Source organism: Frankia torreyi (assembly GCF_000948395.1).
GTDB classification, from domain to species: domain Bacteria; phylum Actinomycetota; class Actinomycetes; order Frankiales; family Frankiaceae; genus Frankia; species Frankia torreyi.
In genome coordinates, this window is the sequence record NZ_JYFN01000008.1 from 115,344 (window position 1) to 173,014 (window position 57,671).

At 72.3% G+C, this 57,671-nt stretch carries 46 protein-coding genes and 3 pseudogenes (2 of these 49 cut by a window edge); 22 read left to right on the forward strand and 27 right to left on the reverse strand.

Annotation, left to right across the window (positions count from 1 at the left end; translation table 11 throughout):
• From FF36_RS36330 to FF36_RS07585, 3 genes and pseudogenes are all read right to left on the reverse strand, one after another.
• The coding region annotated (locus tag FF36_RS36330) for a tetratricopeptide repeat protein (RefSeq protein ID WP_206778446.1) crosses the window boundary (this coding region is incomplete at its 5' end): on the reverse strand, positions 1-636 show 636 of its 705 nt. The annotated region extends 69 nt beyond the left edge of the window.
• 1 nt (position 637) lies between these two features.
• Positions 638-1,977 (reverse strand): annotated as a pseudogene (locus FF36_RS40700) (TIR domain-containing protein); the annotation flags it as partial.
• 54 nt (positions 1,978-2,031) lie between these two features.
• Positions 2,032-2,847 carry a hypothetical protein gene (locus FF36_RS07585; protein ID WP_128423268.1) on the reverse strand — a complete coding sequence of 272 codons (816 nt, stop codon included), beginning with the start codon at positions 2,845-2,847 and terminating at the stop codon, positions 2,032-2,034.
• A gap of 2,111 nt (positions 2,848-4,958) precedes the next feature.
• Between FF36_RS07585 and FF36_RS07590 the strand changes: the two genes are divergently transcribed.
• The 5 genes from FF36_RS07590 (at position 4,959) to FF36_RS07610 (ending at position 8,978) form a co-directional block, all read left to right on the forward strand.
• Positions 4,959-5,225, forward strand: coding sequence for a type II toxin-antitoxin system HicB family antitoxin (locus FF36_RS07590; RefSeq protein WP_236705587.1), 267 nt, complete (start codon positions 4,959-4,961; stop codon positions 5,223-5,225).
• Positions 5,222-5,449: a type II toxin-antitoxin system HicA family toxin gene (locus FF36_RS07595; RefSeq protein ID WP_006542954.1), complete on the forward strand. Its 228-nt coding sequence runs from the start codon at positions 5,222-5,224 to the stop codon at positions 5,447-5,449. Before FF36_RS07590 ends, FF36_RS07595 begins: the two co-directional genes overlap by 4 nt.
• A 32-nt stretch (positions 5,450-5,481) precedes the next feature.
• Positions 5,482-5,766, forward strand: a complete 285-nt coding sequence (locus tag FF36_RS07600; protein ID WP_044884260.1) for an SCO4848 family membrane protein — start codon at positions 5,482-5,484, stop codon at positions 5,764-5,766.
• Positions 5,767-5,939: 173 nt separating this feature from the next.
• Positions 5,940-8,342, forward strand: a complete 2,403-nt coding sequence (locus FF36_RS07605) for a RecQ family ATP-dependent DNA helicase (protein ID WP_242422367.1) — start codon at positions 5,940-5,942, stop codon at positions 8,340-8,342.
• 300 nt (positions 8,343-8,642) lie between these two features.
• Positions 8,643-8,978, forward strand: a complete 336-nt coding sequence (locus FF36_RS07610; RefSeq protein ID WP_236705590.1) for a hypothetical protein — start codon at positions 8,643-8,645, stop codon at positions 8,976-8,978.
• A gap of 99 nt (positions 8,979-9,077) precedes the next feature.
• Here the strand turns inward: FF36_RS07610 and FF36_RS07615 are convergent, their stop codons facing one another.
• The 7 genes and pseudogenes from FF36_RS07615 to FF36_RS07640 form a co-directional block, all read right to left on the reverse strand.
• A complete protein-coding gene (locus tag FF36_RS07615; RefSeq protein WP_044884262.1) occupies positions 9,078-9,839 on the reverse strand; it encodes a succinate dehydrogenase iron-sulfur subunit in 762 nt (253 codons plus the stop codon).
• Entirely contained in the window at positions 9,839-11,593 is a 1,755-nt protein-coding gene (gene sdhA / locus FF36_RS07620) for a succinate dehydrogenase flavoprotein subunit (protein WP_044884263.1), read from the reverse strand. Before sdhA ends, FF36_RS07615 begins: the two co-directional genes overlap by 1 nt.
• A gap of 24 nt (positions 11,594-11,617) precedes the next feature.
• Positions 11,618-12,064, reverse strand: a complete 447-nt coding sequence (locus FF36_RS07625) for a succinate dehydrogenase hydrophobic membrane anchor subunit (RefSeq protein WP_044884264.1) — start codon at positions 12,062-12,064, stop codon at positions 11,618-11,620.
• Complete coding sequence (sdhC, locus tag FF36_RS07630) at positions 12,064-12,459, reverse strand: succinate dehydrogenase, cytochrome b556 subunit (RefSeq protein ID WP_009740429.1); 396 nt, start codon at positions 12,457-12,459, stop codon at positions 12,064-12,066. Before sdhC ends, FF36_RS07625 begins: the two co-directional genes overlap by 1 nt.
• Positions 12,460-12,662: 203 nt before the next feature.
• Positions 12,663-13,427 (reverse strand): annotated as a pseudogene (locus tag FF36_RS37385) (serine/threonine protein kinase); the annotation flags it as partial.
• Between the two features lies 1 nt (position 13,428).
• Positions 13,429-14,675: pseudogene (locus FF36_RS37390) on the reverse strand (serine/threonine-protein kinase); the annotation flags it as partial.
• A gap of 93 nt (positions 14,676-14,768) precedes the next feature.
• Positions 14,769-18,326: a serine/threonine-protein kinase gene (locus FF36_RS07640; RefSeq protein ID WP_044884266.1), complete on the reverse strand. Its 3,558-nt coding sequence runs from the start codon at positions 18,324-18,326 to the stop codon at positions 14,769-14,771.
• Between the two features lie 206 nt (positions 18,327-18,532).
• Between FF36_RS07640 and FF36_RS07645 the strand changes: the two genes are divergently transcribed.
• The 4 genes from FF36_RS07645 to FF36_RS07660 all read left to right on the forward strand — a co-directional run bounded on the left by FF36_RS07645 (position 18,533) and on the right by FF36_RS07660 (position 22,329).
• Positions 18,533-19,114: a cytidine deaminase gene (locus FF36_RS07645; protein ID WP_044884267.1), complete on the forward strand. Its 582-nt coding sequence runs from the start codon at positions 18,533-18,535 to the stop codon at positions 19,112-19,114.
• Complete coding sequence (locus FF36_RS07650; RefSeq protein ID WP_044884268.1) at positions 19,111-20,454, forward strand: thymidine phosphorylase; 1,344 nt, start codon at positions 19,111-19,113, stop codon at positions 20,452-20,454. The genes FF36_RS07645 and FF36_RS07650 overlap by 4 nt, the downstream gene beginning before the upstream one ends.
• Before the next feature lie 94 nt (positions 20,455-20,548).
• Positions 20,549-21,652 (forward strand): adenosine deaminase, encoded by a 1,104-nt coding sequence (locus FF36_RS07655; RefSeq protein ID WP_044884269.1) that lies wholly within the window; start codon positions 20,549-20,551, stop codon positions 21,650-21,652.
• Positions 21,649-22,329: a DNA-3-methyladenine glycosylase I gene (locus FF36_RS07660; protein ID WP_236705592.1), complete on the forward strand. Its 681-nt coding sequence runs from the start codon at positions 21,649-21,651 to the stop codon at positions 22,327-22,329. Before FF36_RS07655 ends, FF36_RS07660 begins: the two co-directional genes overlap by 4 nt.
• A 33-nt stretch (positions 22,330-22,362) precedes the next feature.
• On the opposite strand, the gene deoC is transcribed toward FF36_RS07660, so the two are convergent.
• Complete coding sequence (gene deoC, locus FF36_RS07665) at positions 22,363-23,142, reverse strand: deoxyribose-phosphate aldolase (protein ID WP_236705622.1); 780 nt, start codon at positions 23,140-23,142, stop codon at positions 22,363-22,365.
• 37 nt (positions 23,143-23,179) lie between these two features.
• Between deoC and upp the strand changes: the two genes are divergently transcribed.
• Positions 23,180-23,818: a uracil phosphoribosyltransferase gene (gene upp / locus FF36_RS07670; protein ID WP_044884271.1), complete on the forward strand. Its 639-nt coding sequence runs from the start codon at positions 23,180-23,182 to the stop codon at positions 23,816-23,818.
• Positions 23,819-23,864: 46 nt separating this feature from the next.
• Here the strand turns inward: upp and FF36_RS07675 are convergent, their stop codons facing one another.
• Both FF36_RS07675 and FF36_RS07680 read right to left on the reverse strand, forming a co-directional pair.
• A complete protein-coding gene (locus FF36_RS07675; protein ID WP_044884272.1) occupies positions 23,865-25,694 on the reverse strand; it encodes a phospho-sugar mutase in 1,830 nt (609 codons plus the stop codon).
• A 13-nt stretch (positions 25,695-25,707) separates the two neighbouring features.
• Positions 25,708-26,520 (reverse strand): purine-nucleoside phosphorylase, encoded by an 813-nt coding sequence (locus FF36_RS07680; RefSeq protein ID WP_044884273.1) that lies wholly within the window; start codon positions 26,518-26,520, stop codon positions 25,708-25,710.
• A 39-nt stretch (positions 26,521-26,559) separates the two neighbouring features.
• On the opposite strand from FF36_RS07680, the gene FF36_RS07685 reads away from it, so the two are divergent.
• The 4 genes from FF36_RS07685 to FF36_RS07700 all read left to right on the forward strand — a co-directional run bounded on the left by FF36_RS07685 (position 26,560) and on the right by FF36_RS07700 (position 31,573).
• The gene (locus FF36_RS07685) at positions 26,560-26,949 is read left to right on the forward strand and encodes a hypothetical protein (protein WP_044884274.1); all 390 of its coding nucleotides are present in this window, start codon (positions 26,560-26,562) and stop codon (positions 26,947-26,949) included.
• A gap of 211 nt (positions 26,950-27,160) precedes the next feature.
• Positions 27,161-29,017, forward strand: coding sequence for an aspartate--tRNA ligase (gene aspS, locus FF36_RS07690; protein WP_044884275.1), 1,857 nt, complete (start codon positions 27,161-27,163; stop codon positions 29,015-29,017).
• A 99-nt stretch (positions 29,018-29,116) separates the two neighbouring features.
• Positions 29,117-30,265 carry a glutamate--cysteine ligase gene (locus FF36_RS07695; RefSeq protein WP_044884276.1) on the forward strand — a complete coding sequence of 383 codons (1,149 nt, stop codon included), beginning with the start codon at positions 29,117-29,119 and terminating at the stop codon, positions 30,263-30,265.
• 90 nt (positions 30,266-30,355) lie between these two features.
• Positions 30,356-31,573, forward strand: a complete 1,218-nt coding sequence (locus FF36_RS07700; protein ID WP_044884277.1) for an amidohydrolase — start codon at positions 30,356-30,358, stop codon at positions 31,571-31,573.
• Positions 31,574-31,587: 14 nt separating this feature from the next.
• On the opposite strand, the gene FF36_RS07705 is transcribed toward FF36_RS07700, so the two are convergent.
• Positions 31,588-32,028 (reverse strand): gamma-glutamylcyclotransferase family protein, encoded by a 441-nt coding sequence (locus FF36_RS07705; RefSeq protein ID WP_044884278.1) that lies wholly within the window; start codon positions 32,026-32,028, stop codon positions 31,588-31,590.
• Between the two features lie 190 nt (positions 32,029-32,218).
• Here FF36_RS07705 and FF36_RS07710 point away from each other — a divergent pair, with 190 nt between their 5' ends.
• Positions 32,219-33,700 (forward strand): NAD(P)H-quinone dehydrogenase, encoded by a 1,482-nt coding sequence (locus tag FF36_RS07710; RefSeq protein ID WP_044884279.1) that lies wholly within the window; start codon positions 32,219-32,221, stop codon positions 33,698-33,700.
• Positions 33,701-33,972: 272 nt separating this feature from the next.
• On the forward strand, positions 33,973-34,131 hold the full coding sequence (locus FF36_RS35355; RefSeq protein ID WP_157871707.1) for a hypothetical protein: 159 nt from the start codon (positions 33,973-33,975) through the stop codon (positions 34,129-34,131).
• 46 nt (positions 34,132-34,177) lie between these two features.
• Here FF36_RS35355 and FF36_RS07715 read toward each other — a convergent pair whose 3' ends face one another.
• The 4 genes from FF36_RS07715 to FF36_RS07725 form a co-directional block, all read right to left on the reverse strand.
• On the reverse strand, positions 34,178-34,576 hold the full coding sequence (locus FF36_RS07715; RefSeq protein ID WP_044884280.1) for a DUF5313 family protein: 399 nt from the start codon (positions 34,574-34,576) through the stop codon (positions 34,178-34,180).
• Positions 34,577-34,635: 59 nt separating this feature from the next.
• A complete protein-coding gene (locus tag FF36_RS07720; protein WP_044884281.1) occupies positions 34,636-36,396 on the reverse strand; it encodes an acetyl/propionyl/methylcrotonyl-CoA carboxylase subunit alpha in 1,761 nt (586 codons plus the stop codon).
• A 116-nt stretch (positions 36,397-36,512) separates the two neighbouring features.
• Entirely contained in the window at positions 36,513-36,818 is a 306-nt protein-coding gene (locus FF36_RS32505; RefSeq protein ID WP_313949792.1) for an acyl-CoA carboxylase subunit epsilon, read from the reverse strand.
• Between the two features lie 92 nt (positions 36,819-36,910).
• The gene (locus tag FF36_RS07725; RefSeq protein WP_044884282.1) at positions 36,911-38,506 is read right to left on the reverse strand and encodes an acyl-CoA carboxylase subunit beta; all 1,596 of its coding nucleotides are present in this window, start codon (positions 38,504-38,506) and stop codon (positions 36,911-36,913) included.
• A 352-nt stretch (positions 38,507-38,858) separates the two neighbouring features.
• On the opposite strand from FF36_RS07725, the gene FF36_RS07730 reads away from it, so the two are divergent.
• On the forward strand, positions 38,859-39,758 hold the full coding sequence (locus FF36_RS07730; protein WP_044884283.1) for a biotin--[acetyl-CoA-carboxylase] ligase: 900 nt from the start codon (positions 38,859-38,861) through the stop codon (positions 39,756-39,758).
• 66 nt (positions 39,759-39,824) lie between these two features.
• Positions 39,825-40,358 (forward strand): PH domain-containing protein, encoded by a 534-nt coding sequence (locus FF36_RS07735; protein ID WP_052680999.1) that lies wholly within the window; start codon positions 39,825-39,827, stop codon positions 40,356-40,358.
• Between the two features lie 35 nt (positions 40,359-40,393).
• Here FF36_RS07735 and FF36_RS07740 read toward each other — a convergent pair whose 3' ends face one another.
• Entirely contained in the window at positions 40,394-41,104 is a 711-nt protein-coding gene (locus FF36_RS07740; RefSeq protein ID WP_236705596.1) for a hypothetical protein, read from the reverse strand.
• 43 nt (positions 41,105-41,147) lie between these two features.
• The gene (locus FF36_RS07745; protein ID WP_044884284.1) at positions 41,148-42,038 is read right to left on the reverse strand and encodes a hypothetical protein; all 891 of its coding nucleotides are present in this window, start codon (positions 42,036-42,038) and stop codon (positions 41,148-41,150) included.
• A gap of 972 nt (positions 42,039-43,010) precedes the next feature.
• On the opposite strand from FF36_RS07745, the gene FF36_RS07750 reads away from it, so the two are divergent.
• Positions 43,011-43,214: a hypothetical protein gene (locus FF36_RS07750; RefSeq protein ID WP_044884285.1), complete on the forward strand. Its 204-nt coding sequence runs from the start codon at positions 43,011-43,013 to the stop codon at positions 43,212-43,214.
• A 283-nt stretch (positions 43,215-43,497) separates the two neighbouring features.
• Here FF36_RS07750 and FF36_RS07755 read toward each other — a convergent pair whose 3' ends face one another.
• The 3 genes from FF36_RS07755 to FF36_RS07765 all read right to left on the reverse strand — a co-directional run bounded on the left by FF36_RS07755 (position 43,498) and on the right by FF36_RS07765 (position 47,015).
• Positions 43,498-45,015, reverse strand: coding sequence for a hypothetical protein (locus FF36_RS07755; protein ID WP_044884286.1), 1,518 nt, complete (start codon positions 45,013-45,015; stop codon positions 43,498-43,500).
• Between the two features lie 377 nt (positions 45,016-45,392).
• Positions 45,393-45,989 (reverse strand): TetR/AcrR family transcriptional regulator, encoded by a 597-nt coding sequence (locus FF36_RS07760; RefSeq protein WP_044884287.1) that lies wholly within the window; start codon positions 45,987-45,989, stop codon positions 45,393-45,395.
• A gap of 516 nt (positions 45,990-46,505) precedes the next feature.
• The gene (locus tag FF36_RS07765) at positions 46,506-47,015 is read right to left on the reverse strand and encodes a GtrA family protein (protein ID WP_242418489.1); all 510 of its coding nucleotides are present in this window, start codon (positions 47,013-47,015) and stop codon (positions 46,506-46,508) included.
• Between the two features lie 346 nt (positions 47,016-47,361).
• On the opposite strand from FF36_RS07765, the gene FF36_RS07770 reads away from it, so the two are divergent.
• Entirely contained in the window at positions 47,362-48,003 is a 642-nt protein-coding gene (locus FF36_RS07770) for a beta-class carbonic anhydrase (RefSeq protein WP_242422364.1), read from the forward strand.
• A 117-nt stretch (positions 48,004-48,120) separates the two neighbouring features.
• Here the strand turns inward: FF36_RS07770 and FF36_RS07775 are convergent, their stop codons facing one another.
• The 3 genes from FF36_RS07775 to FF36_RS07785 all read right to left on the reverse strand — a co-directional run bounded on the left by FF36_RS07775 (position 48,121) and on the right by FF36_RS07785 (position 52,394).
• Positions 48,121-49,464 carry a UDP-glucose dehydrogenase family protein gene (locus FF36_RS07775; protein WP_044884288.1) on the reverse strand — a complete coding sequence of 448 codons (1,344 nt, stop codon included), beginning with the start codon at positions 49,462-49,464 and terminating at the stop codon, positions 48,121-48,123.
• Positions 49,465-49,587: 123 nt separating this feature from the next.
• Positions 49,588-50,556, reverse strand: coding sequence for a TIGR03089 family protein (locus FF36_RS07780; protein ID WP_370657176.1), 969 nt, complete (start codon positions 50,554-50,556; stop codon positions 49,588-49,590).
• Positions 50,557-50,561: 5 nt separating this feature from the next.
• On the reverse strand, positions 50,562-52,394 hold the full coding sequence (locus FF36_RS07785) for an LCP family glycopolymer transferase (RefSeq protein WP_339325597.1): 1,833 nt from the start codon (positions 52,392-52,394) through the stop codon (positions 50,562-50,564).
• A 377-nt stretch (positions 52,395-52,771) separates the two neighbouring features.
• Between FF36_RS07785 and FF36_RS07790 the strand changes: the two genes are divergently transcribed.
• Positions 52,772-54,865, forward strand: coding sequence for a glycosyltransferase family 39 protein (locus FF36_RS07790; protein WP_044884290.1), 2,094 nt, complete (start codon positions 52,772-52,774; stop codon positions 54,863-54,865).
• 52 nt (positions 54,866-54,917) lie between these two features.
• On the opposite strand, the gene FF36_RS07795 is transcribed toward FF36_RS07790, so the two are convergent.
• A complete protein-coding gene (locus tag FF36_RS07795) occupies positions 54,918-55,994 on the reverse strand; it encodes a glucose-1-phosphate thymidylyltransferase (RefSeq protein WP_044884291.1) in 1,077 nt (358 codons plus the stop codon).
• A gap of 414 nt (positions 55,995-56,408) precedes the next feature.
• On the opposite strand from FF36_RS07795, the gene FF36_RS07800 reads away from it, so the two are divergent.
• A protein-coding gene (locus FF36_RS07800; RefSeq protein ID WP_052681003.1) for an LCP family protein crosses the window boundary here: on the forward strand, positions 56,409-57,671 show its 5' portion. The gene runs 261 nt beyond the window's last position; the window shows 1,263 of its 1,524 coding nt (coding positions 1-1,263); it begins with the start codon at positions 56,409-56,411; its stop codon lies beyond the right edge, outside the window.

Sequence of the window (57,671 nt, forward strand, 5' to 3'; positions counted from 1 at the left end):
ACGGTTGGTCGGATCCAGTTTCGCGGCCTGTTCGAACGACTTCTGCGCACCCGTGCGGTCACCGCTGGTGTACTGGACGTGGCCGAGCAGCGTCAGCAGTTGGGCGCTGCGCGTCGAGCCGTCCGCGAGGGCGACGGCGTTGCGGTAGGCGTCGACGGCCCGCTGGTAGGCCGCCGGATCGGCTACACCCCGCGGTGGAAGCTCGACGAGTCCGAGGCCCGCCCACGCCTCCGACTGCACGGTCCGGCCGGCGGGATCCCCCGTTCCTTCCTCGATGGCGAGATGGAAATGGTGCCGGGCCGCGTCCCAGTCCGCGCTCACGGCCGCCTGACTCAGGCACGCATAGACCCGACCGAGGCCAAGGTCGATCTTGCTTTTCAGAAGTCTTTCGTACGGTGGGGCCACCTCGCCGGCCGCCTGCTGGTAGACGCCGATCGACTGGCGCAGATCGTCGACCTTCACCGTGTCGGTCGTGCAGTGTCCGCGGGACAGCAGAAAGCGGGCCTCGGCGTAACCGGTGTGGGCACGGCCGAACAGCGGATTGATGCGGATCGCCTGGTCGAACCATTCGATCGCAGCGCCGTATCGACCCGTCTTGCTGGCGGTGTTGCCAAGAAACAGATAAAGGATCTCCTTNCCGTCGGAATCCTGCCAGCCGGGTGAGTCCGCGGCCTTCTGCAGATCGGCGGTGGCATCGTCGAAGTGGCCCAGCGCGTAGTGCCCGACGCCGAGGACGAACCAGGCCAGCGCACCGGCGCGGGCGGCGAGAACGGTGCGCACCTCGCGCTGGAAGACCGGATTGTCGGCCAGTCCCGCGGGAGCCGTCACTGGCGCGCCGAACTGGTAGTAGCCGGCCAGTTCCTCGGCTCCGGGGACGAGGCTCCGGTCGATGAAGAACTCCGGAGTGAACACGACGCGGTCGGCCCCGGCCGCCCGCAGGACGCCCCGCACCACGATGTTCGCGTTGCTCCTGCGGACTACCTGATCCGCCCAACCGGCCTGGTCACCGCGGCCGGAGGGCGCCCGTCCGATCTTCGACGGACCCCAGACCTGGACGGCGAGTGACTGCTGGACGGGCTGGAGACTGCGCACCATCTGGTCCGCGACCAGCGTCGCCGCGTCGGTCGTCGATGCCGACGGATGGCGCTTGCCGGCATCGTCGACCTCGTCGAACGCGGTGACGGCGACCCGGAGATCGCCGACCATCCGGGCGGACGGCAGCCCGTCGGAGTTGCCCCGGATCATCAGCAGGCCCGCGACGGCACCGGCGACGACAATCGCGACGCCGACGGTCACGATGAGCGCCCGCGTAGTCAGCAGGGCCAGGCCGGCCCGCGGCAGCCACCGTCGTGACCGGGCGGCGTCAGCGCCGGGCGAACGGCTGGTGGGCGCGTCCGCCGATACCGGCGGAGCGTCGGTGGGCGATGCCCCGACCTCGGCAGTCGACGACCCGACCTCGGCCGGCGGCGGGGCGCCCGGGAACTTCGTGGTATCGATCCCGGCGGTCGTCCGATCCGTGGGAAAGCCGCTCGTCGCGACCCGCGCGACCACCTCGACGCCGGCGGCGACGAGAACACGGCGTCGTGCCTCGGTCTCGTCCGCGTCGAACAGGTCGACGTGGGCGATTGTCGCCAGCACGCCGGGCAGCGGACAGGCCTCCACCCGCAGCGGGATCACCGATCGGGACACGAGTGCCCCCGTCCACACCTGCGAACTCCACGGAGTATCGAAGTAGGCCGCGGAGGAGATCACCATGGTGAGCCGGGCGGCCGTCATCTGGGCGTCCGTCCACAGCACGTAGTTGGCGCCGGGAGGCAGGTCCCAGGCGAGCACTCGCGCTGACAGTCCCCAGTCCTCCAGGACGGCCGCGACCCACGTGGCCCACGGCGCGTCGTCCACCACGTGCGACACGAAGACGTCCACGTCCTTCGTGCCGGCAGGCTCAGCGGGCCGGTGCTGTGTCGTACCCATCCTCATGTCCCGCCGAGGGCCTTCGCCCGAAGCCAGGCCCGCGTCCGTCCTCGCCGCCGGTCAGCCAAGGTGGAAACGGACCATGATGTCGTAGCTCGGGGGCTCTTGCGGGAAACCCCCCGCGGGTCGGGACAGCAAGTTCCATCCGCCTCGCGGATCATCCGCATCGGTGACCAGTCGGTACCGCGCGTTTCCCTGGTCATCCGTCTGCAGGACGACGCTCGTCCGGTACTCGCTGTTCGTAGGTGAATCGCCCGCGAAATAGAAGTCGATCGCGACCCGGTCGCGCGGCCGGAAACCGGCGAGTTCCACCACGGCCTCGTCGCCGGGATGTAGATCGTTGTTGTAGTCGCGGATGACCAGCAGCGGGCTGGTGGCTCCCGGGAGCAGGGTGAACGCGGTCTGCCAGACCTGGCGTCCGTCGGTCGCCGCGACGGTGTACCTGCCGGTCGGGGTGCCGAGAAAGGGTGTCCAGTGCAGCGCGTCCAGCAGTCCGGCGGCTGCCGGGTCGTCGCAGATCATGCAGATCTCGATGCTTTGTACCACCTCATTGGAGGGCGCGGTCAACGTGATGGCCAAGCGCGTGCCTGGACCGAATCCAACCGGGCAGAACTGGTAATTCCGCAGGAGGCCCAGGCCCGCACCGTTGCGGTCCAGCCCATTGATGAGGATGACCGGGCCCGGCCCGCTGTACTCCTGGGCGATTTCCCGGCAGGTGGCAAGATCGCCGCCGATGGCTGCGCCAAGGCTGAGATCCACTCCTGCGGGCGGAAGATCGTGGGCGTTGAGGACGCTGGAGCCATCGGGGGAGGACCTGGCGGGCTCGGCTCGGCTACGTGCCGGTTCTGCCTGGTCGCCGGCAACCGCCTGCCCCACGGGCTGGTCAGCGGCCGCCTGGGAGGGGGCACGGGCGGCCGCGGGCATCGATGTCGCGGTCGGGGAAGGCTCATCCGCTGCCGGACGCGCCTGTACTGCGTCGGGGGACGCCGGTCGGGTCGGGCCAAGCGTCGGCGCAGCGTGACTCACCGAGCTGGCCCCCGCCGAGCTGGCCCCCCACGGGCCGCCGTGACCCGGTGAGCTGACGTCCTGCCGAGGAACGTGCGGGGACCGGGAGGGGGAGTCGGACGGCGAGGGATCGGACGGCGAGGGAGACGTGGCGAGCGGCGACCAGGCGGAGCCGGCCGAGGGCGAGGCATCGGTCGGCGTGGGGTGCTCCGGACGCGGCGTGACGGTGTCCGCAGGCAACGAATGGTCCGCCGGTTCTGACGACCCTGACAGTGCGACGTGAGTGGATGCCGACGGCGCCCCCGCAGGGCCGGACGATGACCCCGAACATGCGGCCACCGCCAGAGGAAAGAGCGCGATGAGCAGAAGGCGGCGGTAACGCTGTGTGAAAAACTCTCGCGACGTCATGCAGCCCCCGGCACGCACATCATCACTGCTTTATGGCGATACTCGCCAGAGAGGACTATACCGCCCGGACATCGACCGCGATGCGGGGCGGTGCGCTGGTTCGACGGGCTCGCCCGAGAAGAACGTGGCGGGCCGGACCGAGAAATCGGCAGTGAACCGGGACGCTGGGCGTACCGCAAGAGCGAAATGACCGAAATTTGGCATTCCGCAAACGCCTGATGGGTCGGCGAGAACGACGACGACAAGAAGATCCCACTGCGCCGAACCGGGCGCCTCGCAGGCGACACCAGGGCATCCGCGGGAGGCGGTGTGCAGGGTAGCGGCGCCGTCCGTCTCTTCCGCAGGGATAAATCGGACGCCGAACCCTGTGGAGGAACCATGGAGGCGCGCTCCCATGCATCCGCCGCCGACGCACGAACCGTCGCCCGTTGCTCGATCGGCTGCGCGGCTCGCGGCGGTGCGCCTGGTGTGGCTAGGCTGATCTCCATGGAACGAGCGGCGCGGCTGTCGGTAGCCTGCGGAGATCTTGAAAGCGGCGCCGAAAATCTCCAGGGATAGTACGTAGGGCCGACAGAACGTCGCGGGGCCTCTTCGTCAATCCCTTGTAGAAGAGCAGAGTCTCCCTGGTTTAAAAGAGCATAATGAACCCCACCCCTCGAATATCGTGTCGTTCGACTCTCCTTCGCCCTCGATTCTGTCGGTCTACGGTTGGCTGTAATGCCAGCCAGTGCGGCAGTCCGGGGTCTACGCGGTGCCCGTCGCCGTACACTATTCCGCGGTTATGTGCACGGTAGTAGTATCGTTCGCCGGCGACTGGAGACCTGCAGGGCTTGTCTGTGCGTGCCTGTTGCGTATGGAAATACTTGCACCGGACTGGCCAGGTAGTTCCGCGAGCTACCCAAAGAGTCGTTCTTGGTGCAACGGCAAATATTGGAAAGAATGCTGCTATGAGTAGGGGCCTGGCCCTGGCATCCGCTACGTCCTGACGCGCGCGGGCTTCGAGAGTCCCGGTCGGGGCGTCCCACCAGTCTCCGGGGCGATGCTGGCGGGCGTGCCACGCCGTGAGCTGGTCGTGAAGCGTGTTACGCAGCACGACTTCGAGTAGCCCCAGAACCTCGTAGAAGGCGGCGCTGACCGAACTGTTCCACCCGTAGAACGCGATTGCGCGGGCGACGTCGCCGTCGCATGCCTGGCTCGTAGGGGCTGAGGCGTTCGGCGCTCAGCCTCCGGCGGAGCCGAGCGGCGTCGGGCGGAGGCAGGGGGCTGGACATCGGTGCACCGGATCTTCCGCAGTGGCGGTGTAGACCCCGGATGGCCTCTACCGCTCAGGTGGCAAGCCCCGGGGTTTTGTCTGTCCGCCCACCCTATGGCGATCAACGTGTCCGCACTCGCGCCCCCACACGGAGACCACCGCTCGCGGCTGGTGCAAGGCTGGTGGGGTGACTCTGTTATGACCTGGGTACTCCCCGGAGCCGGGAGCGGTCTTGTGTCTCTCGTGTGTACTCGGGTCGTTGGAGATCGTTTCTGCTCGTATGGTCGACGGAGGTCTGGTCGATCACGTCGAGGAGGTGGCGGTGAGCGCTTCGCCAGGTATGGCGGGGACGGCTAGGCTGATCTCCATGGAGCGAGCGGCGCGGCTGACGGCTGTCGTCACGCACGAGGGCGACTGGTACGTGGCGCGGGCCCTGGAGGTCGAGGTAACCAGCCAGGGAGCCAGCGTCGAGGAGTCGCTGGCGAATCTTCGTGAGGCGCTGGAGCTGTACTTCGAGGATCAGCCGTTCCCCGTCACCGCCGCGGACGGTCCCATCGTCGCTCCGCTGGACATCCGCCTGTCGGCGTGACACCCGCGCTGCCTCGGGTCTCCGGGGCGAAGGTGGTGAAGGCGCTGGGGCGTGCCGGCTTCGAGGAGGTCGCCACGCGTGGCTCGCACTGCAAGCTGCGGCACAAGGAGAACGCCCGGGTCGTGATCGTCCCGCTTCACCGGGAGCTGGCGACAGGAACTCTCGCCTCTGTTCTGCGCCAGGCAGGCATCGAGGCGGAGGAGCTTAGGACGTTGCTCACCTGAGCTGCGCGTGGTTCCGGGTGCAAGCTGGGTGGGTGACTCTGTCGAAGCGTGCGTCCTGGTTCCTGATCGCGGTGGGTGTGTGGACGTGGGCGATCTGGCCGAACTTCCTGCGGAACATCTGGAAGGATGATCGTTCCTGGGACGACGGCCCGACCGGCTTCTTCACCGTCCACCTGGTTCTGACCGTCGTCTCCCTCGCGGTGGGCACTGCGGTCGGGTGGCTTGGCATCCGCGCGGTCCGCGCCGGTCGTTCGAGCGTCGCCGAAGACGTCGCCCCGCCCAAGCAGCTGGTTGGCTCGGATTCTTCCCTGACGTAGGTACTTCGGTATCGGCCGGCGACGACTTTCGGCGAGATCACGCCGACCTGCCGACCTGCCGACCCGTTGCTCAGGGTCAGCGCCTGATGTGATGAAGGAACGGGGCCTCCGCTCCTTCCGGGATGACCTGGGCTGTTCCGGTTCTGTCGGTGGCATCGGGTAGACACCTGTCCATGGCGGTAGACGAAGCGAGCTCGGCACATCCGGTGGCCGACGGGTCCGTGGCGGGGACCGGCCCACAGCCGGCCGACGTGGCCGTCGCACCCCGGGCGGTTCCCGCGGCGGCGTCCGCGCCGGCGGCGGGCGGCGGGGCGCTGCGGGCGCGGGCGGAGGAGCTGCTGCGCGCGTTGGCCGGGCCGGCCGCGGTGCTGCGGGAGGACCAGTGGCAGGCGATCGACGCGTTGGTCACCCACCGGCGTCGGGTGCTGCTCGTGCAGCGCACCGGCTGGGGCAAGTCGGCGGTGTACTTCCTCGCCACCGCCCTGCTGCGCGGCGAGGCCGGACTCGGTCCGGTGGACCTGGGTCGGCGCACCGGGCCGACGGTGATCGTCTCGCCGCTGCTCGCCCTCATCCGCAACCAGGCGGCGGCCGCCGCCCGGCTGGGGATCCGTGCGGGTGAGATCCATTCCGGCAATGTCACCGAGTGGGACGAGGTCTACGCGGCGTTGCGCGCCGGCGACCTCGACGTGCTGCTCGTCGGGCCGGAACGGCTGAACAACCCGACGTTCCGCGACGACTATCTGCCCGAGCTCGCCGCGACCACCGGCCTGCTCGTGGTCGACGAGGCGCACTGCATCTCCGACTGGGGGCACGACTTCCGCCCGGACTACCGTCGGCTGCGGACCCTGATCGCCGGGTTGCGCCCGCAGGTCCCGGTCCTCGCCACCACCGCGACCGCCAACCAGCGGGTGGTCGAGGACGTCAGCGAGCAGCTTGGTGCCGGTGCCGGTGCCGGTGCCGGGGCGGGGGCCGGGTTGGAGTCGGAGCCAGGGACAACCCCGGGCACGCTGGTACTGCGCGGGTCGCTCGACCGCGAGAGCCTGCGGCTCGCCGTCGTCGACCTGCCCCGGGCCGAGCACCGCTTCGGTTGGCTCGCCGAACGGCTGGGTGAGTTGCCCGGCTCCGGGATCGTCTACACGCTGACCAAGGCGGCGGCGGAGGAGCTGACCGCCTTCCTGCGCGGCGAGGGGTACCCGGTCGCCTGTTACCACGGGGGCACCGAGGCCGCCGAACGCATCGCCGCGGAGGAGGACCTGCTCGCGAACCGGGTCAAGGCGCTCGTCGCCACCAGCGCGCTCGGGATGGGCTTCGACAAGCCCGATCTGGGCTTCGTCGCGCACGTCGGGGCGCCGTCGTCGCCGATCTCCTACTACCAGCAGATCGGCCGGGCCGGCCGGGCCGTCGAGACCGCCGAGGTCGTTCTCCTGCCGGCGGCGGAGGACCGCGCCATCTGGCGCTACTTCACCGACACCTCCTTCCCGCCCGAGCGCGTGGTCCGTGCGGTTCTCGGGGTGCTCGCCGACGCCGGCCGGCCGATGTCCACCCAGGCGCTGCTGGCCGCCGTCGACCTCGGCCCCAGCCGACTCGACCAGATGCTGAAGGTCCTCGACACCGACGGCGCGGTCCGCCGGGTCAAGGGCGGCTGGACGGCGACCGGAGCGCCATGGTTCTACGACGAGGCGCGCTACCGGCGGGTCGCTGCCGCGCGGGCCGCCGAGCAGCAGGCGATGCTCGACTACATCGCCACCCCCGATTGCCGGATGGAGTTCCTGCGCCGCCAGCTCGACGATCCCCACGCCGCCCCCTGCGGGCGGTGCGACCGATGCACCGGCCGCACGTGGCCGTCAGCCGTCTCGACGGCGGCCAGCACGCGGGCCCGTGAGGAGCTGATGCGCCCGGGGGTGGTCATCGAGCCGCGCCGGATGTGGCCGACCGGCATGAACCGGCTGGGCATCAGCCTGTCCGGCCGCATCCCGCCGACGGCCGGCGCCGAACCCGGACGCGTGGTGGCGCGGCTCGGCGACATCGGCTGGGGCAACCGCCTGCGGCCGATGTTCGCCGCCGGACCGGCATCCGGCCCCGACTCGGGGCCCACCGGCGGCCCCGGGCGCGATGCCGGGCTCGACAGCGGGGCCGGGCTCGACAGCGGGGGCGACGGCCCGTTGCCCGCGGAGCTGGTGGAGGCGGTCGTGGGCACGCTCGCCCACTGGGACTGGACGCGCCGGCCGGCCGCGGTGATCGCGATCCCTTCGCGCAGTCGGCCCCGGCTGGTGGCCAGCCTCGCCGAACGCATCGCCGCCATCGGCCGGCTGCCGCTGCTCGGCCAGTTGGACCGGGTCGGCGGCGGCCCGCACGCGGGCCAGGTCCACAACAGCGCCCACCGGCTTGCCGGTCTGTGGGAGGCGTTCGCCGTCCCGCCGGGCCTGCACGGCGCGCTCGGCGCGGTCGACGGCCCGATCCTGCTCGTCGACGACCGGATCGTCACCGGCTGGACGATGACGGTGGCCGCCCGCCTGCTGCGCAAGGCGGGGGCGCCCGCGGTGCTGCCGTTCGCACTCGCCGTCGACACCACCTGACGACGCCCTGGCCCCCCGGCGGGCAGCATCGCGCGGGGCGGCAATCGGGTCGGAGACCGGCGCAAAGGGAATGTTCCCACCAATGACGTTTCGGCAGCCGGTTTGGCACGCTGTGCGCACACCGAACATCACGCCGGCAAACGGTGTGACATCGAGGTGAAATCGGCCGGCTGACCATGGACATCCCCGGTATTCGTCCTAGCCTTGGCTCGCGGGGATTTCGGGACCGGCCGATCGGTGGGCGGACGAGACGGAGAGCGGGCACTGATCAAAATGTGGGAAGGCGACCGTTGCACCGCGATGGTGATGGGGGGCGGGCGGGGCTACGTCGCCCACCGGTGTGGCAAACGAGCGATCGGGAAGGACCCGGACGGGCTGTGCCGGACCCATCGCCTGGAGCGGGCGGGCGCGCAGGACACCGACGTCGGCGAGCGGAACTGGCTGCGGGACAGGGAGACCGAGCGGCGGCTGAATGAGCTCGCCCGCCACCTCGACGACTTCTACAGCCTGCCCGTCCGGCTGGAATACGCCGATTCCTCGCCGACCCGCCCGCCGACAGGGCGACTCCTGATCGATGCCGACGATCTGCTCCGGGTGCTACGCGCCCAGGACCTGATGCCGCGCCGCGCCGTCTGACCCGTACCTGCCAGCTCCGGCAGAACACGGGGAAACGTGAAGGCTCCCGGGAATCTGGCGGTGGATCGCGGATTTCCCGCGCGCGCCGGTCTCGGTCGATCAGAGGCGGCGGAACAGCAGGGCCCGCTTGACCTCCTGGATCGCCTTGGTGACCTGGATACCCCGCGGGCAGGCATCCGTGCAGTTGAAGGTGGTCCGGCAGCGCCAGACGCCCTCACGCTCGTTGAGGATCTCCAGCCGCTCGTCGGCGCCGGCGTCGCGGCTGTCGAAGATGAAGCGGTGCGCGGCGACGATCGCCTGCGGCCCGAAGTAGTCCCCGTCGTTCCAGAACACCGGGCACGACGTCGTGCAGGCCGCGCACATGATGCACTTGGTGGTGTCGTCGAAGCGTGCCCGGTCCTCGGGGGACTGAAGCCGTTCCCGGGTCGGCTCGTGGTCATCCGTGATCAGGTAGGGCTTCACCGCCCGGAAGGCGTCGAAGAACGGTTCCATGTCGACGATCAGGTCCTTCTCGACCGGCAGGCCCTTGATCGGTTCGATGGTGATCTCGGGCCCGAGGTCCTTCACGAGCACCTTGCAGGCGAGCCGGTTCACGCCGTTCACCCGCATCGCGTCCGACCCGCACACGCCGTGGGCGCAGGAGCGGCGCAACGCCAGCGAGCCGTCGACGTTCCACTTCACCCACATGATCGCGTCGAGCAGGCGATCGCTGGGATCGAACGGCACCTGGTAGCTCTCCCAGCGTGCCTCCGCGGCGAACTCCGGATCGAAGCGACGGATCTTGAGCGTGACGGTCACGGGCGCCGGTCCGGTCGCGGCCGGACCCGGGGCCGCGGCGGGCCGGGAGTCGACGACGGTCATCAGTACTTGCGCTCCATCGGCTCGTAGCGGGTGACGACGACCGGCTTGTAGTCCAGCCGGATGTCCGCCTCCGGCGAGGCGGCGGCCAGCGGTCCCGACCGGTAGGCCATCGTGTGACGCAGGAAGTTGACGTCGTCCCGGTTCGGGTAGTCCTCCCGCGAGTGGCCGCCGCGGGACTCGTTGCGCGCCAGCGCCCCCACCACCAGAACCTCGGCGAGGTCGAGCAGGAAGCCGAGCTCGACCGCCTCCAACAGCTCGGTGTTGTAACGGCGGCCCCGGTCGGACACGCCGACCTGCTGGTAGCGGATCTTCAGCGCGGCAATGTCGCTGAGCGCCTGCTTGAGCGTCGCCTCGGTGCGGTAGACCGACGCGTTGACGTCCATCGACTCCTGCAGCTCGGCGCGGATCGCGGCGGCGTTCTCGGTGCCGGCACCCGCGCGCAGCCGGCCCAGCATGTCGTCCACGAACGACGCCGGGTTCGTCGGCAGGTCGACGTGGTGCGGGGTGGCGCCTGCGTACTCGGCGGCGGCGATGCCCGCCCGCCGGCCGAACACGTTGATGTCGAGCAGCGAGTTGGTCCCCAGGCGGTTCGCGCCGTGCACGGACACGCAAGCCACTTCGCCGGCGGCGTACAGGCCGGGGACGACGGTGTCGTTGTCCGCGAGGACCTGCGCGTCGATGGTCGTCGGGATGCCGCCCATCGCGTAGTGCGCCGTCGGCTGGATCGGAATCGGGTCGTCGTACGGTTCGATGCCGAGGTAGGTGCGGGCGAACTCGGTGATGTCCGGCAGCTTCGCGTCGAGCTGCTCCGGCGGCAGGTGGGTGAGGTCGAGGTACACGTGGTCGGCGTCGGGGCCACAGCCCCGGCCGGCGCGGATCTCGGTGTAGATGGCCCGGGCCACCATGTCGCGGGGGGCGAGGTCCTTGATGGTCGGCGCGTAGCGCTCCATGAACCGTTCGCCGTCGCGGTTGCGCAGGATTCCGCCCTCGCCGCGGGCGCCCTCGGTGAGCAGGATGCCCATCTTCCAGATGCCCGTCGGGTGGAACTGGAAGAACTCCATGTCCTCCAGCGGAATGCCGCGGCGAAACGCCAGGCCCATGCCGTCACCGGTCAGTGTGTGCGCATTCGACGTGACCTTGAACACCTTGCCGAACCCGCCCGTGGCGAAGACCACCGACTTGGCCTGGAAGACGTGAATCTCGCCGGTCTTCAGCTCGTAGGCGACCACGCCGGCCGCCGCGCCATCCTGCAGCAGCAGGTCGAGGACGTAGAACTCGTTGTAGAACTCGATGTCGTGTCGGACGCACTGTTGGTAGAGCGTCTGAAGGATCATGTGGCCGGTGCGGTCGGCCGCGTAGCAGGACCGGCGGACCGGCGCCTTGCCGTGGTCGCGGGTGTGGCCGCCGAAGCGGCGCTGGTCGATGCGACCCTCCGGGGTGCGGTTGAACGGCAGCCCCATCTTCTCCAGGTCGAGGACGGCGTCGATGGCCTCCTTCGCCATGATCTCGGCGGCGTCCTGGTCGACCAGGTAGTCACCGCCCTTGATCGTGTCGAAGGTGTGCCACTCCCAGTTGTCCTCCTCGACGTTGGCCAGCGCGGCGCACATGCCGCCCTGGGCCGCGCCGGTGTGCGACCGGGTCGGGTAGAGCTTGGTGAGCACGGCCGTCCGGCAGCGCTGCCCCGCCTCGAGGGCGGCGCGCATGCCGGCTCCGCCCGCGCCGACGATGACCACGTCGTACCTGTGGAGCTGCACGCCTACCTCCTTACAGGTCCGGGGTCACAGATCGGGGTCGAAGGTGAAGATGACCAGCGTGCCGAGGGTGACGACCAGGAACGCCGAGGTGTAAAGCAGCATCTTCAGCCAGAATCGGGTCTGTGCCCGTTCGGCGTAGTCGTTGATGACGGTCCGCAGGCCGTTGGTGCCGTGCAGCTCCGCGAGCAGCAGCATCACCAGGTCCCACGTGCGCCAGAACGGTGATGCCCAGCGGCCCGCGACGAAACCGAAGTTCACCCGCTGCACGCCGCCGTCGAGAACGTTCATGATGAACAGGTGGCCGAGCACCAGGAAGAACAGCAGCAGGCCGCTGATCCGCATGAACACCCAGGCGTAGAGCTCGAAGTTGCTGCGGGCCTTCGCGGCGCCCGGCTTCGTCCGCCGCCGCGGCGAGCGCGGGGTGGCCAGCTCCGGCGCGCCCCGCTCCGCCGGCACCGCCGTCGTCGCCATCAGGTCGCGCTCCCGAACAGCGTCTCGGCGGTGTGCAGCAGCATCCGGTAGGCCGCGGGGACGAGCAGCACCACGAACAGCACGAGTTCGATGTACAGCATCTGCTTCTGGTACTTCGGTCCGGACTCCCAGAAGTCGATCAGGATGATCCGTATGCCGTTGAGCGCGTGGAACAGCACGGCGGCGACCAGGCCGACCTCGAGCAGGTTCACGATCGGGCTCTTGTAGACCTCGATCACCTCGTTGTACGACGAGGGCGAGACCCTGACGAGTGCCGTGTCAAGCACGTGCGCGAACAGGAAGAAGAAGACGAGGACGCCCGTGATCCGGTGGGCGACCCAGGACCACATTCCCTCTCGACCGCGGTACAGCGTGCCCGCTGGTGCCTTCGGCAATGAAAGCTCCTCCGGATCGGCCCAGCCGCTCGGCCAGAAAAGATCACGTCAGCGACGCCCGCGGCGCCTCGGGGTCGGCGATGCGTCGCCGGGACGGCACCGCGCGCCTTCGGCCGATGCTAGTGCCGGGCCTGGTCAGCGGCGGGTCCGGGCCCGGCGCCGGCGGGTGAACTATGCCACAGCGCGCCCGGTCGCCGCCGTCACTACGCCGCCGGTGGCGGGCCGGTCGACGGCGGCGGTGCCGGTGCGGTGGCCGGCGGTGTCCTGACGGGCGGGGTCGTCGCGGGGGTGGTCGGCGCCGGCTTGGTCGGGGGCGGCGTCGTCGGCGGCGGCTGCTGCTGGGTCGGCGACGGCGTCGGTGTGGGCGCGGCGGTGCTCGGCTGCGCGCTCGGTGGGGCCTCGGTCGCTGGGGGCGTCGTCGACCGCGGGCGAGGGGAGCGGTGCGGCGTCCCCGGGGCCACCACCGTGGGGGAGGTGAACTCCGGGGTCGTCGCCGGTGGCGAGGTGGGCACGGCGGTCGCGGGCGGGGCGGTCGTCTTCGGCGCCGTCACGTCGGTCGGCTTGGCCGGCGAGCTACCCCCGGACAGGCCCAGGGTCAGGGCGATCGCCGCGCCGGCCAGGACGACGACCGCAGCGGCCGCGATCGCGATGGTCCGTCGCCGCCGCTCCCCGTCGCCGCCGGCTCCCCGGCCGTGGCCGTTGCCGTCGGGACCGCGCTGGTGCGCCGCCTCGGAGCGTCGGCGGGCCTCGTCGAGCGGGACGAGTCCGGCGGCATGATCGTCGTCGAACAGCCCGAGGCTGGCCGTCGACGCCACGACGGGCACGACGCCGATGCGGGTCTCGTCGTCGTCCCCACCGTGCGTCGGCCCTGTCGCCTGGGCAGGCGGCCCGATCCTGGTCTGGGCATCGTGATCGGCCTGGGGTCGGGTCCGGTTCGGCGCAGTGGGTCGGACCGGCTCGTGCCGGGGNGGTCGGGGGCCACCACCGGTGGCGGGCGAGATGGCGGTCTCGTCCAGCGCCCCGAGGACGGGATCCGCGGTGATCTCGCCGTCGGCGGACTCGGCTGGCCCGCGGGACGAGATGGGGCCGCCGACGGGCGGTACCGGACCACCCGTGGTGCGTGGGCCGGTGCCGCTGGGCTGGCCGGACGCGGCGGCGCCCGCCAACGGCCCGCTCCACGTCGAGGGCCCGGTCCGGCCGCCGGGACGCCCCGCTGCCGACCCGCCGCCGTCGATCGAGGCCGAGGGCGGCGGGGCCGCCGGTTCGTCGAGGTTCTCCAGACCGACGTCGGCAGCGCTCGCACCCGCGTCGTCGTCCTCGGAGCGCGGCCGGGCGTGCATGACGGAGGCCGGCACCGGGTTGGCGTTGCGGGCCACGGGAATCAGCCGCCGGCGGATCTCCGTGACGTCCGGGCGTTCCTCCGCCGGACGGTCCATCAGGTCGCTGAGCAGGTTGCGCAGGGGACCCGCCAGCCGGAAGGCGCGGCGGCGGCCCTCGACCACGGCGGTCAGCACCGCGTAGGTCTCCGGGCCCTCGAACGGCGGCTGGCCCTCGACCGCCGAGTACAGGGTCGCGCCGAGGCCCCACAGATCGCTCGCCGGGCTGCCCGAGGAGCCGCGGACCCGTTCGGGGGCGATGTAGGCGGGGGAGCCGACGAGCGCGCCGGTCCCCGTCAGGGTCACATCACCCTCGGTCGCGGCGATGCCGAAGTCGGTGAGCCGGACCCGGCCATCCCGGCCGAGCAGGACGTTGCCGGGCTTGACGTCGCGGTGCAGCACGCCGGCGGAGTGCGCCGCGGCGAGTGCGTCGGTCAGCGCCAGCCCGATCGCCGCGACCTGGTCGAAGGGCAGCGGGCCGTGGGTACGGATCACGTCGCCGAGGCTGTCCGCGTCGACGAGCTCCATGATGATCCAGTGCCGCTGGTGCTCCTCGACCACGTCGTACACGGAGACGATGGCGGGGCTGTGCAGGCGGGCCAGCGCGCGGGCCTCCCGCAGCACCCGCGCCCGGATCGCGTCGCGCTCGTTCTGCGCCCCGGCCATCGGGACGAGGATCTCCTTGATGGCCACCGGCCGCTGGAGTAGTTCGTCCTCACCGCGCCAGACGACGCCGGCTCCACCACGCCCAATGGGCGTGTCGAGACGGTAGCGCTGAGCTACGTAACGAGGCGTGCCGTGCCGAGAGGTGTCCGGGGGCACGCTTGCCGATTTGGCCATCGTGTCAAGTCTGACAGACGGATGGATCCGCGCGCCCGACGGTCGGCGTGTTTCCGGCCGCCGGGAGAGTCGGAAACCCGACGAATGCTGACATCACGGACCGGGCCGGAAGGCGCCGAAGAGCTGGTGCATCAATGCTTGATCCTGCAACCACAGATCCTCCCGGGTATGCCAGTAGAGGGCATATCCGTGGCCGTTGCGAATCGCGCCCCGGTTGAGCACATGCACCATGACCCCGTCCGACCTGCGATACCCGAACTCCCAGTCGGCCTGCTCGGTGCCGTCCCCACCGTCGCTGGGAGCCAGCCGTACGCGCCGATAGTCCTGCACACTCCGAACGAAACCGGCCTCGTTGTGTTGCCAGTCACCGATCGCGGAGGTGTTTGCCCGACTGACGCTACCGACCCGCAGGAACGCTCTGGTAGCCGGGTCCACGAAATCGACGTTTCCGGGGCCGCCGGGGCCCTGCTGGCGCTGCCAGGTCGACGGGTAGGCCACCGACCAGCCGCCCTCGGGATCCACATAGGAGACCCAGCCCGGGGGTGCGGTGGCCGGGGTGGTGTCCCGGGCCACCGGATCGGCGGCTCCGGCCGGCGGGTCGGCCGGGCGGACGCTGGCCGCGCCGCTCGCCGCCGCGGTCCCCCGGCCTCCGGGTGTCCCGGCGGTGGCGCCGGGGCCCGGACCGGTCGACCCCACGGGTGCGCCGGCCCCGCCGCGCCCGGCGGCGACACCGGTGGCCCCGGAGCTCCCCCCGCCGCTGATCAGGACCAGGATCGCGATGATGATCGCCGCGGCCAGCACGGCGAGCGCCGACACAGCGACGAGGCGGCGGCGCGGATCGGCTTCGCGGCCCGCAGTCCGACTGCCACCCGCCGGCCCTGCCGGCGTGGACTGCCCGTCGCCCGGGTCGCCCGCCCTGCCGGCCGCGGGGCTGCCGGGAGACGCGGGGCTGCTGGGAGACGCGGGGCTGCCGGGAGACGACGGCGCCGCGGGGACGGCCGGCGCCGCGGGGGAGACCGGCGCCGCGGGGGAGACCGGCGCCGCGGGGGAGACCGGCCTGATCCGCTGCGGGATGCCTCCGCCGGCCGTGCGGGTCCCGACCCCCTCTGCGGCGCCGGCCGGCCCCACCGGCCTGATCGGAGCAGCGGGCCGGGCGGTCGTCGGGGCCGTCTGGGCGCCGCGCCGCGCCGCCGCCGCGGGGGGCGCGGAATCGGTCGCGAGGGCGGCGGGGCCGGCCGCGGTGCGCGGTCGGGTCCACGGCTGGCCGAACCGTCCGCGGCGCGTCGCGGCGACGGGTGCGGTCGGAGCCGTCGCCGCCCGGCCTGCGCCCGCGTTCCCGGCGGCCGCGCCGTCGGACGTCGTCGCAGCCGCGAGGCCAAGGCCCGGGGAGGTCGAGAGCGGATCATCACTCGCGCCGGGCGTACCACCGGCGGCAGCGGCGGTGTCCCAGGGTTCCTCGTGTCCGGCCTCGGCCCCACCAGCGGACTCAGTGCCGGCCCCGGCACCGCGACCGACCAGTCGCGCCCGCGCCGGGATCCCGCCGAGCGCCCGCATCCGGTCCATCGAACGCATGCGCTCGAGCGGGCTGGTCAGGCGAGTCCGCATCGGCTGCGCGCGCACGGGTGCGGGGGAGGCGGCCGCCACAGGTCCCGGCAGCGGTCCCACCGACTGCACCGGGGCCGCCGCTGGTGGGGGATCCTCGGCCGGACCGGGCGTCGGCGCCTGCCCGGCGGCGCCGGGCGGTAGCGTCCCGGCTGAGCCCGAGGGGTCGGCGTCGAGCGCAGGCCGGGTCGCCGGGACCTCCGCCGGTCCGGTCTCGGCTGGTCCGGTTCCGGCCGTGTCGGTCGGTGGTCCCGTGTCGGTCCGTCCCGCCTCGGTCCGTCCCGCCTCGGTCCGTCCCGCCTCGGTCGGGGCTGCGCCGGTCCGGGTTGTCTCAGTCCCGGCTGTCCAGACCTCGGCGAAGCCGGTTCCGACGGGCTTCAGCCCGTGGGTCCCGCTCGCGAAGGTCCCGCTCGCGAAGGTCCCGCTCGCGAAGGTCCCGCTCGCGAAGGTCCCGCTCGCGAAGGCCTCGGTCGCGAAGGTCTCGGCCGGAACGGTGTCCGTGCCTGCGCCGGGCGGGTCGGCGGTGCCGCCCGCAGGCGCGGAGAGCGGCACGGCGGCCGATTCGATGATTCCCGCGGAGGAGACCGTCGGTACGCCGATCACCGATGCCGGGGGCGCCGATGCCGCGGCCGTCAGTTCGGAATACCCGGGGACGGTGGCGCCGGTCGAGGATCTCACGGGCGTCACGGTCGAGGCGGGCGCGATGGATTCCGCGACATCGGGGTGTTTCGTGGCCTGCGTCTCGCCAATCTCGTCCCGATGGCTTTCGGCCGCGCCGTGTTGCTCGACTGCGATGCTTTCATCGTCAGTGCTGTGTTTTTTGGTTGCTTTCGATCGTTCGCGAGGGGGACCGGTGTCCTTGCCGGGAGGGTGGGGCGGGTCGTCGCCGGGAGCCTCGTCGATCAGCGGCCGCGAGCCGTGGCCGGGTGAATCATCGCCGTCACCCGGCTCATCCAGGGCGCGTGCATCGTCCCCGTCGTGGGCATGACCCGCATCATCGGGATCGGCTCGGCGGTGCGGATCGTCCGTGCCCTGCGGGATGGTCTCCTCGCGGAGTCCGTCGACCGTGTCGACGGACTCGCGACGGTCGGCCGGGTCGGGCGGCGTGGGCAATAGCGGCGTGGTGGGGGCGGTGCGGGCCGGTGGGCGCGGCCGGGCGGGGCGCGTCGGCCGGCCTGTCCGGGAGGAGCGCCGCTCGCCGCCGCGCTCCAGGATTTCGCGCAGCCGCTTGCGCACGATGGACAGCGGGGGACGGCTCAGCCCGTGCGGCGCCATCAGATCGTCGATCACCGGCGCCAGCGGGCCGGCGAGGCGGAAGGGCTGGCGCCGTCCCTGCATGAGCGCGGCGAGCACCGAGATCGGGTCGCCGCCGGCGAAGGGTGGACAGCCCTCGACCGTGGTGAACAGCGTGGCGCCCAGCCCCCACCGGTCACCGGCGGCGTTGCCCGCGTCCCCGCGGGCCCGTTCGGGCGGCAGGTAGGCCGGCGAGCCGAGCACCATCCCGGTGCTGGTGAGCCGGGGATCACCGTGGCTGACCGCGATCCCGAAGTCCGTCAGCCGGGCCCGACCGTCGGGGGTGACCAGCACGTTGCTGGGCTTGACATCCCGGTGGACGATCCCGAGTCGGTGCGCCGCCTCCAGCGCGTAGGCCAGACTGATGCCGATTCGGCAGGCCTCTTCGACCGGCCTCGGGCCGTGGTCCGCGATGATCCGCGACAGGGACTGACCCTCTACGTATTCCATGACGATCCACGGCAGGTCGCCGTCGTCGATGACGTCGAGCACGGAAACCGCCCCCGGGTGGTGCAGCCGTCCGGCGGCGCGCGCCTCGCGCAGCACCCGTTCCCGCGCTCGGTCGCGTTCCAGACCACTCTCGGTGATCGGTAGCCGGACCTCCTTGACCGCGACAACCCGCTGGAGCAGCTCGTCAGTGGCCCGGTGCACGACGCCGAAGCCGCCCTGCCCGAGGACGCCGTCGAGCCGGTAGCGCCCTCCGACGAGGGCTACCGCCTCGGCCGGACCTGGGTCGTCCGGGGACTCGCCTGCCATCCCTTCGTCCCTTCCCGATCGCCAGTGAGGCTCGCGTCCATGGGATCACACAGGTGCCGGCCCGCGAAGGTCGGGCATGCTGGCGTCAGCGCCCGATCGGACCACGGACTCCGACGAGAACACGAGGTGGCGAGATCAAGGGGTGCGGCGAGACCGAGGGATGTCGCGAGACCGAGGGGTGTGTCGAGACCGAGGGGTGCAGGGACATGGGGTGGAGTGTGGACGACAGAAGCTGGGAACGGCTGCGGAACGCCGCTGTCCGTGTCGCGCAGAGTGCCTACGCTCCGTATTCGGGCCTGCGGGTCGGCGCCGCCGCGCTGGTCGTCGACCGCCCGGACGCCGACGGCCGCACCACCGGGGACGAGCCGTGGATGGTGGTCGGCTGCAACGTCGAGAACGCCTCGTACGGCCTCACGCTGTGCGCCGAGTGCGGCCTCGTCTCGGCGTTGCACGCTCGGGGCGGCGGCCGCCTGTTGGCGTTCGCGTGCGTCGACGCGGACGGGCGGCCGCTGGCGCCCTGCGGTCGCTGCCGTCAGCTCCTCTACGAGCACGGCGGTCCGGATCTGCTGGTGGCCACCGCCGGCGGGATACGCCGGCTGGCCGAACTACTTCCCGGCGCGTTCGGTCCGCTCGACCTGCCGGACCCGCCCGATCTGCCGGACCCGCCCGATCTGCCCGACCCGCCCGACCTGCCCGACCCGCCGGAGCCCGCGACCGCGGCCGACGCGCCACCGCAGGCCGGCTCCCCCGCCGGTGCCACCCCGTTCGGCGGATCGGGGGCGTCGTGAGCGCCGACTTCGACGTCGTCGACCTCATCCGGGCCAAGCGTGATGGCCGCTCGCTGCCGCTCGAGGCCGTTGACTGGCTCATCGACGCCTACACCCACGGCTGGGTCGCGGACGAGCAGATGTCGGCCTACCTGATGGCGGTGGTGTGGCGCGGGATGTCCCCGGCCGAGCTCGATCGCTGGACCGCCGCGATGATCGCTAGCGGCGAGCGGCTGGACCTGACGGGGGTCGGCCGTCCCACCGTGGACAAGCACTCGACCGGCGGGGTCGGCGACAAGGTCTCGCTGGTGCTGGTTCCGCTGGTCGCCGCGTGCGGCGTCGCCGTCCCGCAACTGTCGGGACGGGGCCTCGGGCACACCGGCGGGACGCTGGACAAGATGGAGTCGATCCCGGGCTGGCGTGCCGACCTGCCGGTCGAACGGATGCGCCGCCAGCTTGCCGAGGTGGGCGCGGTGATCTGCGCCGCCGGGGCCGGGCTGGCTCCCGCCGATCGCCGGCTCTACGCGTTGCGTGACGTCACCGGGACGGTCGAGTCGATCCCGCTCATCGCCTCGTCGATCATGAGCAAGAAGATCGCCGAGGGAACGTCCGCGCTGGTCCTCGACGTGAAGGTCGGCTCGGGTGCGTTCATGACCTCGCTGGACGACGCCCGGGAGCTGGCGCGGACCATGGTCGGGCTCGGCGCGGCCGCCGGCGTCCGGACCGAGGCGGTGCTGACCCGCATGGACCACCCGCTGGGGCGCACCGCCGGCAACGCGCTGGAGGTCACCGAGGCGGTCGACACGCTGCGCGGCGGCGGGCCGAAGGACCTGGTGGAGGTCACCGTCGCCCTGGCTCGGGTGATGATCGAGCTGGCCGGCGCGAGGCGGGCGGACGGAGCCGGCGGGGCGCCGACGGCCCGTGATCCGGCCGAGGTGCGGGCGGCCCGCGATCCGGCCGAGGTGCTGGCGGCCGGGGACGCCTACCCGGTGTGGCGGGCGATGGTCGCGGCGCAGGGCGGCGATCCCGACGCGGTCCTGCCGCGGGCGACCCACGTCGAGACCGTGCCCGCACCCGCGTCCGGCTACCTGGCGAATCTGGACGCCCGGGCGGTCGGCATCGCGGCCTGGCGGCTGGGCGCGGGGCGGGCCCGCAAGGAGGACGCGGTGTCCGCGGCGGCGGGCGTGCGCTGGCGGGCGGGCATCGGCGACCGGGTCACCGCCGGGGAGCCGCTGCTGGAGCTGCACACCGACGATCCGAAGACCCTCGGCCGCGCGCTGGCCGCACTCGCCGGCGCGGTGACGGTCACCCCGCAGCCGCCGCCTCCCACCCCGCTCGTCCTCGACCACCTCCCCGCCTGAGCACGTCGGCGGAGGCGGAGGCGACCCGGCCAACGCGGCGTCGCGGTTCTGTCGGACCCGTGGCCTACGGTCGGCGCAGGAGACGGAGGAGCCGATGACGAACGACGCACCGCCCGGCCCGATCACGGTCGACGAGATCCGCCGGGTGCCGAAGGTCCTGCTGCACGACCACCTCGACGGCGGGCTGCGGCCGGCCACGGTGGTCGAGCTCGCCGACGAGACCGGCTACCGGGACCTGCCGTCCACGGACGCGCACGCGCTGAGCACCTGGCTGCGGGGAGGGGCGCACAGCGGCTCGCTGGTGCGCTACCTGGAGACCTTCAGTCACACCGTCGGCGTGATGCAGACCCAGGAGGCGATCCGGCGGGTGGCGCGCGAGTGCGCCGAGGACCTCGCGGCCGACGGTGTCGTCTACGCCGAGGTGCGGTTCGCTCCCGAGCTGCACGTCGAGCGGGGCCTGTCGCTGGACGCGGTCGTCGAGGCCGTCCTCGACGGCTTCCGCGCGGGCGCCGCCGGTACGCCGCTGCGCATCCGCGCGCTGCTCACCGCGATGCGTCACCAGGCCCGTTCGCTGGAGATCGCCGAGCTTGCGGTGCGCTGGCGGGACGCCGGGGTGGTCGGTTTCGACATCGCCGGCGCCGAGGCGGGCAACCCGCCGACCCGGCACCTTGACGCCTTCCAGTACATCCAGCGGGCGAACGGGCACTACACCATCCATGCGGGCGAGGCGTTCGGGCTGCCGTCGATCTGGGAGGCGGTCCAGTGGTGCAACGCCGACCGGCTCGGCCACGGGGTGCGCATCGTCGACGACATCACGGTCGATCCGGACGGTAAGGCGATCCTCGGGGATCTCGCCAACTACGTGCGCGACGTCCGGGTACCGCTGGAGATGTGCCCCACCTCGAACGTGCACACGGGCGCCGCGCCGAGCATCGAGCGCCATCCCATCGCCCTGCTGCGTCGGCTGCACTTCCGGGTCACGGTGAACACGGACAACCGGCTCATGAGCGACGTGTCGCTGTCGAGCGAGTTCGCGACGCTCGTCGACGTCCACGGCTACGACTGGTCGGACATCCGCTGGCTCACCCTGAACGCGATGAAGTCGGCCTTCCTGCCCTTCGACGAACGTCTCGACCTGATCAACGATGTCATCAAGCCCGGCTACGCGCCCTACGTCCGTGAGGAGCTCGCCCGATGAGCACGAGCGTGGCAGGAACCGAGCCGCCCGGCACCCAGGCGGCGCCGGCCGGCCCGATCCCGAACCGGCCCGCCCCCGCGGCCCCCGCGGCCCCCGCCGCCCCCGTGGCCGCCGTGGCCGGAGCCGACGGCCGGGCGCGTTGCCCGTGGGGCCTGTCGGCGCCGGAGTACGTCGAGTACCACGACCAGGAGTGGGGCCGCCCGGTCCGGGACACGGTGGGCCTGTTCGAACGCCTCACCCTCGAGGCGTTCCAGTCCGGGCTGTCGTGGTTGACGATCCTGCGCAAGCGGCCGGCGTTCCGGTCGGCCTTCGCCGGGTTCGACCCGGGGGTGGTCGCCGGGTTCGGGGCCGCCGACGTCGAGCGGCTGCTCGGCGACGCCGGCATCGTGCGTAACCGCCGCAAGATCGAGGCCACGATCGTCAACGCCCGGGCGGTGCTCGCCCTCGACCGGCCGCTGCCCGAGCTGATCTGGTCGCACCGGCCGCCGCGGCGAGCCAGGCCGGCCACCCTCGCCGACGTCCCGGCGAAGTCCGCCGAGTCGGTGGCGCTGGCGAAGGGGCTGCGCGCGGCCGGCTTCGTGTTCGTCGGCCCGACCACCGCCTACGCGCTCATGCAGGCCTGCGGTCTCGTCGACGATCACCTGGCGGACTGCTGGGTGCCGCACGTGCCCGAGTAACCACATCTCGGGGTGGGGTCGGCCCGGGTCGGATCAGGTGGGGAAGCCGGCGAGGACGTCGGCGGAGGCGGACAGCCCGAGGCGGGTCGCGCCGGCCTCGATCATGGCCATCGCCTTCTCCGCCGTCCGGATGCCACCGGAGGCCTTGATCCCGAGGCGTCCCCCCACCGCTTCGGCCATCGCCCGCACCGCCCGCACGCTGGCTCCCCCGGCCGGGTGGAATCCGGTCGACGTCTTGACGAACTCGGCCCCGCCGGCCTCCGCCGCCCGGCAGGCCGCGATGATGTTCGCATCGGGCAGCAGCGCCGTCTCCAGGATCACCTTGAGGATCACGTGCGGCGGCACCGACAGGCGGACCTCGGAGATCTCGGTCTCGATCGCCCGCCAGTTCTCGTCCATCGCGTTGGCGATGTCGATGACCATGTCGATCTCGGTCGCGCCGTCCGCGACGGCCCGACGGGCCTCCTCGGCCTTGATGACGGTGAGATGCGTGCCGTGCGGAAAACCGATCACCGAGGCGACGGCGAAGGCGGGCTCGGCTTCGCGGCTGCCGCGGTACGTGCTCGCCGCGGCGAGGTAGACGTGGGTCGGGGCCACACAGACCGCGCCGACGCCCAGCTTGGCGGCCTCGGCGCACAGCGCGAGCACCTCCTCGTCGGTCGCGGCCGGGGCCAGCAGCGTGTGGTCGATCAGCCGGGCGACCTCGGCCCGCCGCAGGGTGGGCCGGGCGCCCTCGGCCGAGGTGGGGGAGCCGTCCCCCGGTTCCTCGGCGGGACGGTCGGGTCCGGCGGGATCGGTTGTCATACGTTGCATCATTGCCGATCCCGTCCCGCGCTCGAGGAGTCAGTCCGTGCATCTGCACGTCGTGGACCATCCCCTGGCGGCCTCGTCGCTCACCGTGCTCCGTGACGAGCGCACGCCGCGCTCCCGTTTCCGGCCGACCCTGCACGACCTCGCCACGATGCTGGTCTACGAGGCGACGCGGGCGCTGCCGACCATGCCCGTGACGGTGACGACGCCGCTGGCGACGACGACCGGGGTGCGGCTGGCCGCCGAGGTGGTCCTCGCCCCGGTGCTGCGCGCCGGCCTCGGCATGCTGCCCGCGGCGCTCGACCTGCTCCCCGACGCCCACACCGCCTTCATCGGCCTGGCCCGGGACGAGACCACGCACCGACCCGCCGTCTACCTGGAGGCGGTGCCCGCCGACCTGACCGGCCGGCCCGTGCTGCTGCTCGACCCGATGCTCGCCACCGGCGGTTCGGCGTTGCACTGCCTGCGGCTGCTGCTCGACCGCGGGGCGCGGGGCATCACGGTCGTCGCGGTCGTCGCGGCGCCGGAGGGGCTGGCGGCGCTGGAGTCCGGCCTGCCGGCCGCGGCGGCGGCGGAACTGACGGTGGTGACCGCGGCCGTCGACGAGCGGTTGAACGACACCGCCTACATCGTCCCCGGGCTCGGCGACGCCGGCGACCGGATCTACGGCGAGATGTGAGGCGCTGTCGGCGGTCGGCCTGGGAGCGCGATGCGCGGTCCGGCGGTTATCCGAGGCGGGCGATCAGATCATCGATGGCAACGGTCAGCTCGGCCAGCCGGGACCGGGCCCGCTCGCGGGCCGCCGCGACGGCGGTGGCCGCGCCGGCCGCCACCGGCTCGACAACCTCGAGATACACCTTCAGCTTCGGTTCGGTCCCGCTCGGCCGGAAGGTCACCCGGTCGTCGCCGAGGAACAGGACGAAGACATCGGCCGCCGGCAGGACGCCCTCCGCCGGCAGGACGCCCTCCGCCGGCAGGACGCCGTCGCTGAGCAGGTCGCGCCGGCCCGTCACCGCGCGGTCCGCGAGCCGCGGCGGGGGCTGCGAGCGCAGCCTCCGCATCGCCGTGGCGATCCGGGTGACGTCGGTGAAGCGGACCGAGCGCTGCCCGGTCTCGTGCACGCCGATCCGCGCCGCCAGCTCGTCGAGAAGATCCAGCAGGGTCCGGCCGCGCCGCTTCGCGGCGGTGGCGATCAGCGCGACGGCCAGCGCCGCGGTGATGCCATCCTTGTCCCGCACCAGATCCGGGACGAGGGCGTAGCCGAGCGCCTCCTCGTAACCGAAGACGAGCTCCGGATCCGCTCGCATGATCCACTTGAAGCCGGTGAGCGTCTCGCGGTAGGTGACACCGGCGCACCGCGCCAGCGCGCGCAGGCCGGACGAGCTGACCAGGGTGGTCGCCACCGGGCCGGGCCGGCGGCGGAGCACCTGATCGGCGAGGAGCAGGCCGATCTCGTCGCCGGTGAGCAGCCGTCCGCCCACCGCGACGGCGCAGCGGTCCGCGTCGGGGTCGGTCGCCAGCACCAGATCCGCGCCGATGCGTTCACCGAGAGCCAGCGCCCGGTCCATCGCGCCCGCCTCCTCCGGATTCGGCCAGGGGACGGTCGGGAAGTCCGGATCGGGCGCGGCCTGCTCGTCGACGAGTGTGGCAGCCGCGAGCCCGGCGGCGGCGAAGACGGCGGCGAGGGTCTGGGCGCCGACCCCGTGCAGCGGGGTGTACGCGACGATCGCCTGCACGGGTTCGGGCTCACCCGGGTCGGCCGTCGGCGCCGAGTCGGCCGTCGGTGCCAGGTCGAGGACCGCCGCCACGGCGGCGTGGACGTAGTCCTCGACGATCCGTCCGTCGAGCCGGCGCCAGGTCTCGGCCAGCGGGATCGCGGCGGCCGGACCGGCGGCGGCGATGCGCCGTTCGATGTCGGCGTCGGCAGGGGCGACGAGTTGCGCGCCGCGTCCCGGGTCCGGTTCGGCGCCGCCCAGGTACACCTTGTAGCCGTTGTCGGCGGCCGGATTGTGGCTGGCGGTGACCATCACACCGGCGTCGGCCCGCAGGTGACGCACGGCGAAGGCCAGTACCGGTGTGGGCAGCGGCCCGGGCAGGACCAGGGCCCGCAACCCGGCCCCGGCGACGACCCGCGCGCTGTCCAACGCGAACGCCTCGCTGCGGTGCCGGGCGTCATAGCCGATGACGACCAGGGCAGCCGCGGCCGGGTTGCCGCCCCCCGCCCCTGGCCCCGAGCCCGTCGCCGCCCCTGAGCCCGCCGCCGTGGCACGCAGCCAGGCGGCCAGGCCTGCGGCGGCCCGGCGCACCACGGCCGTGTTCATTCCGCCGGGCCCGGCGCGCAGCGGCCCGCGCAGCCCCGCCGTCCCGAACCGCAATGGCGCCCGAAACCGGTCGTCGAGTTCGTCGAGCGCCGCCGGGTCGCGGACGGCCTCGGCGCACAGCCGGGTCAACTCGGCCCGGTCCGCGGCGTCCGGGTCGTCGGCGAGCCAGGCCCGGACCCGTCCGGCCAGCGGATCGGGCAACTCCGGCGGCAGGGCGGTGGCCGGCACCGTCACGATCTCGCCGTCCCTAGAGGCGGGCAGCGACGTCGGCGAGCAGGACCCCCATGCGCTCCGCCGCAGCCGCCCCGGCGGCCAGCACCTCCAGGTGGTTCAGCGGCTCCCCGGTCATGCCCGCCGCGAGGTTGGTCACCAGTGACACGCCCAACACCTCGGCGCCGGCGGCCCGGGCGGCGATCGTCTCGTGCACCGTCGACATGCCCACCAGGTCGGCGCCCAGCACCCGCAGCATCCTGATCTCCGCGGGCGTCTCGAAGTGTGGTCCGGGCAGGCCGGCGTAGACGCCCTCGGTCAGCGACGGGTCGACCTCGCGGGCCAGGGCGCGCAGCCGTGGCGAGTAGGCGTCGGTCAGATCGGTGAAGGCGGGTCCCACCAGCGGTGACCGCCCGGTGAGGTTGAGATGGTCGGCGATGAGGACCGGCTGGCCGATGGTCATGTCGGCGCGCAGCCCGCCGGCCGCGTTCGTCAGCACGATCGTCGACGCGCCCGCGGCGCAGGCCAGCCGCACTGCGTGCACCACCCGCGACAGTCCGTGGCCCTCGTACGCATGTACCCGGCCCAGGTAGACGAGCAGCCGGCGGCCGTCGAGGCGCAGCGAGTGGGCGACCGCCCGATGACCGGGCACCTCGGTGCCCGGGGGGAAGCCCCCGAGCTCGGCGAAGGTGACCTCGGTGACCTTCTCCGCCCGCCGCGCGAGCACGTCCGCGGCCGGGCGCCACCCCGAGCCCAGCAGAATCGCCACGTCGTGCCGCCCGGCCCCGGTCAGCTCCGCCAGCCGCGCGGCCGAGGCCGCCGCGTTCGGTTCCTCCGCCTGCTCCCGCACCCGGCGACTGTACGGGGTGCGTGGGGGAGACTGGCCTCCGTGCCCCTGTTGCCGTCCCACCGCCGGCTCCCGTCCGTGCCGCTGGAGTCCGGTGAGTTCACCGAGGTCGTGTTGCGTGGACGGCTGACCGACCCCGGCGGGCCGGGGCGGCTGACGTCGAAGGTGGAGACCTTCGTCGGCCACCGGGTCGGCGCCTCCCGGTGGATCGTGCTCACCGACAGGCGGCTCCTCGTCGTCGCGCCGTTCCCGCGAGAGGGCGACTGGTTCGACGTCGTGTTCGACCGTCGCGAGGTGAGCGCCTCCCGCGGGGTCAAGCATGGCGACGTCATCACGGTGGAACTCAGCACGCCCCGCGGACGCCAGGTCCTGCGCGTCCCGGCTCGGCTGCGGACCGAGGCCGGCCGCTTCATCCGCGCGCTGCGTCGCTAGTCGGTGGTTGCGCGTGCCGGACGACCGGGACCACCTTCTCGCGTGGGTGCGCGACCTGACGCGAGGCGCGGCGGCCTGACCGGACCGTGGCGACGCAGCGGCCGATAGGGTCGGGACGGGATCCCGCGGCGGGCGTGACGATATCGCCACAGCACAGGCGTGACACCGCGCCCGGTGGGCCGAACCGGACAGCGATGGGAACAACGGACCGATGACTACAACCCAGCCGGCCACCGGCAAGCTACCGATCCCGGAGCCGGGGGTCTCCGCGGCCAGTGGGCAGCGTACGGCCATGCGCACCCACCTGTGCGCTGACCTGCGGGCGGATCACGTCGGCCGGACCGTGTCGGTGTGCGGCTGGGTGGCGCACCGCCGCCAGCACGGGCAGTCGCTGACCTTCGTCGACCTGCGAGACCACTCCGGCCTCCTCCAGGTCGTCGTCGACGGATCCGTCGACGTCCGCTCCGAGTACGTGCTGCGCGTCACCGGCACGGTGGCCATCCGGCCGGAGGGCACGGCGAACCCGGCGCTGGCGACCGGGGAGGTCGAGCTGCGCGACTGCGCGGTCGAGGTCCTGTCGGTCGCCACCCCGCCGCCGTTCCCCCTCGACGACCGGGCCGACGCCGTCGACGAGTCCACCCGGCTGGCCTACCGCTACCTCGACCTGCGCCGGGAGCGGATGCAGCGCAACCTGCGGACGCGCTCCGCGGTGCTGGGCGCGATGCGCACCGTCCTGGCGCCACTCGACTTCGTCGAGGTGGAGACGCCGCTGCTGATGCCGTCGACGCCGGAGGGCGCCCGGGAGTTCATCGTCCCGTCCCGGCAGTTCCCGGGGAGCTTCTACGCCCTGCCGCAGTCGCCGCAGTTGTTCAAGCAGTTGCTCATGGTGGGCGGGACCGACCGCTACTTCCAGTTCGCGCGTTGCCTGCGGGACGAGGACCTGCGCGCCGACCGGCAGTACGAGTTCACCCAGCTCGACCTCGAGATGAGCTTCGTCGACCAGGACGACGTGCTCGACGTGATCTCCGCCGCGGTGCTGGCCGCGGCGCGGGCGGTGCGGACCGACGCCGTGCCGCCGATCGAACGGATCACCTGGCACGAGTCGATGAACCGCTTCGGTGTCGACAAGCCGGACCTGCGGTTCGACCTGGAGCTCGTCGAGCTCACCGCGATCTTCGCCGGCAGCGGCTTCAAGGCGTTCGCCGGCGCCGAGGCGATCAAGGGCATCCGGGTGCCCGGTGGCTCGGCCGCGCACAACCGGCGCCGATTGGACGATCTCACCACGCGGGCCAAGTCGCTGGGGGCCAAGGGCCTGGTGTGGATGCGGGTGGGCGCCGGTGGCGCGCTGGAGTCGCCGGTGGCGAAGTTCCTCTCGGCGGACGAACTCGCCGGGATCGTCGCCGCGACCGACGCCGTCGAGGGCGACCTGCTGCTGCTGGTCGCCGACGAGTGGGCGACCACCTGCGAGGTGCTCGGGCAGCTCCGCAACGACCTTGGCCGCCCGCCGGCCGGGCAGGGGCCGCTGCGGTTCGTGTGGGTGGTGGACTTCCCGCTGTTCGTCGGCATCGACCCGGCCACCGGGCGGCCGAAGCCCGGGCACCACCCCTTCACCCGCCCGCATCCCGACGACATCGCGAAGCTCGAGAGCGAACCGCTCGCGGTGCGCAGCCGCGCCTACGATCTGGTGCTCAACGGCTGGGAACTCGGGTCCGGTTCGATCCGGATCCACGAGAGCGCCCTGCAGCAGCGCATCTTCGGCCTGCTCGGGATCACCCCCGAGGAGGCGAACGCACGGTTCGGCTTCTTCCTCACCCCCTTCGGCTACGGCGCGCCGCCGCACGGCGGTTTCGCGGTCGGCATCGACCGGTTGGTCGCCATCCTGGCGGGTGAGGAGAACATCCGTGAGGTCATCGCCTTCCCGAAGACCCAGTCCGGTCTCGACCCCCTGACCGGGGCTCCCACCCAGGTGACCGACCGTCAGCTTCGTGAGCTGGGCGTACGGGTGATTGCCCCGGCCACCCCGGCCACCCCGGCCACCCCGGCCACCCCGGGCGGTGATCGGGGGTAGGAACGGCTCGAATGGGTAATCAGCTCCTGCTGTCCGTGAGCCGAGCGGAACGGTGACGGCTGCCCGACACCGGCATCGGCCCCGATCCGAAGAGCCCAGGTGCAGATTCCCTTCTCGTCCTCGACGAGCTCCAGTCTCGGCATCGAGTGGGAACTGCAGCTCGTCGACCAACAGTCCCGCGAGCTGCGCGGGGAGGCCACCGTCATCCTCGACGAGCTGCGGGCGAAGGCCGGCGAGCGGGAGGCGGCGAAGGCGAAGCACGAGCTGTTCGAGTCGACCGTCGAGGTCATCACCGGAGTCTGCGGATCGGTGGGGGAGGCGACCGCCGACCTGGCCGGCACGGTGTCGCTGCTGCGCGACCTGGCGGAGCGGCGCGGGGTCGGCCTGATGTGCAGCGGTACCCACCCCATCAGTGACTACGCCGGGCAGCGCATCACCGACGACAACCGGTACTCGCGGCTGGTCAGCCAGATGCAGTGGCTGGCCCGCCGGCTGCTCATCTTCGGCGTCCACGTCCACGTCGGGGTCCGGTCCCCGGACAAGGCCATGCCGATCATGAACGCCCTGATGGTGTACATCCCGCACTTCCTCGCCCTGTCCGCGTCGTCGCCGTTCTGGCTGGGCGGGGACACGGGCCTGGCCTCGTCGCGATCCCAGGTGTTCGCCAGCCTGCCCACCGCGGGCCTGCCCTACCCGCTGGAGGACTGGCCGCGGTTCGAGTCCTTCATGGAGACGCTCATCGCGGCGGGGACGATCGAGACGATCCGGGAGGTCTGGTGGGACATCCGGCCACATCCCAACTTCGGCACCGTCGAACTGCGGATCTGTGACGGGCTGCCGACGCTGCTGGAGGTCGGGGCCGTTGCCGCCCTCGCGCAGTGCCTCGTCGACCGGATGAACACCCAGATCGACCGCGGGTACCGGCTTCCCACGCCGCAGCGGTGGCTGGTGCAGGAGAACAAGTGGCGGGCGGCCCGTTACGGCCTCGACGCGCAGATCCTGATCGACGGTCGCGGCGGGGTGCGGTCGGTCCGCGACGACCTCGTGGACCTCGTGGAGGATCTGCTCCCGGTCGCCCACCGGCTGGGCTGCGCGCAGCAGCTCGCCGACGTCCTGGTGATCCTCGAGACCGGGGCGAGCTACACCCGGCAGCGGGCGGTGGCCCGGCGGGCCGATGGAGATCTCACCCGAGTCGTCGATACCCTGCTGGAAGAGATGAATACCGGCCGTCCGGTCGTTGACCGCTAGGTGCGTCGGCGCGGCCCCGACGGCCCGGTATCCGCACACGGCGCGCGTCAGGGCCCGCGCGACGCCCGCAGGGAGGAGCCCGGCCGGCAGATGGAGGCCAACGAGACCGCGGCGGTCGCCCGCTGGGTGACCGCGCATGAATCCGAGCTGGTCGCGTTGCGCCGTGACCTGCACGCCCATCCCGAGCTCGGCCGGCAGGAACAGCGTACGGCCGGGCAGGTGGAGGCGAGGCTGCGCGCCGCGGGGTTGTCCCCGCAGCGGTTGCCGGACGTGCCCGGGCTGTGGTGTGACATCGGGGTCGGGGCGGACCGCGATCCGGCGGCCCCGGTGGTGGTCGTCCGGGCCGACCTGGACGCGCTTCCGCTGCCGGACGTCAAGGACGTCGCGTACCGCTCGACGGTGCCAGGCGTGGCCCACGCCTGCGGGCATGACGTGCACACCACCGTGGTGTTGGGCGTCGGTCTGGCCCTCGCCGAGTACACGCGCACGACCGCGCTGCCGGGCACCGTGCGTCTCGTCTTCCAGCCGGCCGAGGAGCTCATGCCCGGCGGGGCCCTGGACGTGATCGACGCCGGCGTGCTGAAGCCCGCCTCGGCGGCGATCGCCGTGCACTGCGATCCCGCGCTGGACGTGGGCACCATCGGGCTGCGAACCGGGCCGATCACCTCCGCGGCCGACGCCATCGAGATCACGATGGCGGGGCCGGGTGGCCACACCTCGCGACCGCAGAACACGGTCGACCTGGTGTATGCCCTCGCCCGGCTGGCTGCCGACATGCCGGCCGCGCTCGGCCGGCTGGTCGATCCACGGTCGGCGTTGTCCCTCGTCTGGGGGCAGGTGCAGGCCGGCACCGTCGCCAACGCCATCCCCCGTACCGGGCAGCTACGCGGGACCATCCGCACGCTGTCCCGGGAGACCTGGGAGTCCGTTCCCGCCCTCGTGACCCGGGTCGCCGAGCAGCTCGTCGCCCCCTACGGCGCGCAGATCGTGGTCGACTACCGGCGCGGTGTGCCTCCCGTCGTCAACAGCGCGGACGTCGTCGACGTGTTCCAGAGCGTCGTCGACCGCACCCTCGGCCACGGCGCGTCCACCACCGTCGCCCAGTCCCTGGGCGGGGAGGATTTCGGCTGGTATCTCAACCACGTGCCCGGCGCGCTGGCCCGGTTGGGTACCCGCGTTCCGGGGGGCCCCACCTACGATCTTCACCAGGGTGCCTTCGACGTCGACGAGCGCGCTGTCGGCATCGGGGTGCGGCTGCTGGCCGGCGCCGCCCTGGAGCTGCTACGCCGCCCACCGGCCTCCTCCTGACCGCGCTCTGCCGGCTAGGCCGTCGGCCGGGAGCGGAGCTCCTTGACGTAGTCGGCGGGAGCCCCTGCCTTCTCGGCGGAATCGGCGATCATGTCGAGGTACCACCGGGAGGGCAGGCCACCCTCGTAGGAGTTCAGCACATAGGTCCAGGCGAGAGCCTCGCCGTCCAGAGTGGACACCCTGACGCGGATGCGGGTGTACAGGCCGGTGTCCGCGCCCTCCCACACGTCGAGCCGCTCCAGGTCATAGCGGTCGAGGTCGTACAGCAGCACGTACGCATGGCTGCCGGGGGACTCGACGATCGTGGCCAGCGCCCCGTCCCAGCCCACGTTCTCACCGCCGAAGGTCAGGCGCCAACCGTTGATCCATCCAGTGCCGGTGACGGGCGAGTGGGGGGCCCGCTCCTTCATCTGCGCCGGGTCGAGATTGCCGGCGTACGCCGCGTACAAGGTCATCGTCGTCTCTCGGGGTGACGGTGCGTGGCTATAGCTGCTATTTCCGTTTCAAAGTCGGAAGAAGGGTGTCTCGTGGACTTCGCGCCTGTCGGCATCCGTCTGTGATCCTACGGAGCTCTCCGCACCGGGAGGAGCGCAGCCGTCGGGGCGGGGGAAGATGAAAGGAGAAGATGTCGGATCGGGAGGGCACGTGACGCGCATCGTCATTCTCGGTGGAGGGCCTGGCGGCTATGAAGCGGCGCTCGTGGCAGCGTCGCTGGGCGCGACGGTCACGGTCATCGACTCGGATGGGATCGGCGGCGCCTGTGTGCTCACCGACTGTGTTCCTTCCAAGACGCTGATCGCGACGTCGGAGACTATGACCAATCTCGCACTGGCGCCGGGGCTCGGTATCCGCCCGCACGGACTTGGTGCGGGGACCGAACCGGTGCTGCCCGCGGTGGCGTGGGGCATGCGAAGCGGCCTGGACGCGGGTGTCCCCCCGCTCACGCCGCCGGAGGTCGTCAGCGTCGATCCGGAACAGGTGTACGAAAGGGTCCGGGAACTCGCCAAGGCGCAGTCCCTGGACATCGAACGCCGCCTCGAGCGGGAAAAGGTCGAAGTGGTGCACGCGGCCGGCCGGCTGGTCGGGCCGCATGCGATCGAGACGAACACCGGTGAGACCTTCGTGGGCGACGTGATTCTTATCGCAACGGGGGCGAGCCCACGGGATCTTCCGACCGCCCGCCCGGACGGTGAACGCATCCTCACCTGGCGCCATCTCTACGATCTCAAGGAGATTCCGGAGCATCTGGTCGTCGTCGGCTCCGGCGTCACCGGCGCCGAGTTCGCCAGCGCCTACCGGGCGATGGGCGCCGAGGTCACCCTCGTCTCGTCCCGCGAACGGGTCCTGCCCGGCGAGGACCCGGACGCGGCGCGCGTCATCGAGGATGTGTTCGTGCGGCGCGGCATCGAGGTGCTCAACCGCTCGCGCGCCGCCTCGGTCCGCCGCATCGGCGACGGCGTGATCGTTGAGCTCACCGACGGCCGCACCGTCACGGGAAGCCACGCTCTGATGGCAGTCGGGTCCGTTCCCCGCACGAAGGGGCTCGGCCTGACCGATGTCGGTGTTCGCCTCGGTCCCGGCGGGCACGTGAACGTCGATCGAATGTCGCGCACCTCCGTGCCCGGCGTGTATGCGGCAGGCGACTGCACCGGCGTTCTGCCGCTCGCGTCGGTAGCCGCGATGCAGGGCCGGATAGCAATGTGGCATGCCCTCGGGGAGGCGGTGAGCCCGCTGCGACTCGGGACCGTCTCCTCCAACATCTTCACCGAGCCGGAGATCGCCACGGTCGGAGTCACCCAGGTGATGAAGGACACGGGTGCCGTCGCGGCAGAGGTGACCACTGTGCCACTCTCGCGTAATCCTCGCGCGAAGATGATGGGGATCGAGGACGGTTTCGTCAAACTGTTCTGCCGGCCGGGTAGCGGCAGTGTCCTCGGTGGTGTGATTGTCGCCCCGCGCGCGTCGGAGCTCATCCTTTCTGTCTCGCTAGCGGTCGAACATGGTCTCACCGTCGACCAGATCGCACATACCTTCTCCATCTACCCCTCGTTGTCCGGCTCGATCACCGAGGCCGCCAGGGTTCTGCGTCCTCGGGACTTCTTCGCGGGCTTCGACAGCGCAGGGTGAAACCGACCTCGGCCGGCGTCGACCTTCGGTGGAGTGATGGCCGCGGCGGCTCCGGCCGGCGCGTCATCGGCCGGCGCGTCACCGGCCTGCGTCAGCCGTGCTTCCGGCGAGCTACCCGTGGCAGGTGGCGCAGTGTATTCGTTTGCTGAATTCTGGAAGGCGAATGATCCGGGCGGAGGATCCGGCGGGGCAAAGGACGCTGATGCCCCGGATCCGGCTGCCGCGGCTGCGGCTGCGGGCGTGCCGAGGCCGGCATACTGGAATCGCCGTTCGTGCCCTGGGTGGCGGATCTCGACGCGAGTGACTGCCTACGGCTCGACGTACAGATCGCGCGGGAGATCGCGCGCTGGGAGGCCGCCCGGCTGGTCATCCGGGCGAGCCCGGAAGGGCGCACATATCAGGTCGGCCCGGAGCGCCATGACCAGGAATGATCAGTTGCGGGCGCCGATCAGGCGGGGAACCGAGCGGCGTCGATGGCTACTCGTCATCTTCCTCATCGTGCGGCGGAAACACCGGTGGGAAGCCGTGTTGCTCCAGCCGCCGGTTCCGGAAGAATCCGCTGGTGGCGAAGCCCAGCCCCGCCCCGGCGACCAGGAGGAACGCGACCGTCGCCGCGCGGACGACCGCCCCGCCCGGAAGCAGGGCGAAGATCACGGCAAACGGCAGCATCAGAACGAAGGGGCGTGCCGCCTGCCGCATCCGCCAACCAGGGCCGGTCAGATCCCGGGAGATCCACGCGTTGTAGGTGGGAGGAAGCGTCCCACCGAGGAGATAGTGGACACGGCCCGTCAGCGGTGGCTGTTGCGCCACCGCCGGCGGCGCTGCCGTCCCCGTGTCCTGTCCGCGCACCGTTGCGCTGTCTTCACCGCCGTCCATACCCGCAGCTTACGAAGTCGACGGCCGGCAGGAAGACAGCCGACGGGCGGAGAGCCAGATCAGTCCTTGATCTCACAGAGGACGGCACCACTTGTGACCACCGCACCTACGGCAGCGGCCAGACCGGTGACAGTGCCGCCGCGGTGAGCGTTGATCGGCTGCTCCATCTTCATCGCTTCCAGCACGATGATGAGGTCGCCGGCGGCGACCGTGTCGCCGTCGGCGACAGCAACCTTCACGATGGTGCCCTGCATGGGACTGGTCAGGGCGTCACCGGTCACCTTGGCGGCCGCTGCGCCGCGGGCCGACCGTTTGGGCGCGGCGCCACGCGACGCGGTCGACGTCGAAGTGGCGCCGAGCCCGGCCGGCAGCACGACCTCGAGACGCTTGCCGCCCACCTCGACGATGACCGCCTCCCGCGGCTCGGGGGTGGTGTCGACGTCCGTGCCGCCGCTGAAGGCGGGGATGGTGTTGTCGAACTCGGTCTCGATCCAACGGTTGTGGATGCGGAACGGCTCCGCGGCGTCGTCGGGAGCGAAGGCCGGGTCCCGCACGACCGCACGATGGAACGGCAGCGCCGTGGCCATGCCGTCGACAACCATCTCGTCCAGCGCGCGCCGGGCACGCTCCAGCGCCTCCTGGCGGGTGGCGCCGGTGACGATGAGCTTGGCGAGCAGGGAGTCGAAGGCGCCCCCGATCACGCTGCCGCTCTCGACTCCGGAGTCGAGACGCACGCCCGGACCGGCCGGTGAGACGAACGTGGTCACCGTTCCCGGAGCAGGAAGGAAGTTGCGGCCCGGGTCCTCACCGTTGATCCGGAACTCGATGGCGTGGCCGCGGGGAGCGGGGTCGGTGAAGTCGAGTGCCTCACCCTCCGCGATCCGGAACTGCGCGCGGACGAGGTCCACGCCGGACACCTCTTCGGTCACCGGGTGCTCGACCTGGAGCCGGGTGTTCACCTCGAGGAAGCTGATCATGCCGTCGCGGGCGACCAGGAATTCCACGGTCCCGGCGCCGACGTAGCCGGCCTTCTTGCAGATCGCCTTGGACGCCTCGTAGAGGGAGGTGAGCTGCTCCGCGGAGAGGAACGGCGCCGGCGCCTCCTCGACGAGCTTCTGGTACCGCCGCTGCAGCGAGCAGTCACGGGTGCCGACGACGACGACGTTGCCGTGGCTGTCCGCGAGGACCTGCGTCTCCACGTGCCGGGGCTGGTCGAGGTAACGCTCCACGAAGCATTCGCCCCGGCCGAAGGCGGCGACCGCCTCCCGGACCGCGCTGTCGAACAGTTCGGGCAGTTCCTCCGTGGTCCAGGCGACCTTGAGCCCGCGGCCACCGCCGCCGAACGCGGCCTTGATGGCGACCGGCAGGCCGTACTGCTCGGCGAAGGCGACGACTTCATCGACGCCGGCGACGGGATCCGCGGTGCCCGGTGCGAGCGGCGCGCCGACGGCCAGCGCGATGTGGCGGGCCGCGGTCTTGTCCCCGAGGCGGCGAATGGCTTCGGGCGGCGGACCGATCCAGGTGAGGCCGGCACCGATCACAGCCTCGGCGAAATCCGCGTTCTCCGAGAGGAAGCCATAACCAGGATGAACCGCATCGGCCCCGGACGACTTGCAGGCATCGAGTATCTTGTCGATGCGTAGATAGGAGTCGCCAGGGGTCGTACCACCCAGCGCGAATGCCTCGTCGGCGACGCGCACGTGCAGTGCGTCGATGTCCGGTTCGGCGTATACTGCGACGCTCGTGTATCCGGCGTCGCGGCATGCACGGGCCACCCGAACCGCAATCTCTCCCCGGTTAGCAATGAGGATCTTACGCACGTTGCTCCCGTCCTCGTCCGGCCTGCCTGAAGTCTAGGCGAGTCGGGCCGCACAGTTCGCTCTCGTTGTGCCCGGATGTGATGCCACAGACATCCCGGCGTCATCTATCTGTTCGGTTACCAGCCAGCCCGGGTGCGTACACCCGGGCTCATCCCGGAGCGTCGCCACGAACCCGCTCCGGTGGCGAGTGGGCGACGCAGTGCCTGAGTGGGATCCGCCCAGGCCGAGCGGACGGGAGACGGACTTTCCACCGGGACCGCGCGGGCTGCCAGAAGCGCGACCACCGCGGCAATCTCTTCGGGTGTCGCGTTCCCACGGATCAAACGCAGCCGGGGCGGGCTGGCCTGTCCGTCGTCGTCCTGGGTCACGGTCCTCTCCTCACTCGACTTCCGGCCACGCGCCGTGCGCGGCCTGCCGTCCATCGTCGTCCCTCGTCGCTCGTCGCGTCGCTCGTCCAGCGGGTGCGCACGTGGGAAGCGGACCGACTGCGTGCCGGCGAGAGTCCGGGGCCGAACTACAGCGGGATGTTGCCGTGCTTCTTCGGCGGCAGGGACTCGCGCTTGGTACGCAGCAGGCGCAGGGCCCGAATGATCTCTCGGCGAGTCTCGGACGGGTTGATCACCGCGTCGAGGTACCCACGTTCCGCCGCGATGTACGGAGTCGCGAAGTGATCGTTGTAGTCCTGGATGAGCTCCGCCCGGCGGCTTTCCGGGGACTCGGCCTTGGCCAGGTCGCGCCGGTAGATGATGTTCACAGCCCCGCGGGCACCCATGACGGCGATCTCGGCGGTCGGCCAGGCGAGGTTGATGTCGGCCCGTAGATGCTTCGACCCCATCACGTCGTACGCGCCGCCATACGCCTTCCGGGTAATGACGGTGACCTTGGGAACGGTCGCCTCGGCGTAGGCATAGATCAGCTTGGCGCCTCGACGGATGATCCCGTTCCATTCCTGGGAGGTACCGGGCAGGAAGCCGGGCACGTCGACCAGGGTCAGCACCGGGATGTTGAAGGCGTCGCAGGTCCGGACGAAACGGGCGGCCTTCTCGCTGGCGTCGATGTCGAGGGTGCCGGCGAACTGCATCGGCTGGTTCGCCACGACCCCGACCGATCGGCCGTCCACCCGCCCGAAGCCGACGATCAGGTTCTGGGCGAACTGAGCGTGGACCTCGAGGAAGTCCCCGTCGTCGACCAGACGCTCGATGATCTGGTGCATGTCGTACGGGGTGTTCGGAGAGTCCGGGATGAAGGTGTCGAGCTCGGGATCGATCTCGGCGGCCGGATCGTCCACCTCGTCGTAGCTCGGGGCGTCGTCGAGGTTGTTCGACGGCAGGAACGACAGCAGCGCCCGCGCGAGCTCCAGGCACTCCGTCTCGTCGGCGGCCTGGAAGTGCGCGACTCCGCTGCGTGAGTTGTGGGTGGCGGCGCCACCCAGCTCCTCCATCCCGACGTCCTCGCCGGTGACCTCTTTGATGACGTCCGGGCCGGTGATGAACATGTGGCTGGTCTGGTCGACCATCAGCGTGAAGTCCGTGATCGCCGGGGAGTACACGGCGCCGCCGGCGCACGGGCCCATGATCAGAGAAAGCTGTGGGACGACGCCCGAGGCCATGACGTTCCGATAGAAGATCTCGCCGTAGAGGCCGAGCGAGACGACGCCCTCCTGGATGCGAGCCCCGCCGGAGTCGTTGATGCCGACGACCGGGCAGCCGGTCTTCAGCGCCAGATCCATGATCTTGACGATCTTCTCGCCGAAGACCTCGCCGAGGCTCCCCCCGAAGACCGTGAAGTCCTGGCTGAACACGCAGATCTGGCGGCCGTCGACCGTGCCGTACCCGGTCACCACGCCGTCGCCGTACGGACGGTTGGCCTGGACGCCGAAGTCGTGCGCCCGGTGCCGCGCGAACGCGTCGGTCTCCACGAACGAGCCCGGGTCGAGGAAGGCCTCGATCCGCTCACGCGCGGTCATCTTGCCCTTGGCGTGCTGGGCGTCTACCGCCCGCTGAGACCCGGCATGGACCGCGTCTTCGTTCACGCGCCGCAGTTGAGCAAGTCGCCCTGCGGTGGTGTGCGGGTCGGGAGCAGAATCCTCGGCGGACGCGGGAAGAGCCATAGGCCGCAGCGTACGACCCCTGTGGGCTCACGTGCGCGACTGTTGTGGAGTTGATCTCATCGATTCGCCGGAATCTGGGGCTCGCCTCCGGTGGGCCGTATCGAAGGTCACAGCACCCCACTTCTGGTACCCCCGGTCGGGTAGTCGGAGCGCCCAGCACGTCGTCGCACTGGCCGACTCGTGGCATCCGGCGCAGATCGGACGGAGTGAGCTTCGTCTCGCATCGTCCGGACCACAGTGGTGCCGATGCGCGCCCGGCGCCTGCGCGAGCGGGGCGGACCGCTCTGGCAGGCTGTCTGGCGTGAGCTCGACGCCGGACTCCGCTTCCGCGCAACCGCCCCAGAATTCAGCCGTGCCAGCCGTCGATGCCTTCCGAGGCCGGTCACCGAGCGCGGCTGGCGACCGGGGTCCCCTCGATGCCGCGCGGCTGACGGCCGCCGCGGCGGCGGCCGGGCTGGACCTGACCGTGATCCAGGAGATCGACTCGACCAACGCGGCCCTGGCCCGGATCGCGCGGGGGGAGACCAGCGATCCGGCTCTGGTCGGGCTCTCGCGGCAGTGGCGCGAGAGCCCGGGGCCCGGCCTCGCCCCCCTCGGTCGCGCCCCCCTCGGTCGCGGTCTGGTCCTCGCCGCGGAACGGCAGACCGCCGGGCGTGGGCGTCTCGACCGCTCCTGGGTGTCCCGACCAGGCGCCGGTCTGACCGTCTCCCTGCTCATCCGGCCGCGGACCGCGGTTTCCCGGCTCGGCTGGCTGCCGATGGTCGTCGGGACGTCGCTGGTTTCCACGGTCCGAGCCGTCGCCGGAGTGCCCGCCGTTCTCAAGTGGCCCAACGACGTCCTGGCCGAGGGCGGGAAGCTTGCCGGCATTCTGGTGGAGGTCGTTCCGGTGCCGGCGTCCGCGCCCTCGGTGGTCATCGGATTCGGGCTCAACGTCAACGCGGAACCGGACGAGTTGCCCGACCGGTCCACGAGCCTGCTGCTCACCGGCGCACACCCGGCCGCCCTGGACCGGACCGAGCTACTCGCGCGGATCCTCGACGGGCTCGTCAACGCGCTCGCCGCCTGGGAGGCCGATCCCCAGGCGGCCCGCGCCGCCTACCTGGCGGTGTGCGCGACGATCGGCCGGGAGGTCCGCGTCGAGCTCCCGGACGGCTCGGCCGACACCGGCAGGGCAACGGATGTCGATCTCGAGGGACGGCTTGTGGTGGCCGGTCGTGCTTACAGCGCCGGGGACGTCGTCCACCTGCGGTGACCGGCGAGGAGGGCGTGTTCCGACCGCCTGCCGACGGCCGGTGACGGACCCGGGTGTGGCCTGTCGGTGCCGGATGCGACGATCGTCACCGTGGCGTTCCCCGACGACATCCTCACCCAGGACGAAGAGGTTGTCCTGCATCTGCACCCGCACTGGGTCAGCCTGATCGTTCCGGCGCTCTGGACGGTGGTGGCTCTCGTCTTCGCGGTGCTGGGCGTCTTCTTCGCGCCCGGTGGCGTGCTGCAGAAACCCGTCCAGTACCTGGTGCTGCTCCTCGCTCTCGGCGCGATCGCCTACCTCGGGGCGCTGCCCTGGCTGCGCCAGCTCACCACCCACTACGTCGTCACCAGCCACCGGCTCGTGATCCGGGAAGGCCTGATCACCCGCGCCGGGCGGGACATCCCGCTCGCCTGGCTGGTCGGTGCGACGGTGCAGCAGAACGTCATCGACCGCATGCTGGGGTCGGGCAGTCTGATCGTCGAGACGGCCGGTCAGCGCGGCCGGGTCGTTCTGGCGTGCATGCCGCACGCGGAGCGGGTCCAGGAGACCCTCGCGGAGCTCTCGGCGCCGTACCGGCCGCGGAGCTACCCCGACTACTGAGACCACCTCGCCGACCACCTCGCCACAGGTGTTCCTCAGATCGGGTCGTACTCGCGCCACCAGGCCAGGAGCCGGCCCGCATCGGGATCCTCGGTGGCGAAGCCGATCAGCTCGTCGTCCACGGTCCAGAACACCGCGAACCGGCCCGCTGCGGCCGAGCAGAGGAAGGTGCCGCGGCGCCGCGCGCTGTGGGCCCAGCGTTCGACGCTGGTCTGACCCCGGGCGCAGTCCCCGGCGTCGGTGAGCTCCGCCGACCGACGTGCGACGTCGCCCCGCAGCGCAGCGGCGTCCCGGTACCGGAGGACCGACAGCCGTGCCGGCGCCGGGGCCTCGGTTGCGACCCCGGGTGCGCAGGTCAGCGCCGCCGCCACCCCGTCGCCGTCACGGGAGGCGGCCCGGCAGTCGGTGACCGCGAACGGCCGTAGCGAGGCCAGCAACCGGGCGTCCGCCGGATCGAGCGTCACGCTCGGCGCCGGGCTCCCGACCGTGCCGCCGCCGGAGCGGCCGGAACTCGAACCGGCGGTGCTCGGGGCGGGCCGGACGGTCGTGGCGTGATCCGAGCCGCCGCTCACCAGCAGCCCGACGGCGACGCCCGCACCGATGACGATCGCGCCGGCGAGGCCGCCCACAACGGCTCGCCGCCGGCCGCCACCGGTGCCCGCAGCGCGGTGATCCCCGCCCTCGACCGGCGCCCCCCCCGGGTCGTCGACCGGTTCCGGCGAGGTGCTCTCGTCGGAATCCTGCATGCGGCCCGCCCTCCCGAACCCTGTCACTCGGCGACGCTGTCAATCAGCGGCGCAGCGGGTCGAACGAGTGCCACCAGTCGTTCATGCGGGCAGCCGTCGGATCGTCGGCGGAGAAGGCGATGAGGTGGTCGTCGTACGTCCAGAACTCGTAGAACCGGTTCGCGAAGAAGTAGCAGAGGCGGTTGCCGCCGGTGGCCTCGGCCGGCGAGCTCCACCGTTCCGAGCTCTGCTGCCCGTCGTCGCAGTTTCCCTCGTCGGTGTAGAACGTCTCCCGGGCACCGATCTGTCGGTCCAGTGCGGAACGGTTCGGGAAGTGGAATGCGGTGACCTCCATCCCCGAAGGCGTCTTGCAGAGGAGGGTGGCGTCAGCGTAGGCGCTGTCGCTGCGCCCCGGATCGGCGCAACCGGTCATGACGGCGGGATTGAGCAGCGACCGCAGGACGTCCCGCGGATTGCCCCCGGCCCGGCCCGCCGTGCCCGGTGCGGCGGTGGCCGTCCCGGCGCCCGCGGGGCGTCCCTGGGCGGCGGCGGTGACCGACTCGCCGCCGCTGCCCTTGCCCCCGGTGAAGGCGAGGACTCCGAACACGATCACCAGGGCCAGCAGTAACCCGCCGCCCCCGATCAGCAGACGCCGGTCGACCAGCACCTTGTTCCGGTCGGCGTTCCGGTCGGCTCCGGTCCGGTCGGCTCCGGTCCGGAGGGCGCCCTCCCCGGCCCCGCTGGTCGCAGGCTCGGAGCTGTCGGCGCCCTGCGGCGGCAGTCCGGGCAACAGACCCGGCAGGGACGCCGAACGACCCCTGTCCGGGGCCGGCGCGGTGAGGGCGTTGGGAACGGGAAGGGCGTCATCGCGGCCGGGTGCCGCGACCGGGGGAAACCCGTTCGTACCGGCTTCCGCCGGGAACGGGCCGAACGACGCGGGACGGTGGCCTGGCACCGGACGGTACCCGCCGCCAGCCGGCGGCGGGTACCCGCTGATCGGCCCGGGCGGGGGAAAGCCGCCCGGGGGACCGCCGCCGCCCCAGGCAGCGCCGGCGGTCCTGGAAGCGTCGAACGCGCTCGCCTCAGGAACCACCGTCCCGGCAGCGCTGGGCGCCCCCGGGGCGGGGCCTGGGCCGGCCGGCGTGTCGTGGGCGCCGCCGGTGGGTTCGGTGGCCCCACCTCGAGCCCCGAACGGCCCGAGAAAGGCCGTGTCGCCGTCGCCGCCCGGGCGCCCCCCAGGAGCGTTTACCAGGGGGACGGGCCCGGGCTGGGGGCCGGCGGGCGGCCGGACGCCGGGGCGTCCGGGGGAGGTCGAGCCGGGTGGGGTCAGACGGTAGGCGAGGTCGCTGTCGCCCTCCCAGGGCGGGGCCGCGCCACCGGGACCGGGCCCTGGCGGAGCGCCGGCAGGGCCCGGTCCGCCAGGGCCGGAGGCTGGTGCGGGGGCGGCTCCGGGGCCGGCGGGGAACGGCCGTGCCGTGAAGGCGGGATCGGCCGGCGAGGTGGGGCTCCCGGGAAAGCCGACCGGCGGGGGGCCGGGCGTGGACGTCCCGGGCGCCCCTGCCGTGCCGGGTGGGATGGAACCGGGCCTGATCGGTGGAGCGTAGTAGAGCGGACCGGGTGGTCCGGCCAGGCCGCCGGGCGGACCCGGGGGAGCCGGTGGCCCGGGCGGGGGGAAGTCTGTCGGGGCGACCGGCCCGGCCGGACCGGTCCGGGGTGGGGCGGCGGGCGGACCCGGCGGCGACGGCCAGGCGGAGGCTGCGGAGGTCGGCGGACCCGGTGGACCGCCCGGACCGGTCAGGCCACCGAACCGGGGCGGTGCCGACGGGATGGGCGGGCCGGGAGGTTGGACCGGCCCGCGCGTGACGCTGTCGGCTGCTGGGCCGCCGAGCGGAGAGCCGGGCCCCGTGTAGGGCGGCGGCCATGAGACATGCCCGGGCCCGGGGCCCTGCTGCAGCGGGTCCGGGGCCGCGCCCGGCCGGCCCGCGCCGCTCGCCGGGTCGGCCCCGAAGCGGTCGCCGGGTCCCGCCAGGGGAAGCTGCCCGGGAGGGAGGGTGAGTTCGGCGTCGTCGAGGTCCGGGCCCGGGTCCGGACCGTCGCCGAGGCGCGGCCCCGGCGGCGACTGCTCGGGTGAGCGCGGCGTCTCGTCGTCGCCAAAGCCGGGGCTCGGCACGGTTCCTCCCGAGATGGGTGACGGGTGCGGTCCCCAGAGTAGGCGTACCACCCTGCGAATACCGGTGGTATTGGGCTACTGCGCAACAAATGCGGCCCTATCGCTACCCGCCCGGACGCGCGGCAGCAGGCTTGCGGCGCGACGGGGGATCCCGTCAACCGGCCACGCCACGTGCCGTGCTCCGGACACCCCGTTCACGGCCGCCCTCACCGGCGGTCTGAGCTGGGTATACGTCCCGGCCGGATCAGCTCTGCGGCACCGGGTCGAAGCCGCTCCACCATTCATACAAAGCGACGCCGTCGGTTCCGGTCGCCATGAACGAGACCAGCTTGTCGTCGTAGGACCAGAAGATGAAGTGGCTGCTCTGCCGGACTGTGCAGACGGCGGTGCCCTGGGTCTTTCCCTGGTCGAAGTTCCAGGTGAAGACCTCGCTGCCACCGTCCTTGCACGTGCCGCTCGGCGTGGTGACCAGCGCCTTGCGGACATCGACGTCGCTGGTGAGGTCGCCGGCGGTGGCGTAGGCGTAGGCGGCGACGACCTTGCCGTCGTCGGAGTCGCAGTACAGCGCGGCCACGATGCGGTCGCTCTCCGCGTCGCTGTTGGGCTTGCAGTCGGTCATCGCCGACGAGTCGAGCTTGGCGAGCAGCTCGTTCTCGGCCGGGGTGAGCGCTGCGGAGGCGCTCGGTGACGGGCTCGCCGAGGACGTGGCGGACGGGCTCGCCGGCGCGGTCGGCCGGGCGCTGGGAGAGACCGAGGCGGCCGCCGCCGGCTTCCCGTCGTCGGATCCGCCGGTGAGCAGCACGACCGGGATGACGATGAGGAGCAGCACGGCGACGACGGCCGCGCCGATGATGATCGCCCGTCGGCGACCGGAGCCGCCGGGCCGAGGCCCACCCGCGGGTCCGCTACCAGGAGGCGAGTATGCCCCGTACGCCCCGGCCGGCGGGTAGCCCTGCTGGTAGCCACCGGGCGTCGGATAACCCTGTTGCTGGTAGCCCTGCTGTTGGTTGCCGGGCCCCGGGTAGCCCTGCTGTTGGTAGCCGGGCCCCGGGTAGCCCTGCTGCTGGTAGCCCTGGTCGTAGCCCGCAGTCGGTTGCGGGTAGCCGCCTGGCGGCGGGTAGCCGGTGGGCGGGTAGTCCGGTGAACCACCGTAGCTGCTGCTGGCCGGACCGCTCGGGCCGCCGGCCCCCGGCGCCGCGCCGTATCCCCCCGCCGGCGGATAGGCGGCGGTCGGCGGGTACTCCTCCGGACCCGGGTTCCGGCTCTGCCCGCCGGACGTTCCGGGCGGGTATCCACTGCCCGCACCGTCGGGAAGTATCCGCGTCTGCACCTCCTCGCCGTATTGGTCCCCGCCGCCATAGGGACCGCTGCGACCGTAGGGGTCCGCGCCACCGTAGGAATCGTCACGTCCGTAGGGATCCGCCTGGCTGCGGGGATCTGCCTGGCTGTAGGGAGCCGTCTGGCTGTAGGGGGCAGCCTGGCCATAGGGATCCGCCTGGCCGTAGGGATCGTTGAGCGGCCGGCTCGCCACGACGGGCGGGAATCCCGGGCCCGCGGGCGGCTGGCCGACCGCTGGCCAACCACCGGCCTGGCCCGGTCGTCGGTTGCCGGCATCGTCGCCGACCAGGCGGGTTCGCTCCGCGTTGTCGTACGGCTCGGCGCTGCCCGGGTCGACCGGGTCCGGGCGGGAAGCGGCCGGTGTGCCGTGCACCCGTTGGGTTTCGGCGTCCGGGTCCTGGGGGCCTGGGCCCGGTGACTGCATGAGGTCCTCCTGTGCCGCGCGAAGGCGCCCCTGCCGCCGCGCCCCGTCCCTGCCCGCCCGGTGGCCGGGACGGCCTTGCGGTGGCGGGTCGCCCCGCTCCGCCCGCGCCCGGGACTGGATAAACCGCGTCTTCCGTCCCAGATCGGGCCCGCTGCTGATGGTAGGGCCTTTGCTGCTGGAAGGAAGGGGGGGTCGCCTTCTCGACACGCCTGCGGGGTCGGATCATCGCGTCCGACCCCCGCGGCCGCGGTTGCCGCCGGCGGCAGTCCGCCCGGCCGCGGGGCTCCGCACCGGTCCACACCGGCCGGCCGGTGTGGACCGGCGGTGCCGGCGGAGCCATCGCGCGTTGCGGGGGGGGGGGGGGGGGGGGGGGGGGATCAGGCGGCGTAGCGGATGACGATGTCGTCCACGATCGATTCCAGGAACACCCGGTCGATGGGTTCGCCGGTGAGCAGTACGCGCTGCAGGATGATGGCGGTGCCGATCTCCATGAGTATCGCGTGATCGACGTCCGGGCGGAGTTCCCCACGAGCGATCGCGTGCTCGACGATGGCGTGGGAACTCGTCTCGCGTTGCGTCCAGAGCCCGCCACGCAGCGCGTCCCGCAGATCAGGATTGCGGGGCATCTCCGAGATCAACTCAGCGATGATCCGCCCGCGGCCGCCCCGGATGGCCTCGTGAAAGGAAGTCAGGAACTCGATGATGTCCAGGCGCAGTGAGCCCGTGTCCGGAGTCGGCATGCGTTCCTCGGCGAAGGCGTTGATCGCGTCCATCACCATCGCCAGTTTCGACGGCCAGCGCCGATAGATCGTGGCCTTGCCGGCGCGGGCGCGGGCGGCCACCCGGTCCATCGTCACGCCGTCGTAGCCGAGTTCGGCGAGCAGATCCAGGGTGGCCGATCGGATCGCGTGATCCCGGCTCTCGTCGCGAGGCCGGCCGCCCGGGCGCGGCGACGCGAGCGAGGGCTGGGTCACGAAGCATTCTCCCGACGGCTGCGGGGCGGCCGGCGCCTGCCGCGTGCGTTCCGGGAGTCGAGGAGTGACGCACGGTGGATGACCGCGAACGCGTAGCACCGGTTGGGCCCGCAGAGCGTAACTCACCGGGGATACTTCGAGTACGGGTTGGCATGTGAGCGGATAGAGCTTCCCGGTGTCCGGACGGGACCAGACGCGCCCACCACACGGGCGGCCAGCCTGCGACGTTCATACGTTTATGGGGCCGACCGGACGCGCGGGTGGGCTGCGTCGGCGCTGATGAGGCGGGTCCGGATTGGGGTGCCCATCGGTGTGCCGTCCTGGGCCGAGCCGGCGGCCCGGAGCCGAGCCGGGGTTGTCCCGCCGCGACGCGTCCGGCGGGCGGCGGAGATCCTCGCCGTGATCAACTCTGGCCGGCGGCGCCAGGTCACGGGCGGCCCGTGGGGCGCCGCGGTCCTGGCGGTGACGCCTGGCTGCCGCCCCGGGGGCAGGCTGGATGTCGCGGCGGGACGACGGTCAGATCCGGCCGGCGTGCTCCGGGATCGGACGGTGGTTCTCCTGGCTGGCACCGGTGTTCACGACGGCCTTGGGGTCGTCGGGGTGCAGGAACACCCACTTCTTGTAGGCCCAGAAGCGGAACACCGTGCCCAGCCCGGTGCCGATGACGTTGCCGAACAGGTTGAAGGCGAGCACGCCTCGCAGGTCCAGCACGTAGCGGGCGAACCCGAGGCAGCCGAGCGCGATCAGCAGGCCGACGGTATTCAGGATCACGAAGAGGGTGTACTCGCGGCGCAGACCGGTCCGGGCGCGGTGGTTGAAAGACCACTGCCGGTTTCCGATGTACGAAAAGGTGGCCGCAACCACCGTGGAGACGGTCTTCGCGCTGAGCGGACCCATTCCGAGGAGCGTGTGACACAGGTTCGAAACCAGAAAGTCGATGGCATAGCAGACGCCGCCGACCAGCCCGAACTTACCCATCTCGTGGATGAGTACCTGCATCGGCGAGCGTGTCTGCCGGTGCCTCACCACACGCGACCTCGTTCGATTCTTACCACTCGTGGAGAGTACCGGCTGCCTCCGCCCCGGCTCGGGGCCACCCCCTCGGATGGGGCTGGCGGTGCGATCGCTGCCGCAACCGGGGCCGAGACCTCGACTGCGGGCAGTAATGTAAATCTTACCGAGGTGTGGTCGGGTCACCGGGGAGGTGTTCCCCGATCTACGATGAGTGATGCGACCGTTCCGTTGCGGCCGGCAACGTGAGTGGCGCAACCTAGCCGAATGTGGGGAACATCGACGAAGGTGGGTAGGGGGGCGGCATCCTGACAACACGGGAGCCGACAACGCGGGAGCACGGTCACCATCGAACGGGAGGATGGACCACCATGATCTCCTTCACCAGTCGGTCGGGCGGCTGATGTCGACGTCGACCGAGTACCAGAGCCCGGCCGAGGCGGCCGCCGACGCGCACGCCGACCGGGTCCGCCCGGCGGGGCCGGTGGGCAGCACGGCCACCGTGACGGAGCTGCTGCTGACCCATGCGGCCGGTAACCCGGCCCGACGGCAGGAGGCCGGGCTGCCCGCCTCCCCGGCCGCGCGGCCGCGCCTGGGTGTCGCGGTCGTCGCATGCATGGATGCCCGGATCAACGTCGAGTCGCTGTTCGGCCTGACCGAGGGGGACGCGCACATCCTGCGCAACGCCGGCGGCGTCATCACCACGGACGTCGTGCGCTCGCTTGCGGTCAGCCAGAATGTGCTCGGCACCACGGAGATCATCCTCCTGCACCACACCTCGTGCGGTCTGGAGCAGATCACCGACGACGGCTTCCGCGACCAGTTGGAGCGGGACACCGGCGTGCGTCCCGAGTGGTCGGTCCAGGCGTTCGCCAACGTGGAGGACGACGTGCGCCTGTCGCTGCGCATCCTGCGCTCCTCGCCGTTCCTGCAGGCCACGACCTCGGTGCGCGGCTTTGTCTACCAGGTCGAGACGGGTGGGCTGGTGGAGGTCCGGGCCTGACCGATCGGTGCGGCCGCACCGATCGATGCGGTGTGGTCGATCGGTGCGGTGTGGTCGACCGTTGGAGGCGATCGATCGGGGCGAAGTGATCGGCCGGTACGAGGCGATCGGCCACGGTCATCGCCGCGGCCGGCCCAGGGCCCGGTAGGTCCAGCCGGCCGTCCGCCACCGCTGGGGATCGAGGGCGCCGCGGCCGTCGATGACGATGGGCCGCGCGACGTGTGGTCGCAGCACGGCCGGATCGAGCTCCCGGAACTCGTGCCACTCGGTGAGCACGAGCACGACCTCGGCGCCGGCCACCGCGCCGACCACCGAGTCGGCGAAGCACAGGTTCGGGTGACAGGCCCGCGCGTTCTCCGCCGCGGCCGGATCGTAGACCGACACGTGGGCCCCGGCCCGGCGCAGCGCCTCGGCCACCTCCAGGGCGGGCGAGTCGCGGATGTCGTCGGAGTTGGGTTTGAACGCGGCCCCGAGCACACCCACCGTCCGGTTCGCCGGTGAGCCGCCCAGAGCCTCCCGGGCCAGCGCCACCGCGCGCGCCCGCGCCCGGATGTTGACGGCGTCGACCTCGCCGAGGAACGTCAGGGCCCGGCCGACCCCCAGCTCGTCCGCGCGGGCCTGGAACGCCCGGATGTCCTTGGGCAGGCAACCACCGCCGAATCCGATGCCGGCCTGGAGGAAGCGGCGCCCGATCCGAGCATCATGTGCCAGTGCGCTGGCCAGTTCGACGACATCGCCGCCGGTCGCCTCGCACACCTCGGCCATGGCGTTGATGAAGGAGATCTTGGTGGCGAGGAAGGCGTTCGCGGCGACCTTGACGAGCTCGGCGGTGGTGTGGTCGGTGACGACGACCGGGACACCGTCGCCGATCATCTGGGCGTAGACCGCCCGCAGCCGCCGCTCCGCCGTGCCCTCCGGGGCGACCCCGAAGACCAGCCGGTCCGGCCGCAGGGTGTCGTCGACGGCGAAGCCCTCCCGGAGGAACTCGGGGTTCCAGGCGAGCTCCGCGCCGGGCACGCCCGCGGCGAGCTTCGCCGCGAGGCGGGTGGCCGTGCCCGCGGGCACCGTCGACTTGCCGACCACGAGGTCGCCCGGGCCGAGCCCGGCCGTGATCAGCCCGCTCACCGCCGCCTCGACGTGGCGCAGGTCCGCCGCGCCGCTGTCGGGCTGCTGGGGCGTGCCGACACAGACGAAGTGCACGTCGGCCCGCTCGACCGCCTCGGCCAGCGAGCCGGTGAACGTGAGCCGGCCGGCCTCGAGGTTCTTACGCAGCAGTGCCTCGAGACCAGGCTCGTAGAACGGCACCTCCCCGGCGGACAACCGCCGGATCCGGCCGGCGTCGATGTCGACGCCGGTGACGTCGAAACCCAGCTCGGCCATGCACACGGCGTGGGTCGCGCCGAGGTAACCCGTGCCGATGACGCTGATCCGCGGATCGGTGGACCTGCTCACGATCGGCACCTCCGCTGCGCAGGGGATCGGCGTGGATCCCCTGCGCCCCGTCGCCGCGCACCGGGAGCCACCGGCTTGGCGAGAGTAGTCACTACCCTCCGGCGTCGGCTGCCACGTCGGCCCGATCGGGCATCACCCGAGGCGGGGGAGGCGCAGCGTCCGCACGCCCGGGCCCGCGAGCGCGAGCGGGTCGACCGCGTCGTTGGCCGCGTCGTTGGCGGCGTCGTCACTGCCCGTCGCACCCGGTCCGCCGGCCGCAGCGGGCGCGGCGGCGATGGCGGTGATCCGCTCGGCCTCGATCCGGCGGGTGAGCGCCCCGGGGTCGAGATGGCGGCAGAGCACCATCGACGCGCCGGCCACCAGCGGGGCGAGCAGCCCACCGAGGAGCCCCTCGGCCGTCGCCGGCGGCGCGGTGGACAGGACCCGGTCCGCGGGCCCCAGTCCCCAGGCCGCAGCGACCCGCGCGCCGGCCCGCAGCAGCTCGACCTGCTCGGGCGGGGGCGGCGGCGGGGTGAACCGGTCGCCGTGCGGGGGGACCTCGGCGGAGTAGTCCAGCACGCCGGGAACGGGCCGCAGCATCCGGCCGCCCAGCGGGCGCAGCGACAGGGCCACCGTCTCGTCGACAACCAGCTCGGCGGTCGCGTCGAGCCGGTCCTCAGCCACGAACAACGCGCCGAGGCGGGTCGTCGGTGGCAGCGTCGAGCCCGCGGCCACGGCGAGCGCGCCGGCACCGCCGTTCTCGCCGGCGTCGGCGAGGACGACCTCCAGCCCCGCCAACCAGCCGGCGAGCGGGATGACCAGGCCCAGCCAGTGGGTCGGCAGGTCGACCCCGATGCGGTCGCCGGCACCGAGCCCGAGGGTGTCGACGAGCATGTTCGCGGTCTTGGCGATCCAGTTGTTCAGCGTGGTGGCAGAGAACTCCACCCGCTCGCCGGTCGCGTCGTCGTAGAAGGTCACCAGCGGCCGGGCCGGGTCGGTGGCGAGCCGGCGGGCGAGCAGACCGGCGATACCCCGCAGTCCCGCGGGAACGTCGCCGTCCGGCGCGCCGCCCGCGCCCGCCGGTCCCAGCAGTCGGACCGCGGGTACCAGCCGCGGCGGCACCCCGGTCACGGCGTGCAGGAGGTGTCAGCGGGCATCGGCGTGGCCGTACCGACCGCGCCGGTGCCCGTCGCCGTGGCACCCGTCGCCGTCGTGGTGGTGCCCGTCTCCACGGCCGACGAGGTGGCGATGCCCGCCGTGCCGCCCGTCGCGGTGGTGGCGATGGCCGTCGACGGTTCGCCGGCTGGACCTGCCGCCGCGCCTGGACCTGCCGCCGCGCCTGGACCGGGGGCGGCCGCCAGGCCGGCGAACGCGGTGCCGAGGACGACGACGAGTCCGTCCCCCGTCCGGGCGGGGTCCTCGACGGGCAGTCCGCCGGGCAGCCGGGCGGCCAGGGCACGTGCCGCGGCCTGCTGGCCCGGGGGATAGTGGATCTCGGTCAGTTCCTGACCGGTCGTCGTCGCCGTCGTCATCGCTCCAGTGAATCCGAGCGACCGCAGCGCGTCGACCGTGGCGGCGGCGAGCCCCGTCCGCCCCGAGGCGTTGCGGACGGCGGCGACGCTGACATCGGCGCGTCCGACCGTGGTTCCGGCGGGCTCGGGGGGCGCCGCGGCCGGCCGGGCGGTGCCCGCGGGCCGCAGCGGCGCCAGCACCTGGGCGAGGCCGGCCTGGTCGGCGACCAGCACGGCGCCGTGCGGCGGGATCGTCCCCATTCCGTCGACGGCGCCGTCGACGGGCAGGGCCACCCTGGTGGGGACCGTGACGAAGCGGATTCCGCCCGAGCTCAGCCCGCTGGCCCGCTTCGCGAGGGTGAGTAGCGCGGTCTGGTCGAGTCCCTGGTCCACCCTGAGTGCTCCGCCGACCGCGCCGAGCAGCGCGGTGATCTTCGCCGGATTGGTGAGCACGCCCGCGCCGGTCGCCGTCGCCAGGAGCTTGGCGAGGAACTGCTGCTGGCGTAGGACGCGCAGCCGTTCGTCACCGAGGGCGTAGCGGGTGCGGACGAAGGCAAGCGCCTGATCGCCGTTCAGGCGGTTCTCCCCGAGGTGGCCGTTCCAGCCGGACATCGTGTCGTGCAGGTTGCGGGTGCTCCCGTCGGGCAACGGCGTCACGCAGACGGTGACGCCGCCCACTGCGTCCGTCATCGTGCGGAAACCGGCGAGATTGATCGAGATCGTGTGATCGATCTTCAGGCCGGTGAGCGACTCCAGCGTGCTGACAAGGCCGGGCACGTCGGCGAGCTGGAGCACCTCGGTCAGCTTCGCGCGGCCGTCCCGGGCCGCGGCCCGCTCGGGGGGCACGACGCGCACGAGCATGTCGCGGGGGAAGGACAGCAGGGTCGCGGAGCCGTCCCGGGCGAAGTGGGCGATGATCGTCGTGTCCGACCGCACCCCGTCGACGACGCCGTACTCCCCGCCGGTGCCCTCCCGGCTGTCGTCGCCGAGCAGCAGGATGTTCTGCTCGCCGGCCGCGCCCGCCGGCCGGGCACCGTCGATGTTCCAGTCCACCCGGGTGATGGCGCCGTCGAAGTGCCGGTAGGCGGCCCAGCCCAACGAGCTCAGCGCCAGGACGAACACGGACAGCAGCCCGGTGGCGGTGAGCGACAGCCGACGCAGGAACGAGCGGTGCCGGCGCGGCCGGCGGGGATCGAGCTCGGGCGGCAGCGGCAGCGGCCGCTGCCGTGTGGGCCGGCCGCGTGGGCTGTTCGGGCGGTACAGCCCGTCCGGCCGGACTGGGCGCGGCGGTGCTGGCTGCGGCGGTGCTGTGCGCGGCGGTGCTGGCCGTCGCGGCCGAGCGGGCGCCGCGCGTGGTTCCGGCGCCGGTGCTCTCTCGCGCCAGTGCCACAGGTCGGGCGGAGTACTCGGGGTAGGTGGCGTCGACGCCGGACGGGCGTGGGGGCTCACGGGGTCGCGGACCCTCCTCGGTCAGGCGGTCCTCGTCGTTGATGCCGTCGGAATGCGCACCGCGGCCGTTGCAGGTGATGCGGCCGTTGCAGGTCATGTGGTCGCTGCAGGTCATGTGGTCGTTGTGGTGATGGCGTGTGGTGATGGGGATCGGTGCCGTTTCCATCTGTTAAGACGTCCGCGGCGCGCGGGACGTTGCCAGGGTGAACACCAGTGGGCCCGACAGGGGGAGGAGTGCGGGGCCGCACGTACTCCGGGTCGTACGTGGTCCGGGCCCGCGCACGGCGACCGACGGTCGGCCGCCGAGCCGAGGACCAGGGCGGCGATGTCCGGGGCCGTCGGGACCGGCCGGCGAGGTCGTTATCCTGGCGTCAATCATGGATGAGCCGGAGACGACGACCACCGAGAGCACCGACACCGCCGAGCCGGCCGTCGACGCGGCCGGCCAGACGCCGGTGGAGATCCGTCCCGTCCCGTCCCAGCCTCGCCCGTCGCGCGAGTCCCGGCTGCCCGAGCACCCGTCCCCGGCAGCCGGGACCGGGCCCGTGACACCCGGGATCAAGTCCGCGGCACCCGGGATCGAGTCCGCGGTGGCGGGAACGGTGGGCGGCGGCGGGCGCCTCGCCCGCCGGGTGCGGCGGGGGCCGCTGCTGCTGGTGCTCATCACCGCGGTCCACCTGGCGATGTTGCTCAGCTACGCCTTCGTGTACCCCACCTGGACGGGCTACGACGAGGCCCAGCACGTCGACATGGTCTATGGACTGCAGCACGGCGCCGGCTGGCCCGCCCCCGGTGAGAAGATGATCGCCACCGGGGTGGCGGCGACCTCGGACGACTTCGATCGCGGCCGCTATCAGGACATGTTCCAGGCCGGGGGAAAGCGGCGCGGGGCCGCGCCGTTCGCGGAGATCGACCCGACACCGCGCGACCAGCGGAGGTCCTTCAACGCCCTCGGCGGCCCGACGCCGGTCGACGACGGGCGCCTGTCCAACCAGATGGTGCAGCACCCACCCCTGATCTACGCGGCTGGGGCGGTGCTGTTGCGCGCCCTGCCCGGCTCCGGCGACTGGGCCTATGACCAGCAGGTCTTCGTGCTGCGTCTGCTGAACATCCTGGTCGTCGCGCCGCTGCCGCTGCTGGCCTGGCTCGCCGCCCGCCGCTTCGGTCTCGGCGAGCCCTCGGCGTTCGCCGCGGCCGCCCTGCCGCTGGCGATCCCCGGGTTCACCCGGGTCGGCGCCACCTTCAACAACGACGGCATCCTCATGCTCGCCACCGGTGGGCTCACCGTGGTCCTGGCCGGGGTGCTGCGGGGCGACCTGCGTCGGCGCACCGCGCTGTGGGCCGGGCTGTGGCTGGGGCTCGCGCTGCTGTCCAAGGCGTTCGCGCTCACCCTGCCAGTCATGATCGTCGCCGCTTACCTGGTCGGATGGTGGCGCCGTCGTGCGTTCGGCGCGACGGCGCCCGGCGTGCCCGGGTGGCGTCGACTGCGGACCGCCGTCGCCTCCCTGCCGTGGGTTCCCGCGGTGCTGGCGGTCGGCCTCGGTCTCGCCCTCGGTGGCTGGTGGTGGGTCCGTAACTACCTGCTGTACGACGCCGTCCAGCCAAACGGCTGGGCGACCAACCCACCGCGGCGGGAGCCGCTGCTGCTCCCCGACTCGTTCCTGACCTGGTTCTGGTACTTCTTCCGCACGATGATCTCGCGGTTCTGGGGCGGCCTCGGGATGTTCGAGCCGCCGCAGCTCTCCCCGATCGCGATCGTGCTCGCCACCGTCGCCGTCGTCGGGCTGAGCGTGACGGCGATCGTCGGCCGCCGCCGAGCCGGGCGGCCCGAGCGATGGTCGCTCGCGGCCGGGGTGATGGTCCTGCTCCTGCCAGTCGCGTTCGCGTACCTCGAGGTCGGCCAGCGTAGTTGGGCGGAGTACCAGCAGTACACCCGCGGGATCGCCGTCCAGGGTCGTTACCTCTACCTCGGTCTGGTCGGGCTGGGGGTCGTGGTCGCCCTCGGCCTGCGCCGGGCGCTGCCCGGCCGCGAACGGCTGGCTCCGCTGATCCTGCTGGTCGGTGCGCTGCTCATGCAGGGCGCGGCGCTGCTCGCGATCTGCTCCTACTACTGGTTGCCGCGCCGGGTCTCGTTCACCCCGGCGCGGATTCCGGACGTGGTGTCGGCGATCGGCCGTTGGGCGCCGTTCCCGGTCGGGGTGACGATCATCGTGTTCGTCCTGGCCGCGCTGCTGTTCGCCGGGACCATCGCTGCCGCCGGAGTCCAGGCCCGGCGTCAGCCGGCCGTGGCCGCCGGCCCCGCCACGGCCGCCGGCCCTGAGCCGGCCGCCGGCCCTGAGCCGGCCGCCGGTGCCGAGCCGGCCGCCGGTGCCGTGCCGGTCACCCCCGCGCAGTCGTCGGCTGCCACGGTCGACCCGGCCGCAGCGACCCCGGGTGGTCCTGTCACGGCGCGTTCGGGCGCGCAGGACTAGGGCCCCCGGTCAGGACCCCTGGTCCCGGGGCTCCGCTCGGCCGCTGACGGGGTCAGGCTCCCGTCGTGGCGACCGAGACGCGGGAGTGGTCGCCCAGCATGAGCCGGTGCGCCTTGGGCAGGGCGGCCGAGGGCACGACCTCGACGTCCCGGCCGATCAGCGAGTCCTCGATGCGCCCGATCCCGCGGATGGTCGCCCGCTCCAGGACGATCGAGTACTCGATCTCGGTTCGTTCGATCGTGCAGGAATGGAAGATCGAGGTGAACGGGCCCACGTAGGTGTCGACCAGGGTGGTTCCGCGCCCGATGATGGCCGGGCCGCGCACGGTGGAGCGGACCAGCGAGGCGCCGTCCTCGATCACGACCCGGCCCACGATCGAGCTGTCGGCGTCCACGGTGCCGTGGATCGCCGGCTCGATCGACTCCAGCAGGTGCCGGTTGGTCTCCAGCATGTCGGCCAGCCGGCCGGTGTCCTTCCAGTAGCCCTCGACGAGGTGGGAGGCGACCTCGTAGCCGCCGTCGACCAGCCACTGGATGGCCTCGGTGATCTCCAGCTCACCTCGGGTCGACGGTTTGATCGACCGCACCGCCTCGTGCACGGCGGTGCCGAACATGTAGACGCCGACGAGCGCGAGATCGCTCGGCGGGATCAGCGGCTTCTCGACGAGCCGGACGATGCGGCCCTCCGCGCCGAGTTCCGCGACGCCGAAGGAGGAGGGGTTGTCCACCTTCGTGAGGAGAATCAGCGCGTCCGGAGTGGTTCGCCGGAACTCCGTCACCAGGCTGGCGATGCCGCCGATGATGAGGTTGTCCCCGAGGTACATGACGAACGGTTCGTCGGCGAGGAAGTCGCGGGCGATGAGCACCGCGTGCGCGAGCCCGAGGGGCGCGTCCTGGTGGATGTAGGTCACGCGGAGCCCGAACGCCGAGCCGTCGCCGACCGCCGTCTCGATCTCGGCAGCCGTCTCACCGACGATGATTCCGACGTCGACGATCCCGGCGTCCCGGATGGCCTCGAGGCCGTAGAAGAGCACCGGTTTGTTCGCCACGGGGACCAACTGCTTGGCGGACGTGTGCGTGATCGGCCGCAGACGCGTTCCTGAGCCACCGGCGAGGACGAGGGCCTTCATGATCCGTAACTCTATCGCGCCGCTTTGAACTGACCGAAAGTAACAACAGGTGTGGCGGCTGTTATCGGATTGGACCGATCCCCTTTGCCGGGATGACGGGTTGTCTGTCCCCCTCGGTGGCCCGTCTTTCCTACGGCATCGGGTTGGTGACGGGTGCGCGCCACCCGATACGGGTACGTTGAGTAGTCGAAGGGTTCGCTACGGCCAGCCCGGCCGGGACGCTGACCGGCCGGCCGATCGTGCCACGACCGCGAGACATTTCCGGCCGCCTGGGAGGGGGACACGGTGACCGAGGCGCCGCCGCGTCCACCGGGCGATCCGCAGGCGAGGGGTCGTGCCGGGCGGTCCTCTCGTCGGCGGACCCACGCCCGCCGCCCCCCGGGGGCTCGCCGGGCCGCGTTGGCGGGACACATCGTGCACGACGCCCGGCGTGAGCGCTCACCGCTGGGTCGGCTGGTGATCCTGCTCGCCGCCGTGCTTTCGGCACTGATCCTGGTGACCACGGTGGGCGGCTGGACCGCCTACGAGTACTTCGGCGCGCAGATCCACCGCATCCGGCTCGGTCTCGGCGACGACCGGCCGGCGGACGCCGCCTCCGGAACCCGCAACTTCCTGCTGGTCGGTTCGGACAGCCGGGCCGGCACCGGCGGCGAGTACGAAAGCCAGGGCGCGGTGACCGACGAGCGGTCGGACACCACCATGCTGGCGCATCTCGACGCTGACGGGACGACGACGATGGTCTCGTTTCCCCGCGACACCCTGGTGCGCATCCCCGGGCACGGCCGCGGCAAGATCAACTCGGCGATCACCATCGGCGGCCCCAGCCTGTTGATCAGGACGATCGAGAACCTCACCGACATCAAGATCGATCATTACGTCTCGATCGATCTCGCCGGCTTCAAGGCGATGACCGATGCCGTCGGCGGGGTCACCGTCTGCGTCAGGCCGTTGCCCGGCGGGGGCCGGTCGAACCTGTACGACCCGTGGTCGCAGTGGCGTGGCCGGGTCGGCGAGAACCGGCTGTCGGGGGAGCAGGCGCTGGCGTTCGTGCGCCAGCGCCACGGCCTGCCGGACAACGACTTCGATCGCATCCGCCGTCAGCAGCAGTTCATCGGCGCGGTGTTCACGCAGGCGACCTCCTCCGGCGTGCTCACCAACCCGGTGCGGCTGGAGAACCTGCTGCACGCGGCGACGAAGGCGCTCACCGTCGACGACGGGACGAGCATGAATGATCTGCGCGCGCTCGCGACGCGGCTGCGTGGCATGTCCGCCGACCAGATCCGGTTCGAGACGATCCCGGTGCACGCGCCCACCCCCGCCGAGGGCGGTAACGCCCTCGGCGAGCTGCCCCGCTTCGGCTCCGTGCAGCTCTACGAGCCCATCACGCTGGAGAAGTTCCTCGCTCCGCTGCGCGGCCGGCCCAGCCGGGCGGCGGCGCCGGCGGTGAGCCCGTCGCCGACGGTGCCCCCGGCGAAGGTGACCGTCGACGTCTACAACGGCGCCGGGGTCAGCGGTCTGGCCACCTCGGCCGCCGCCGCGCTGGACCGCGCCGGCTTCCAGGTCGGGCCGGCGCGGACCTGGCGCGCCGGCGTCCAGCGCACCACGCAGGTGCGGTACCACCCGGGTGCGGTGCAGGCCGCGCGGACGGTCCAGGCCGCCGTGCCCGGCAGCACGCTG

What these genes read in the sequence shown, in the direction of transcription:
- FF36_RS07605 (WP_242422367.1), top strand. Translation starts at nt 5,940, where the DNA reads ATGGCGGTAGACGAAGCGAGCTCGGCACATCCGGTGGCCGACGGGTCC.
- FF36_RS07610 (WP_236705590.1), top strand. Translation starts at nt 8,643, where the DNA reads ATGGTGATGGGGGGCGGGCGGGGCTACGTCGCCCACCGGTGTGGCAAA.
- FF36_RS07615 (WP_044884262.1), bottom strand. Translation starts at nt 9,839, where the DNA reads ATGACCGTCGTCGACTCCCGGCCCGCCGCGGCCCCGGGTCCGGCCGCG.
- FF36_RS07625 (WP_044884264.1), bottom strand. Translation starts at nt 12,064, where the DNA reads ATGGCGACGACGGCGGTGCCGGCGGAGCGGGGCGCGCCGGAGCTGGCC.
- FF36_RS07640 (WP_044884266.1), bottom strand. Translation starts at nt 18,326, where the DNA reads ATGGCAGGCGAGTCCCCGGACGACCCAGGTCCGGCCGAGGCGGTAGCC.
- FF36_RS07645 (WP_044884267.1), top strand. Translation starts at nt 18,533, where the DNA reads ATGGGGTGGAGTGTGGACGACAGAAGCTGGGAACGGCTGCGGAACGCC.
- FF36_RS07655 (WP_044884269.1), top strand. Translation starts at nt 20,549, where the DNA reads ATGACGAACGACGCACCGCCCGGCCCGATCACGGTCGACGAGATCCGC.
- FF36_RS07660 (WP_236705592.1), top strand. Translation starts at nt 21,649, where the DNA reads ATGAGCACGAGCGTGGCAGGAACCGAGCCGCCCGGCACCCAGGCGGCG.
- deoC (WP_236705622.1), bottom strand. Translation starts at nt 23,142, where the DNA reads ATGCAACGTATGACAACCGATCCCGCCGGACCCGACCGTCCCGCCGAG.
- aspS (WP_044884275.1), top strand. Translation starts at nt 27,161, where the DNA reads ATGACTACAACCCAGCCGGCCACCGGCAAGCTACCGATCCCGGAGCCG.
- FF36_RS07700 (WP_044884277.1), top strand. Translation starts at nt 30,356, where the DNA reads ATGGAGGCCAACGAGACCGCGGCGGTCGCCCGCTGGGTGACCGCGCAT.
- FF36_RS07705 (WP_044884278.1), bottom strand. Translation starts at nt 32,028, where the DNA reads ATGACCTTGTACGCGGCGTACGCCGGCAATCTCGACCCGGCGCAGATG.
- FF36_RS07715 (WP_044884280.1), bottom strand. Translation starts at nt 34,576, where the DNA reads ATGGACGGCGGTGAAGACAGCGCAACGGTGCGCGGACAGGACACGGGG.
- FF36_RS32505 (WP_313949792.1), bottom strand. Translation starts at nt 36,818, where the DNA reads ATGGACGGCAGGCCGCGCACGGCGCGTGGCCGGAAGTCGAGTGAGGAG.
- FF36_RS07725 (WP_044884282.1), bottom strand. Translation starts at nt 38,506, where the DNA reads ATGGCTCTTCCCGCGTCCGCCGAGGATTCTGCTCCCGACCCGCACACC.
- FF36_RS07740 (WP_236705596.1), bottom strand. Translation starts at nt 41,104, where the DNA reads ATGCAGGATTCCGACGAGAGCACCTCGCCGGAACCGGTCGACGACCCG.
- FF36_RS07750 (WP_044884285.1), top strand. Translation starts at nt 43,011, where the DNA reads ATGCCCGGGCCCGGGGCCCTGCTGCAGCGGGTCCGGGGCCGCGCCCGG.
- FF36_RS07755 (WP_044884286.1), bottom strand. Translation starts at nt 45,015, where the DNA reads ATGCAGTCACCGGGCCCAGGCCCCCAGGACCCGGACGCCGAAACCCAA.
- FF36_RS07770 (WP_242422364.1), top strand. Translation starts at nt 47,362, where the DNA reads ATGGACCACCATGATCTCCTTCACCAGTCGGTCGGGCGGCTGATGTCG.
- FF36_RS07790 (WP_044884290.1), top strand. Translation starts at nt 52,772, where the DNA reads ATGGATGAGCCGGAGACGACGACCACCGAGAGCACCGACACCGCCGAG.
- FF36_RS07795 (WP_044884291.1), bottom strand. Translation starts at nt 55,994, where the DNA reads ATGAAGGCCCTCGTCCTCGCCGGTGGCTCAGGAACGCGTCTGCGGCCG.